Source organism: Caballeronia sp. dw_19 (assembly GCF_018449515.1).
In the GTDB taxonomy this organism is placed as follows: Bacteria; Pseudomonadota; Gammaproteobacteria; order Burkholderiales; family Burkholderiaceae; genus Caballeronia.
In genome coordinates this window covers 344,406-397,496 of record NZ_JAAVUQ010000004.1, presented here as the reverse complement: position 1 = coordinate 397,496, position 53,091 = coordinate 344,406, and the positions used below count along the sequence as shown (strand labels likewise).

Here is a 53,091-nt window from a genome sequence, read left to right as displayed (position 1 = left end):
TTTCTTTGTCGCTTTGGACAAAGAAATGACGTGCCGCCACGCACAGTGGCTAATAGTGATAAAGAAAAAATCCGACTCTCGCAGACCACTAACATGGAAAGCACCAACCCGGCATAGACCCAGAACCGCTACCCCGGAACCAGGCAACCCGGCATCAACCCCGACCACTAACCCCAGAACCGCCCCCCCCAGGTATCAACCCCAACCGCTAACCCGGGAACCTAACACCCCAGCACAACCCCCACCCCGAGTGCGAACGAAAACCCCAACACATTTATCGAGGATGCCCAAGCCGCGCTTTCGTTGCATATATTTCGGCTTGCAGTTCATCAATACGCTGCAACAACGACAATGCCAGCGCCAGCCCTCTCCGGTCGAGTTCGAAATCGTCGCGTAGCCGCCTTGCCGTCTTCACGGTCACGACGTAACGCAACTGGAACATGCGTGTCGATGTGCCAGTGTCCACCGGCTTGATAACATCGGTATCAATGAGATCTTCAATTTCTTCAATCGATAACCCCGAGACCTCCGCCAGATATTCAACCTGGCAAACGTCCACGTCGTTAAGCCAGACCGACTCGCTCAATGGTGTGCTCATGGCTTTGCTCCTTACGCGAAATGTTTGCGCGGGTTGAAGTTCGATGCCGCCGCCAGTTCTTCCAGCAACTCGTGTTCTCGAGCGCTTACCGTCTTCGGCACTTCTATCCTGACCACGGCATACAGCGCCCCGACGCTGCCATCGGCCGACGCCAGTCCGCGTTTGGCAAGCCGCAACTTCTGCCCGGCGGTCGTGCCCGGTTTCACGTTGAGCTCCACGGTGCCCGCCAGGGTGGGCACGTGTACGCTCGCCCCCAACACGGCTTCCCAGGGCGCGAGCGGCAGATCGATATATAAGTCACGGCCATCGGGCCGATAGAGATGATGCGGCTGCAACACAAGCGACACATACAGGTCGCCGGCCCGTCCGCCGTTAAAACCCGGGCCGCCCTTGCCGGCCAGCCGCAGGCGCTGACCGTCTGCCGCCGATTTGGGAATGGTGATTCGAAAGGTCCGCGGCACACGATGCGCAAGGCCATTGGCGTCGTACTCGGGAAGCTCGGCGCTCAACTCGATCTCGTCTCCGCGATGGATCTGCTCAAGCGTTACCGGCGCGGCGATCTCGTAGTCCTGCCCGGGGACCGGAAAGCTTTGTCTGCGATGACTTCCCCCGCCGCCGCTACGGCCAAAGGCTGAGAAAAGATCGGCGAGGTCGACGTCGTCGAGACCGGCTTCACCCGTATGGAAATGCTGCTGCCAATCGGGTGGCGGCGTGAACGATTCGCCGGCCGGATGTTTGCCGAGGTTGTCGTAGGCTTCGCGCTTTTCCGGGTTCTTCAGCGTGGCATACGCTTCGGCGACGTCCTTGAATTTCGCTTCGCTGTCCGGATCGGCCGAGACGTCGGGATGATATTTGTGCGCAAGCTTGCGGTACGCCTTCTTGATGTCCGCCAGTGTCGCGGTGCGCTCGACTCCCAAGGCTTCGTAATAGTCCTTGAATTTCATTTGAGACCTGAAAGAAAAGTAGAACGGGTTTTTGTCTGAACTGAGGCGTCGCGACGGCGTGCCGGGTCTGCCGGGCCGCGTCACCCAGCTACCTCGATCAATCACGTCGTTAGCAGAGTGTAGGTCAATGCGGCGCAGGACGGGAAGTAGCTGACGAGTGTTCAACCACGGCCCAACCACGCGCCGGCAGCACGCGAGCCTTAGCAATCCGCGCACCCGCGGCGGCACAACAGCGCCACGTCAGATCGACGTGACCACCATGCCCACCGAGATCACCAGCATGACCGCGGTCGCTATCCATCCCAGTGCACGCAGCCAGCCCTTGGCCGCAAACTTTCCCATGATGTCCGCACGGCCCACTATTTTCATCATCACGAACATCACCGGCACGGCGACTACGCCGTTGAGCACCGCGCTCCAGTAGAGCGCCTTGATCGGGTTGATCGATGTGAAATTAATGACCATGCCGATCAGCGTAGCCACCGCGATGGTCGCGTAAAAGGCCTTCGCTTCCTGCATTTTGCGGGTGAAGCCCACTGGCCAGTCCCGCGCTTCGCCAATCGCATACGCCGCCGATCCGGCAAGAACAGGTACGGCCAGCAAGCCGGTTCCGATCAGCCCGACCGTGAAAAACAGCGCGGCGAACGGGCCGGCTATCGGCCTCAAAGCCTGGGCCGCTTGCGCTGAAGTTTCAATATCGACGATACCGCCCGCATGGAGGGTCGCCGCCGTGGTCGCCAGGATGGCAAGCGCGACCAGGTTGGACAATCCCATGCCGGCAAGCGTGTCGACCTCGATACGGCGGAGCGCCTTGGGACCTTGCTCGGGTGAATCGAATAGATCGAGCCGCCGCGGATGCACGCGCATGTCCTCGACTTCCTCATCGGATTGCCAGAAGAACAGGTAGGGGCTGATCGTGGTGCCGAACACCGCTACGACGGCAGTGAGATACGCCGATGTCCACACCGGACGCGGCAAGAAGAGGTTGCTGGCGAGTTGGCCCCAATTGACGTGGGCCACCGCCAGCACGGCGAAATACGCAAATAGCGACAGCGTGAACCACTTCAGCACCGCTACGTAGCGGGTGTATTGCAGCAAGAGCTGCATCGAGACGCAAATCACCGAGAACAGCAGCACATAGAGCCACTTGGGACCGGGCAACAAGAGCGCAAGGGCATCCGCCATCGCCCCCAGGTCCGCGCCCAGATTGACTATGTTCGCAATCAGCAGAAGCGCCACGATCCACTGCAGCAGCCACGTGGAGTAGTGCATACGAAGCACGCCTGCAATGCCGTGTCCCGTCGTGCGCCCGATGCGCGCACTGATCATCTGGATGGAAACCATCAGCGGGTAGCTGAACAACAGCGTCCACGACAATCCATAGCCGAAGGCCGCGCCTACCTGACTGTAGGTGGCGATGCCGCTAGGGTCGTCGTCGGAGGCGCCTGTGATCAGGCCCGGCCCCAGCACGCCGAGCAAATGGGGTTTGGTCGGGCCGATTACCGGATCGCGGTCCTCTGCATCGTATTCCTGGGAAGGCTCGTCCATGATGGCTCGGTGGTGTCAGAAGGAGGGGACGGAGCCGTTCCCGCAGTGCCGGGTCGGTTCAGGGCGCGTCTTTTTTGAAGGTCTGTCGGCGGCGATGCTTCCTGCGGAAAGCTCCACGATCTCCGACGTGATTTCCTCTTGCCTCAGCCGGCGAAAGTCGCCGGTCAATGCTTCGAGCTTGTCATGCACGTTCGTGCGTGCAGCGATCATCGCCCGCATGCGCGCTTCGTTTTCTGCGGCGAACGACAGCATGATGGCCTCGCAAAGCTGCGCGAAGATGTATTCCTCCGCGAGCTGCGATAACAGGCGCTGCGGCGCAAGATTAATGAGCGGCGGATTACGGCGCGGGGTTGCCGGTGACGTACCCGAAAAGCGCTCGTAGTCGAACGGCAACAGGGTCTGCTCCACGGTCTGGACACTGGCCGTCGGGTTCGGTGTTGCGTGGATCACGCTCACGCGAGTCGTCCGCCCGGCGACCAGGCGCTGGAACAAAACACCGGTGAGGCGATCGGCGAGTGCAGGTACTTCGTCGGCATGCGTGATCATGGGCGCAGACCAGCCGACGTTCAGCCCGCGTTCCGTCGCCGCCACGATCCCGCGGTCGCCAAGCAGCAGGTATTCCGTCCGAGCGTACGCAGTACTCGATGCAAGCGCCGCGTCGATCACGTGCTCGTTGAACGTGCCGACAAACCCCTGTTCCGCGCACAGGACTATCACCACGGACGCATCGTGCTTTGCATCCCGATCCGGGGCCGCGGTTTCGTGCGATGCATGATCGTCGATCAGCAGCAGCGCGTCGCCAATCGCCGCGCTGACTATCCGCGCGCACGCCCGAATGCCGTCCAGACGGCTGCGCGCTTCACGCGAGCGCGCAGCAGCGATCCCACGCATTGCGCCGACCACGGATTCAAGCCCGTGTACGCCATTCATGCGCGCCTGAACTTCGCTGAGTTTATTGCTCATGTCGGTGCGGCCTCGGGCTTGGTTTCCGGCTTGCCCTCGGCCGGAGGCGTTGCGCTTACTTGTACTGCAAGGTCGCGCACGGCTGCGACCAGTCCGCTCAACGTGGCCTCATCGAGCGTCCCTGTGGCAACAAGCGCGGCGCTCGCCGCAGGGCCGCCGTGCGCATCCAGATGTCCTGCAAGACGGGTGCGAACCGCCGCAATGCAACTGACTGGCAACGCGTCAAACACGCCATCGGCGAGCGCGGCCAGCAGCGCGATTTCATCGACGGGGCGCAGCGGCGCAAAACGCGGCTGCGTGATCAACGCGCGAATGCGCTGGCCCCGATCCACTTGCGCCTTCACTCTCGGCTCCATCGCGCCGCCAAAACGCGTGAACATTTCAAGCTCAAGGAATTGCGAATAATCTAGCCGCAGACGCCCTGAAACTTTCCTCAACGCGGGCAATTGAGCCTTGCCGCCGACCCGGCTCACGCTCAGGCCGACATCCACGGCGGGGCGCTGATTAGCAGCGAAAAGCGCGGCGTCGAGCATGATCTGCCCATCGGTAATCGAGATCAGGTTGGTGGGAATGTAAGCGGACAAATTGCCGGCATCGGTCTCCGCGACCGGCAACGCGGTGAGCGATCCGCCGCCCAGTTCCTTGGACAGTTTCGCCGCGCGCTCCAGCAACCGGGCGTGCAGATAGAAGATATCGCCGGGATACGCTTCGCGGCCGGGCGGTTCGCGCGTGAGCAGGGCGAGTTCGCGATGTGTGGCGGCATGCTTGCTCAGGTCGTCGATCACGATGAGCGCATGTTGCCCGCGATCACGAAAATATTCTGCGATGGAGAAACCGCTGAACGGCGCGATCCATTGCAAGCCCGGGGAAGCTGCCGCCGACGCGACCACGAATACGCATCGCTCGGGCGCGCCGTGGCGGCGCACGGCATCGATTACCCTCTGCACGGCGGTAGCACGCTGACCGATCGCCACGTACACGCAGATCATGTCGGTGTGCTTCTGGTTCACGATCGTGTCGATGGCAATCGAGGTCTTGCCGGTCGCCCGGTCCCCGATGATCAGCTCGCGCTGGCCACGGCCGATTGCAAACAACGCGTCGATCAGCAGGATGCCGGTGGCGACCGGTTGCGCGACCAGATCCCGGTCGATGATGGAAGGCGCCGGCCGCTCGATCGGCAAGTGCTTCTCGGCGGGCACGGGTTCGTCGTTGTCGAGTGGCCTGCCGAGCGGATCGACCACACGTCCGAGCAGTCCGGGACCGACCGGCACTTCCACCACTTGGCCCGTTCCAGTGACGCGGGAACCGGCGGAAATCGCATCGCCGTCGTCGAGCAGGACCGCGCCGATAGCATCGGCGTCCAGTGTGAGCGCAAAGCCGAAGCGGCCACCCTCGAAGCGCAGCAGTTCGTTCAAGCGCACATCGGGCAGGCCGGAGACCGAGGCAATGCCGTCGGACACGTGTTCAACGCGGCCGACGGTTTCCGCCTGCGGGGCAAACTGAGCGCGTGCGAGGGCGGCGCGACTGCTGGCGAGCCAGTCGTTGTCTCCTGCGTTGTCTCCTATAGCGAGGTCGGTTTTAATGAGTGTCATGAGCTGAGGAGTTCCATTTTCAGGCCGGCGAGATCGTGGCGAAAACTGTTGCGCACGAGTGCGTGCGGCGCTTCCAGTTCAAGTCCTGCAATCACGGCGGGATCGACTGTGACCTGAACCTGCAACGGATGACCGAGCGCCTGCGTAAGCGCAGTCTGACATGTCGCCAGTTCATCGCCGGTGAGGGCGCGAGGCACGATCAGGTGGACTGGTTCATCGTCGCCGGTCAGTTGTGCCCGGGTAGCCTCGGGCAGCGCGGCAAGCTCACGCGCGAGTCCATCGATGAACCCCGCGATCCGTGCCTCGGCGGGCAGGCGATCGAGTAGCCGCGCCGTGACATCGAGTGCGAATTGCGACGCGCGATCCGAGTCGGCTGCGGCCGCTTCGCGGCGGCTGGCATCGATTGCGGTCTGTGCAGCCGTGCGCATCTGTTCCGCGTCGGTGCGTGCGGCGTTCTCGAGCGACGTCTTGAGCTGCGCGGCTTCGGCCGTCGCCGCTTCGAGCAGATGCGCGCGCTGCGCGGCAAGTTCAGCGCTGTCAGCAGCGGCCTTTTGCTGCTCACCGAGCGCTGCGGCTTTGGCTGCGGTGGCATCGGCCATCAGCGCCGCGGCTGCATGCTGGCGCTCCGCCACTATCTTCGCCACTGGGCGAAACAGAAAGCGCGCCAGCAACCAGACGAGCACCAGCGCGTTGACGGTCTGTAGCAGTAGAGTCCACCAGTCGATGTGCATGATCAGCGCGTGCTCACTTCACGAACGGATTGGCGAACAACACGAGCAGGGCGATCACGAGGCAGTAGATCGCCATGGTTTCGATCATCGCCAGGCCGACGAACAGCGTGCGCGAAATCGTGCCGGCCGATTCCGGCTGCCGGGCGAGCGCGTCCATCGCGGCGGCAACCGCGCGGCCTTCGCCGAGCGCCGGTCCTATTGCGCCGAACGAGACGGCAAGCGCTGCCGCGAGAATGCTCACCACCTGGATTAGATTGTTCATTGCTGGCCTGCCTCTTTGCTGGAAGTTTTTGTGGAGTTTTCGGCTAGCGCGGCGCCAATGAAGACCATCGCGAGAACCGTGAAGATGTACGCCTGCACCGCGCCGGTCAGAAGGTCGAGCGCCATCAACGGGATGGGGACCAGCAGTCCGGCGAGCGACAGTACGATGCCGACGACGAAGACACCGCTCATCACATTGCCGAACAGACGCACGACCAGCGAGAAGGTCCGCGTGATCTGCTCGACCACGTTGAGCGGGATCATGATCCACGTGGGTTCGGCAAAGGTGGCGAGGTAACGGCCCAGGCCGCGTGTGCGGATGCCGTAGAAAATGGTTGCGAAGAATACGATCAGGGCCAGCGCGGCATCGGTTTCCACGTGAGCGGTAGGGGGCTCGACACCGGGCAGGAGTGAAGACCAGTTGCTGACCAGAATGAACAGAAAGAGCGTGCCGACCAGCGAGCGATAACGCTCGGGCTCGGCTTGCATGGTGTCGCGAATCTGGTCGTCTATTGTGCTGACCAGCAGTTCGAGCACCGTCTGTACTTTCGATGGCGTGAGCGACAAGCGGCGCGTGTACCACGCGGCGCCGCCAGCGAGCAGGGCCATGATGACCCACGTCGCCACGACCGGCGATGATACGTCGATCGGTCCGATATGGAACAGGGTGGCAGTGACGAGCGGCGAGGCGATCATGGCGTCACCTGGACGCGTCGCAGAACAAAGCCGCGCGCCAGCAGCAACCCGGCCGCGCCGCATAGCAACGGCCACGCGCCCAGTTTCGCCAGGACACCGAATAAAACCGCCACCCCGGCGAGGCGCAAGAGTTGCAGGCCGATTGCCTTGGCCGGCGTGCCGGCGATCAGCAACCGGACGTTCCAGCGCAAGGTGGCGAAGTGGAGCGCGCCGGCCGCGAGGCCGACACTCACACCAATCACGATCTGGGCTGCGAGTGGTAAGTGATGTGTCATTGCCGATCTCCCCGGGTTTGCCGATGCATCCACTTCCACGCAGACCACAGTCCGACGGCGGCACCTGCCATTAATAACGGCGCCGAGAAAAACACGCCGGTGTTGAAGTACCGGTCGAGCCAGTGGCCGATCACCAGCCCAAGCAGCGTCGGCACGACGATGGTCCAGCCGAGAATGCCGATCTGACCGAGGCGGGTTCCAAGCGATGGTTCCGGCTCTTCCCGCGCCTCACGTTCGCGCCGCACGGCTTGCCGTGCGGCATGCGCCATGCGGTCGGCGTCACGCTTGGAATCGATATCGTCAGGCGAGGGCTGAGTCACGGTCCTGCTCCGTCCGCCGGTCCCGCGCTCGGACGCAGATACCGCAATAACTGCCGCACGGCTTGCGCATGAAGACGTGTTTCGTCTACGCGGGCACGCCGCACTGTATCGAGCTGCGCCGCGCGCGCGGCATCGACTTGCGCCTCAAGTACCTCGAGTGATGTGCCGCTCGTTCCCATCACGCCTTCGCGGCACGCAATCGATATCTCGTGTCCGCCTGACACGCGCAGCACGCCTTCCTTCACGGCGCAAAACTGTTCGATGCCGTCAGCCTCGTGCCATCGAAGCACGGACGGCGCGAGCACGGTCAGGAACGCTGCGTGGCCGGGCAGAATGCCGAAACTGCCGGTAGCGTCCTCGGCGCGCAGCGCGACGACTTCGGTGCTGTCGAACAGCACGCGCGCTGGCGTGGCGATAGTCAAATGCAGGAGCGCGCTCATGGTTCGACATGCCCCGCTGCGGTCTTGATGTTCGCGTTCTCAGGCGGCGTTGACGACGCCGCTTCGCGAGTGCGGGCTTCATCGAGTGTGCCGATCATGTAGAGCGAGCTTTCCTGCCAGGTGTCGCACTCGCCGGCGAGGATCGCCTTGCAGCCGGCGATGGTATCGGCAACCGCGACGGAGCGGCCGGGCACGCCTGTAAACGCCTCCGTGACGGTGAATGGCTGGCTCAGGAAGCGCTGCAGGCGGCGAGCCCGTCCAACGATGCGACGATCGTCCACGCCGAGTTCCTCGACACCGAGCAACGAGATCACGTCCTGCAGTTCCCGATAATGTTCGATGGTCTTGCGCACTTCGATGGCGACCGCAGCATGCTCGTCGCCGACGAAAGCGGGGTCGAGCAGGATGGACGACGAAGCGATCGGATCGATGGCCGGATACATGCCCTCGGCGGCCATCGAACGGGACAGGACGATCATGCTGTCCACGTGCGCGGCGATGGTGGTCACAGCCGGGTCGGTGAAGTCGTCGGCGGGGACGTAGACGGCTTCGATCGCGGTAACCGACACGCCGCCAACGGACACAATCCGCTCCTGCAGCGCGGCGACTTCGCTTGCGAGCGTCGGCTGATAACCAACCCGCGACGGCAGCCGTCCGAGCAGGCCTGAAACTTCCGCGCCGGCCTGGACAAACCGGAAAACGTTGTCCATCAGCAGCAGCACATTCTGGTGACGTTCATCGCGAAAGTATTCGGCGACGGTGAGCGCGGTCAACGGCACCCGCCAGCGCGCGCCGGGCGGCTCGTTCATCTGGCCATAGACCAGCACGGTACGCGGCAGCACGCCGGAATTGCGCATGTCGAGCAGCATCTCGTGGCCTTCCCTTGAACGCTCGCCGACCCCGGCGAACACCGAGATGCCTTTATAGCGTTCGACCATTGCATGGATAAGCTCCATCACGAGCACGGTTTTACCCACCCCGGCGCCGCCGAAGGTCGCGGCCTTGCCGCCCTGTGCAAGCGGGGTCAACAAGTCGATGACCTTGATCCCGGTCCAGAAGATCTCGGTGGCCGCGCTCTGCGACGCAAACGGCGGCGGGGCGCGATGAATCGGGCGGCGCGGGACGTCGTCGGCGAAAGATGCGCCGCGGTCTCCCGGCGTGCCGGTGACATCGATCAGACGTCCGAGCATGGCTTCCCCCACCGGCACGAGGATCGGCCCGCCAGATGCACGCACGGTTGTCCCGCGATTCAGCCCGTTGGTTGACTGCAACGCCAGCGCGCGCACCGTGCGTTCATCCAGATGAGCCTGCACTTCCGCGATGATCGGTGGTCCGCGATCGGTGAAGATGGAAAGCGACTCTTCGATCAGCGGCAACGGAGCGTTATCGAAAGCGACATCCACGATCGCACCCCGTACGGCGACAACGCGGCCCTGCGGTCCATCAACCGGGCCAGCAAGCGCGGGCTCGACACTCGTCTGGCCGACGAGGCTTGGCAGCGGCTCGACCGGGCCTGCCTTCTCCAAGCCGCCCGTTGGTGGAGGGTTGTCAAGGGTGGCGACTGGGTAGCGAGTATTCAATTTGCTTCCTTCAGGCGGGCTGCCGTCACGCAACTGAAAAGCGCGTGCGTCCCGTTGTTTGCCGTCAATGTGAAGTGCGCGTGGCGGTCCGAACACGAAGCGCATCTGGACTGCTGCCAACATAGGATGAATAGCGCCGGCGAGAGTCAACTGTATCCACAGGCACGCCCGGACGGTTGATTTGAATCAAGCGCATGGAGGGGCATGCGACCGGCATGGGCACCGTGCCGCCCATGCCGGTCATGGCGCTCACGACACCTTACGCAGGGTCGGCGAACTGCGCGATCACCTGCGGATTTTCAATGGTCGACGTGTCTTGCGAAACCACTTCGCCCCTCGCGACCGAGCGCAACATCCGGCGCACGACCTTTCCGGAGCGCGTTTTCGGCATCGCATCGCCGAAGCGGATTTCCTTCGGTTTTGCAATCGGGCCGATCTCCTTGCCGACCCATGCGCGCAATTCGTTGGCGATACGTTTCACGTCGGCACCGGCGGGCCGTGGGCCTTTCAACACGACGAATGCAACGATGGCTTCCCCGAAGGTTTCATCGGGGCGGCCAACGACCGCCGCTTCGGCGACCAGCGGGCAAGACGCCAGGGCCGACTCTATTTCCATCGTGCCCATGCGGTGACCCGATACATTGAGCACATCGTCAATGCGGCCGGTGATCGTGAAATAGCCGGTGTCGGGGTCGCGAATCGCACCATCTCCGGCGAGATACAGATTGCCTCCCAGTTCGTCGGGGTAATAGCCTTTGCGAAAGCGCTCCGGGTTGCCCCAGACGGTGCGGATCATCGACGGCCAGGGCTTGCGGATGACCAGCACTCCGCCTTGCCCGTTCGGGACCTCGTTGCCGGTTTCATCGACGATCGCGGCATCTATGCCGGGCAGCGGCAGCGTGCAGGAACCAGGCACGAGTGGGGTAACGCCCGGCAACGGCGTGATCATGTGACCACCTGTTTCGGTCTGCCAGAACGTATCGAGCACGGGGCACCGCCCGCCGCCGACCTGCTCCGAATACCATGTCCACGCGCTGGGGTTGATGGGTTCACCGACCGTGCCGAGGATGCGCAACGTGCTCAGGTCGAAACTTTCCGGATGCACCGCGCGATCCGCTTCAGCGCTCTTGATGAGGGACCGGATGGCGGTTGGCGCGGTGTAGAAAATCGTCGCCTTGTGGCGCTCGATCATGTCCCAGAAACGGCCCGCGTTCGGATAGGTTGGCACGCCTTCGAAAATGATCTGGGTCGCGCCAACGGCGGTCGGCCCATAACAAATGTACGTATGCCCCGTGATCCAGCCGATGTCGGCGGTACACCAGAAGACATCGTCAGGCTTGATATCGAAGGTCCACTTCATGGTGACCGCAGCCCACAGCAGATAGCCTCCGGTGCTGTGCTGCACACCCTTCGGCGCGCCGGTGGACCCGGACGTATACAACACGAACAGTGGATGCTCGGCGCTCACCCATTCGGGCTCGCAGGTATCCGGCTGTGCGTGCTCCAGTTCATGCAGCCATGCATCGCGGCCGCCGATCCAGGGAATCCGTCCACCCGTGCGCCGATAGATGGCGACGGTCTTCACGGCGTCGGTGCCGTCCATCGCAAGCGCCTCGTCCACAATGCTCTTCAGCGGCAGTGTCTTGCCGCCGCGAACCTGCTCGTCGGCGGTGATGATTGCTACCGCGCCAACATTCGTTATGCGCTCATGCAGCGACTTCGCGGAAAAGCCGCCGAACACGACGCAATGCGGTGCGCCGATGCGCGCGCAGGCCTGCATCGCGACAACCCCTTCGACTGACATCGGCAGATAGATGACGATGCGATCGCCTTTCTTCACGCCGCGTGCCCGCAGTGCATTCGCGAGCCGGCATACCCGGTGATACAACGCCTGATACGTGATGTTCGAAACCTGGCCGTCGTCGGACTCGAAGATGATCGCGGTCTTGTTCGCATTGCCGGCGGCCAGATTGCGGTCGAGGCAGTTGTACGACGCATTCAGTTCGCCGTCTTCGAACCACTTGTAGAACGGCGCATTCCGGTCGTCGAGAATCTGCGTGAACGGACGGCGCCAGGTCAAATGCTCACGCGCAAGGCGCGCCCAGAACGCTTCGTGATCCTGGCCTGCCTCAGCCACGAGTGCGCGATAAGCGTCCATGCTTTCAATCGCGCTGCGGCCTGCCGGAGCAATCTCCTGGGCAGGGACGAGAGAGGTTGATTCGATGGTAGACATGGTCTCCTCGCTTTAATCATGGATCGTCGGTTGACAAGGGGTCTTGATGAAGGGCTCTTGATGACCCCATGACGCAGCAGGATGGCCACCCCGTGCGCTTGCCGAAAAAGCGAGACCGCTATCCGACGTTATCCGACTATGAGATGTCCAGTGGATATCTCATTGATACAAGTCAAGCGGACAGGTCAGCGCCATGGCTTCACCTACGCCGCGTGATCAGATCGTCCATCAGCGGCACGGCTGCCAGCACGACCAGCATCGCCGAAAGCGGCAGGGTCGATATGAAACCCCATGGGCATGTCCGTTTGCTTCGATCAAACCCCTGCAAGCTTCTCGCTGTCGAGAATGTGTACCTGCTTGCCGTTTGTATCGATCACCCCTGCGTGCTGCAGCTTGGAGAACATCCGGCTCACGGTCTCGAGTTTCAGCCCGAGATAGCTGCCGATCTCTTCACGCGTCATCCGCAGATTGAATTCCGCGGAAGAGTAACCCCGCGTTTTCATTCTCGACGACAGGTTGAGCAGGAACGCAGCAACGCGCTGCTGGGCGGTCATGGTGCCGAGCATCATCATGAGCCCGGATTCACGCACGATCTCGCCGCTCATCATGCGATGCACATGCTGCTGCATGGCTTTAACGTCGTGGCAAAGGTCCTCCAGCAAGTCGAACGGGATGACACACACCTTGCTGTCCTCGAGCGCGATCGCATCGCAATTTTGTTCATCGGAGCATACGCCGTCGAGTCCGAGCGGTTCGCCCGCAATATGAAACCCGGTGACCTGCTCGTGGCCGTCGCGATGCGTGATGACCGTCTTGAAGCAACCGACACGCACGGCATAGATGCTTTTGAACTTGTCGCCGGCGCGGTATAGCGTCTCGCCGCGTCGTACAAGCCGCGTGGAGCAGACAATCGCGTCGAGCCGCGCCAGCTCCGTCGCGCTCAGGAGAGGCGGCATGCAGATGGAGTGCAACGAACAAGCGGAGCAGTTCGTGTCCGCACGAGCGCCCGGTGGCGGCGAACTCGTGGTGGAGGAGCGTGCCAGATAAGCAAAAGGCGTCGAGGTTGAAGCGGCGGGCGCGCAAGCGATAGCTGAGGTCATGCCTGTCTCCAGAAGAGTCGGACGATCACTGAATGGATGGACTGAGGAGCTGTGCGGATCGGGCGCGCAACGAGTGAGAGACGGTCATGCCGGCTCGCAGCGTATGCGCTCGCGGCGGTGCTTATTGGCCAGTCGCACGATGGTGTCGCGGGCCAGTTCGTACTCGCCGGTCTTGTCGAAGAAATAGCTTGCGCCGGCGCGCTGGCAAGCAGCACGAAATGCCGGTCCAGAATGATTGGTCAACACCATGGTCAGGACAGGCGACGTGGCGCGCGCCAGTGATTCAACGATCTCCATGCCGCTGCCACCCGCCAGATGCGGGTCAACGATCACGAGATCGGCGCGGGTCATGCGGATACACCCCAGCGCCGAGTCCGCTTCTTCGGACTCGCCCACGATCACCACACTGTCCAGCGCGCCAATCAGGGCAGAGAGGCGGCGGCGCACAAGGCCCGAGTCATCGACGAGGAAGATCTTCAGCATGGAGCGCAACCGTTTGAGTTCATGCCTCGAAGTATGTTCGAGGCTATCTCAAAATAAAATCGGCGAGCGGCCAGACATGATGTAGGGGTTTTGGAAGGGCTGTAGGGATCGGACTACACGCTTGGCGCCAAGCGTATTGGGCGGGGGTATTCGGGCTTTCAGGCGCGTTTTTAGGCGATCTTTCAGGCGTCGCAGTCGTCGTCGAAGAGCTTGTGGCGCATGGCATAGCGGACCAGCGCTGTGTCGTGCGGCATCTGCATTTTTTCGAGGATGCGCGTTTTGTACGTGCTGACCGTCTTGGCGCTCACCGACAGCGCCTGGGCGATTTGCGTGATCGTTTCACCCGCCGCGATCCGCCGGAATACTTCGAATTCGCGGTCGGAAAGCCGCCGGTGCGGCAGGTCGTCGGCCGGATCGTTCAGGCTTTGTGCGAGCCGCTCGGCCATCGCGAGGCTGACGTACACGCCGCCTGCCGCGACTTTGCTCACGGCCGTGACCAGTTCAGCGCTCGCGCTTTCCTTGGTCAGATACCCCGATGCCCCCGCCTTGAACGCACGCACCGCGTATTGCTGTTCAGCATGCATCGTCAGGACCAGGATGCGCAGCGACGGTTTCTCGTCCTTGATCTGTTTGAGCAGTTCGACGCCGTTCCTGCCGGGCATCGACAGGTCGAGGACCAGCACGTCCGCCGGGGTGGCACGGATCATCGCCATGGTGGAAGCGCCGTCGCTGGCTTCACCAGCGACCTCCAGGCCGTTCGCGCTGAGCAGGATATGGCGTAGTCCGTCGCGCACGAGGGCGTGGTCATCGGCGATCAATACTCGGGTCATTGCAGCGGTTCTTCCTCGGTGTTTTCTGGATTGCTGGAGAAAGGCTCGTCCTGTTGCAAGGTCGCCAGCGGGAATGTCACGGTCACAGCAAACCCTTGTCCGATGCCGGACTCGATCGAGACCGACCCGTCCAGCCCGTGCGCCCGCTCGCGGATGCCGATAAGACCAAACGACTTGCGCCCGGCGTCGGCACGCTCATGTGCGCCTATGCCGTCGTCGGCAATGCGCAGGATGCAGCGCTCACCTTCCAGATACAACGCCAGATTGACATGGGTAGCTTGCGCATGACGCGCCACATTGGTCAGCGCCTCCTGCACGATCCGGAACACGGCGGTTGCGCCGTCGCGGCTGAAAATGGTGTGCCTCGCGTCGATCCGCCGCTCGACGTCAATGCCGTAGCGGTTCGTAAAGTCGATCGCCAGCCAGTCGATGGCCGGGACCAGGCCCAGGTCATCGAGCATCACCGGGCGCAGGTCGGCGGCTATCCGGCGCATCGAGGCGACGGTTGCGTCGATCAGGCGCTGCATGCCGCGCAATTGCGCGCGCGCCTCGGCGTCCGTTCCGGGGCTAAGTTCGAGCGAGGAGATATCCATTTTCAGCGCGGTCAATTGCTGGCCCAGGTCGTCATGCAACTCCCTTGCAATACGGGACTTTTCTTCCTCGCGGATACTCAGCAAATTCGCGGAGAGCTCCCGCAGTTCCTCGTGCGAGCGCTGCAGCGAGCGTTCAGCGTCGACTTGCGCGCTGATGTCGCGCAGCATCACCGTGTAAAGCTTGCCGGTTTCATCGCCGAATTGGGAGATCGATGCTTCGAGCGGGAACTCACCCCCGGTCGCGCGCAGGCCGTACAGGATGCGCCGCCCGCCCATTTGCCGGTCGGACACGCCGGTGACGCCGAACTGGCGCACGTGCGCTTCGTGACCGGCGCGAAAGCGCTCGGGAACGAAGCGGGCAAGGGAGGTACCGAGCGCGTCGGCGGCCGGGCAGTCGAACAGACGTTCCGCCATTGGGTTGAACATGACGATTCGCTGGTTTTCGTCGATGGTAATGATCGCCTCCATCGACGAGCGGATGATGCCGCGCAGTCGCGCTTCGTCAAGGCGTGTTGAAGCCGGTGTCGCGGCGTTTGCGGCTTTCGCGGCCTTCGCGCCGTGGCGCCTGAACGCCATGAAGGCGGCGCTCGCGGTGAACAGGAGGGCGCCGGCCATGCCAACCATGCCGGTTACGCGGGTCGGTCGGCCGGCGCCGCGCTGCAATGCCGTCTGCGATGCCGTGTTACGCCGTGGCGCGGACATGGGGTCTCCGGGGAAGGGGAAATGCGTGCCGCCAGGGTCGGGCGGTTGTGCGGATCATACCGTGCCGCGCCGGACGTGATTTGTGCGGCATACCCCCGGCCGCGCGAATTGATGTGGATCAAGCGGCCGGCGGGCCTGCACGCGGACACTGAAGCATGAAGGACATCCGGGGAGCGGGTCATGTACAAACGAATTCTGGTAGCGCTCGACGGCAGCGTCAGCGCGCGCCTTGCACTTGAAGAGGCGCTCAAGCTGGCGCAGGTCGTCGATGCGGAGTTGATGGTGGCGTGCGTTGTCTCGCACGACTTTTGTGATCTCGTGGGTGGGGTTATCGGAGAAGAGGCCGGAGAAGCGGCGGGCGAGGCGGCCGATAGCGGCGCGCACTGGCAGCTCGATCATGTGCGCGACTTGTGCGATCGCAGCGGGGTACGCTGCATTACTCAGATCATTGATGCACACGGCGCAAGCATCCCGGGCGCCCTCATGCAAGCGGCCCAGGCGTTCGAAGCGGATCTCATCGTGATGGGGACGCATGGACCGCGTGGCACGCGCCGGCATTTGATCGGCAGCGTCGCGGAAACAGTTTTGCGTTCGAGTCATGTTCCGGTCCTCACCGTTCGTGACGATCAGCGCGACGATGAACACGGTGCGGCACTCGCGCTCTGGCGCATTCCCTAACGGCCCGACCGGCGGCGCTCATGTGGCGCTCATGCGTCGGGCCGGATCGGGACGGTCCCGCCCTTACTGATAAAGACGCTTATAAAGACGCGTCGGCAACGTCCGGCGTGCTGCTCGCTTTGCGCGGTTCCTTTTTTTCCGCGGAATTCAGCGGTACCAGCAGCACTGGCCGGGTCGAAATCCGCAAGAAACGCTCGGCCACGCTGCCCAGCACGAGCCTGCGCCAGCCGCGCCGCCCGTGCGTGCCCATGACCACGAGATCGGCGCTGAAATCTTTCGCGGCGGCCGTGATCCTTTGGGCAATATCGTCACCCAAAGGATCGACTTCAACAACGAGCGTCGAGCCTTTGACACCCGCGCGCAGCATCTTGGCGGCCGCGTCGGCCAGCACTAGCGCCCCCTCTTTGACAAACGCTTCGCGTACGAGCGACGGGTCGCAGGCTGGCCCCGAATACATCAATTGCGGCACGTCCACCACATAAACCGGCTTGAGTTCCGCGTCGTGTTCGTGAGCGAGTTCCAGGGCGGCGTCGAGGGCGTGTTCTGATGTTTCGCTGCCATCGATAGGAACGAGAATGCGGTTGTACATGAAGAATCTCCTTGGTTCTAAACCTGGTTCTAAAGCAACATCAATGCGACATCAATACGGGTACGGGCATGGACTCCAGCATGGTGCGCGTCGCGCCGCCCATCACGAGTTCCTGCCAGCGCGAGTGGCCATACGCGCCCATGACGATGAGGTCGGCACCCAGGTCCGACGCGCGCGAAATCAGCATGTCGCCCATCGGTACGTCGTTGACGCCGTCGATTGCCGCGACTTCGGCCTTGACGCCGTGCCGGGCCAGCAGGAGCGCGATGTCGGCACCTGGAATGCGGTTGTCGCCTTGCGACTCGTTGAGCCTGACGACGGTGACCCTTTCGGCGCCCTGCAGCAGCGGCATCGCGTCGTGGACAGCGCGGGCCGACTCGCGGCTGCCGTTCCACGCAACCATGATGTTCGCGCCAAGCGCCGGAAACACCCCGGTGTAGGGGATGAACAGCACAGGGCGGCCCGCGGTCATGACGAGCGTTTCAGGGAAATGATCGGCGATAAATGATTCCGGATCGTCCGGATCATCCTGCCCCGCCACGACCAGATCCGCGTAACGGGCATAGCGAGGAATCGCTTCGTCCGCGGAATCAGGGTGATCGACCCACTGCCCCGTCACACCCGCGCGCAACAATTCCGCGTGAAAGATCCGTTCGAGCGCGCCATGGCGTTCCTGGCGGGTTTTACGGTGCTCTTCGTAATAGTCCGCCACGCCGGCCATGACATAGAAAGAACGCGGGTCTGGAGTAAACGCCGAGAACACGCCGGTCAGGTGCGCGTCGAATTGCCTGGCTAGACGCAAAGCGTATTCGAGGCGTGGATGGGCGCGCGCGCTCATGTCGAGTTGAACGACGATGCTTTTATAGCTCATCGCAGATGCTCCGTTGGTGGGTCGTTGGCGTCAGTGACAGTGACGCAGTGAGCGGCGGCGTTGCGCCAGACTCGGTCGTGGAATCAGTTCAGATCTCCGACGCTTACAAAAAGTCTATGAGTTCGCGTTTTTTTCCCGTTGATACAGATCAAGGAGCCGCGTCCCGGCGCGGCCTGAGCGCGGCCAATGCGATGCTGCGATAGTCACGGCAGGAGCTTCCGCACGCATGTTCTTACCTGTTGATACAGGTCAACCGCGCCCGCGTTCGCCAAGCCTAAAGTTTTGTCGTGGAAGCCCCGTTTCCAAGCATGTCCAGACAAAAGGAGATTGACGATGAAGGCACTCGTGTATCACGGACCCGGCAGTAAATCCCTCGACGACCGGCCGATGCCGAAGCTCCTTTCGGCGACGGACGCAATCGTCAAGGTCACGCGCACGACCATTTGCGGTACGGACCTGCATATCCTGAAGGGCGATGTTCCAACCTGCGAACCGGGCCGCATCCTGGGACACGAGGGCGTGGGTGTCATCGAACAGGTAGGCGCCGCGGTTTCGACATTCAAACCCGGCGACCATGTTCTTATTTCCTGCATCACGTCGTGCGGAAAATGTGATTATTGCCGCCGTGGCATGTACTCCCATTGCACGACAGGTGGCTGGATTCTCGGCAACAAGATCGACGGCACGCAAGCCGAATACGTGCGTATCCCGCATGCGGAAACGAGCTTGTATCCGATTCCCGCCGGTGCCGATGAAGACGCGCTGGTCATGCTCTCGGACATCCTTCCGACCGGTTTCGAATGCGGCGTGCTGAACGGAAAAGTGCAGCCGGGCAGCACGGTTGCCATTGTCGGTTCGGGTCCCATTGGCCTTGCCGCGTTGCTCACGGCGCAGTTCTACGCCCCGGCGCAGATCATCATGATCGACCGCGATGCGAACCGGCTGGAAGTGGCCCGAACCTTCGGCGCGACCGCGTGCGTGAACAATGCAAGTGGCGACCCGGTGGCTGAAATCAAGAAGCTGACCGGTGGCATTGGCGTGGATTGCGCGATCGAAGCGGTTGGTGTGCCGGCCAGCTTCGAGCTATGCCAGTCCATCATTGCGCCGGGTGGCACTATCGCCAATGTGGGCGTACACGGCGTGAAAGTCGATCTGCATATGGAATCGCTGTGGGACCGCAACATCACGATTACGACGCGACTGGTCGATACCGTCAGCACGCCCATGCTGCTCAAGACCGTCCGTTCCGGGCGTCTGGAAGCGGGCAAGCTGATCACCCACCACTTTGCGCTGAACGACGTTCTCAACGCCTACGAGACCTTCGCCCAGGCCGCCGATACGCGTGCGCTTAAGGTGATTATCGAAGCGTAAAAAAGCGGGAGGCGTTCCGCCTTGCCGGCCAGGATGCTGGACGGCGCCGGCACGGGACGATGGTCCGGTTGTCGGGGGGTGTCGGGGGTGGAGAGTAAGGGAGACATGATATGGCGCTGACGGGTCAAGTGACGGGGGACGGCTGGAGCGTTTCCACCAATAGCATCCCGGTCGACGGCGGTTTTTGCTGCGAAGTGCACGTAGCCCATGGCGGCACGGCGGGTGATTTCACGCATCAGTTCCGGCACTCGAAAATCTTTGCCCGCGAGTGGGAGACGGTACTCGACGGCTTGCGCGAGGGTGTAGTGTGGATCGACCTGAAGCGCGCGAAAACGATTCATCTGTAGGGCGGCGCGCAATGACTTAGTGGCAGTCATGGTTCGCCTTGACAGCGTCGACGGGCAAACAGATGCCGATTCGAAATCCGTCGTTCGGCGCGCTGTCGAATGTTATTCGTCCATGTAGCTGGCGGCCCCGTTCCTGTATGCCGAGCAGTCCGAAATTCTTCTTTCCCCGATTGTTATCGAGCGTTGTTCCTTTGCCATTATCCTCGATGCGCAGCCGGAATTCATCTTGCACGACACGCATCTGAACGCACACCCGGGTAGCTTCAGCGTGACGCGTGACATTGGTCAATGCCTCCTGCACCACGCACGAACCGCGGGGCTGGCGGAGGGGGTGTTTGCCTGCGATCGATTGTGATACGGTGGGATACGCCGGTTAGGTAGCACGGAATGGGCCCGGCAATACGGATATTGAAGCGAACGATGCAATTCGCGCGGAAAACGCAATACGCCGCACCCTTGTTCTGCTGGTTCGCTGATCCACATCATGGCGCGGTATCGGCCGCATTCGGAAAATGCCGATACGGAAAAGCGCATTCGCGACCGGAAAAACAAGGGGAAAATCCGTGGAAAAACATTCACTATTTGCAGCGGCGCTGTTGAGCGCGGCTTTATCGGCGGTATGCCTGCCGGCACAGGCCGATCAGGGCGACATTCTTGCGCGCGTCAGGGCAATCAGCATCCAGCCCAGTGTCTCCGCGGGCGGCACGCTGGGAAGCATCGGAACGGGCGTGAACAACGCCATTGTTCCCGAACTCGATTTTGTTTATATGGTGCGCCAGAGTATTGGCGTCGAGTTGATTCTTGCCACGTCGCGTCATCAGGTAACGTCGAACACCGGGGCGCTTGGCGGCGTGAACGTCCTGCCGCCCACGCTCTTGCTTCAGTATTATTTCAATTCTGCTGGCAAGGTTCGCCCCTACGTTGGCGCGGGCGTGAACTACACGCTGTTCTATAACAACGGGCTGCACGCCGGAGATACACCCGTATCGATCAAGAACTCAAGTTTCGGCCCCGCGCTGCAAGCGGGTGTCGACGTGCAGGTCGCCCGCAATCTGTTCGTCAACTTCGACATTAAGAAAATCTGGATGCGCACCAGCGCGACGGCGGACGGTGCATCGCTTGGGTCGCTCAAGATCGATCCGCTGGTGGTCGGCGTTGGCGTAGGCATGCGTTTCTGATGGCGGCACGGTTGACCTGAGTACGGTTGATCTGAACGCAGTTGATCTGAATCATGTCCGCCGCGCGATCCTTCACTAGCATTCTTAATGGCGGCGAGCTCTCATGAGGGTGGTTCAACCCTTGTTCAGGCGCTCGCCCGATCACATTGAGGGGAATACCATGCGAGCAGTCGATGTCATGACTAGGAAGGTCATTACCGTGGGCCCCGGCACAACCGTGCGAGAGGCCGCGCGCCTGTTTGCCGATAATCACATCAGCGGGGCACCGGTCGTGGATGACGAGGGCCGCTTGCTCGGCATGCTCACCGAGGGCGACCTCATCCATAGAGCCGAGATCGGCACGCAAGCCCGGCGCCGCTCATGGTGGCTTGAATTTTTCGCGTCGACGCAGAATCTTGCCGCAACGTATATCAAGGAGAACGCGCGCCTGGTCAAGGACGTCATGACGCCCAAGGTGATCACCGTCAAGGAGACCACGCTGGTGAGTGAGATAGCGGACCTTCTGGAGCGGCATCGGATCAAGCGCGTTCCGGTGTTGTACGACGGAGAGCTGCTTGGAATTGTTAGCCGTGCAAACCTGGTGAAGGCGTTGGCCAGCGTTCCAAAGGAAGCTGGCGTGAGCACGCCGAACCCCGACGAGACTTTGCGCGAAGCGGTTATCCGGGAACTTGGCGGTCACCGTTGGGCCGTGGCTGCCGAGAACGTCATTGTGAATGACGGCACGGTTCATCTATGGGGTGTTGTCACGTCGCCCGAGCAAGCGCGTGCCATGTGCATTGCCGCTGAAAAGGTGCCGGGCATCAAGGGCGTGGAGGACCATACCGATGCGCCCATGATAATTCCCGCGATGTAATCGTCTACTAAATCTGGCGTTGCTACCTGAACTCAAGTGGCGCCAGAGCGTATCTATCCGGCGGGCATAAGAGCACCCGCAAGGCGCATGTATCAAAGCCGGCTTCAGGGATTAATGGCGGGATTAAAGCCGTAATTAAAGACCTGCACGTAGTGCGAATGACACAGGTCAATAATCGTTTGAGTCAGCGGCATATAACGGTATCAGGCCGCGCGAAGCGGTTGCTCCTGAACCGCAAACCTGATCTTTTGCCGGCTCTCCGAACAGCCGCAAGACACCTCTTGTTTCCGTGGCTGCGATCAACCGCATGGCTTTGCGACGAAGCCACCTGGCTTCAAGCGCCGCACGCCTCGCATCTCCGCTCACTCTTCTCATCGGAATGATCAATGACATTTCTTAAGCCCGCGCTCGGCAGCGCCGAAGCGAACAATGACGAGTATTCAACCACTATCTCGGGCGCGTCATTGCCGAAATATCGCATTCCGAAATTGCCCTCGGAGCCTCATGCGGTGTTTGATCTGGTTCGCGACGAACTTTTCATGGATGGCAATTCGCGTCAGAACGTGGCGACTTTCTGCACGACCTATGCAGACGACGAAGTCCGCCGCTTGATGGATTTGTCGATCGATAAGAACATGATCGATAAAGATGAATATCCGCAGACCGCAGAGATTGAAAAACGCTGCGTTCATATGCTTGCCGATCTGTGGCATGCGCCGCGTTCGTGGGAAACAACGGGATGTTCCACAACGGGTTCGAGCGAAGCCTGCATGCTGGGTGGGCTTGCGCTCAAATGGCAATGGAAGAAGCGCCGCCTGGCTGAAGGCAAACCGGTCGACAAGCCCAATATTGTGTGCGGACCCGTGCAAGTGTGCTGGGACAAGTTCGCCCGTTATTTCGATGTAGAACTTAGGCAGGTCCCTCTCGCCGGCGATTCGCTCGGTCTGCAACCGGAACAGCTTGCCGCCTATTGCGATGAAAACACCATTGGCGTGGTCGCTACGCTCGGCATTACCTTCACGTGCGTCTATGAGCCCGTCAAGGCCCTCGCCGGCGCGCTGGACGCGTTGCAACGAGATGTTGGACTGGACATCCCCATCCACGTGGACGCCGCCAGCGGCGGATTTATCGCGCCTTTCATTCAGCCGGATCTGGAATGGGACTTCAGCATAGAACGGGTGAAATCCATTAACAGCTCGGGCCATAAATATGGTCTCGCGCCGCTCGGAGTAGGTTGGGTCGTATGGCGTAGCGTGAAGGACCTGCCTGACGACCTGATCTTCATGGTCGACTATCTTGGCGGCAACATGCCCACGTTCGCGCTCAATTTTTCGCGGCCGGCGGGGCAGATCATTGCGCAGTATTACTTGTTGCTCCGGCTCGGCCACGAGGGGTACAGGCGCATCCAGCAGGAATGTGCCGACACGGCGCAATTCCTGGCAGACGGCCTCGCCAAACTCAGCCCCATAGAAATGGTGTACGACGGCCGCGGCGCGCTGCCCGCGGTTTGCTACAAGCTGCGCCACCCCGATACCGCCGGTTTTTCGCTTTTCGACTTGTCGGACCGTGTTCGCATGCGGGGCTGGCAAATCGCCTCCTACGAGCTTCCCGCTGACCGTGAGGAAACGATCGTCCAGCGCATCCTGATTCGCCGGGGCATCACGCGCGACATGGCGGGTCTGCTGCTGAACGACATCAAGAATGCAATCGCGCATCTGCTGGAAAACCCGGTGCCTAACTCAAAGGCGGGACCGAGCTTTCACCATAACTGACATTGACGGCTTAGTTGACGACTTAGTTGACGGCTTAACGACCAGGAGTCTGATATGACTGCGACAGCAAAAAAAGGCACTTACCTGAGTGCCACATCAATCGGCTTGATGACGGCCGCCGCCGTGGTGACCAGCTTGCGCGGCTTGCCGCTGCTCGCGAAGGAAGAGATGACGATGTTCGTCTATCTCGCGTTCACCGTGATCTTCTACCTGATCCCGGCGTCACTGATCTCCGCCGAACTTGGCGGTGCTTTCGCCGACCGGCGCGGTGGAATATATACGTGGGTGGGTGAGGCATTCGGCAATCGGTGGGGCTTCCTCGCCATCTGGCTGCAATGGATTCAAAACGTGGTGTGGTATCCGGTCGCGCTGACGTTCGGTGCGGCGGCTATCGCTTATACGATCGGCCGCCCGGAGCTGGCGACCAATGGCGTCTATGTCGGCGTGTTTTGCATCGTTGCCTATTGGCTTTCTACCTGGGTGGTGCTGCAAGGCGTGGAGGTTTTCGCGCGGATCGCCAACTGGACGTTCATTATCGGCACGATCGTTCCTGGGGTTGTATTGCTCGCGTTGCTGGCGTACTGGATCTATACGGGGCACGCACTCGGCTGGCAGCATCTGAAGGACCCGGCGCTTTCGGAAGCGGGTCAGGCGCGTTATTGGCCCGCGATCCATGGCTTCGGCACCATCGCGTTTCTCGCCGGTATCGTGTTGCTGTTCGCCGGCGTCGAGGTCCAGGCCGTGCACGTGATGGACATGCGCAGCCCGAGCCGCGGCTACCCTGCTGCAATTGGTCTGGGCGCCATCATTTCGATCCTGATTTTTGCGCTTGGTGCGCTGCCGATCGCCGGCATTCTTCCGTACGAAAAGATCTCGCTGCAGTCCGGCGTATTCGATACCTTCGCCGCGGTCATCACGGACATCTGGCACATGCAGTGGCTGGTATCGGCGCTGTCGCTGCTCGTGGGCGTGGGCGCCATAAGCGGGGTGCTGGCGTGGCTTGGCAGCCCTTCGCGTGGACTGCTTGAAACGGCTCATGAAGGCGAACTGCCGCCGCTGCTGCAGGCGAAGAACAAAAAAGGGATGCCCACCCATATCCTGCTGGTGCAAGGGGTGATCGTTACCCTGATGTCGTGCTTTTACTTCGTCATCAAGGATGTATCGGTCGCATTTTTCCTGATCTCGGCAATGACTATTGCACTGTATTTGATCGCTTACATGCTGATGTATGCCGCAGCGATAAAACTGCGCTATTCCGCGCCCGATCTCAAGCGTCCGTTCACGGTGCCAGGCGGGATCGTGGGGATGTGGATTTTTGCGGGCGTGGGCCTCGCGGGTGTGGTGTTCAGCTTCGTGGTGTCGTTCTTCCCGCCCGACCAGTTGCCGGTGGGTTCGCCGGCCATGTACATCGGGCTGGTGACGCTTGGCATCGTGGTGTTTGGCGGCGTCCCGCTGATCATCCATCACATGCGCCGCAGTAGCTGGGCTGCGCCGGCTGATTCACCCGTGCTGGCAGCCACCGCCGCGAAATAAGAGAAGAGCCGCCCGCGTGGCAAACCCGACACGCTGAGCGGTTCGGCCGGGTTCGCCGACTGATTGATGCTGAATTTTGTTCACGTGGATCGATCCTTGCGCAACGTCTTTATGTAAGGCGAGGGAACGCCGGTCCATCGTGGAAGATGAGCAGATGTGATTGGCGAGCCGCACAGGGCTGAGGTTCCGCGGCGTCTGTATCCGGGTTACCTCGTTCTTTGATAGCGACGGTTCGGCAAACACCCTTGGGGAGCACGGCAATGGCGGAGCGCTTGATTGATGTGTTGGACGGCAGCGGAACGGTTATTCATACCTACCCAGTCACGCTTGGGCAGGCGGATGATTCCCCTGATGATGCGCGATACGAAGCAAAGGCACTGGAGGCAGCGGCTCACGGGCGCCTGGTGCCCGATGCCGAACTGCCAAGCTTGAGCGCAAGGGTTCACGTGGGGCGAGGTGGTCAACTGGCGTCTTATGGCGACGATCTGGACAATAGTTCGGAAACGAGACAGGGTCTGGAGCAGGGCATCCGCATGCGCGCCTACTTTTTGTGGGAACAGGATGGTTGCCCTGAGGGGCGGGCCGACGACTATTGGCAACGCGCCGCCCACCAGCACCTTAGCGAACGTGCGTATGTGCTCTGGCAACAAGAGGGCAACCCGGAAGGACATGCCGATGAAAACTGGCATCGCGTACGTGAATTCGGGGCTCAATGACCTGCGGTTTGATGCCGTGGATTGGGGGCACGGTTTGACCAGCCACGATCATCTTGATCGGTAAGGATGACTTCGCTGCGGCTCCCCACAGCGAAGTCATTATTCATTGAAACAGGATCACCGCTTTCCCCGGTCCATGTCCCGTCTTGTTGCGCTCGATCGCAGCGGCAGCGTCGCTCAATCCAGCGGCTTCCGATACTTCCACTTTCACCGCGCCTTGATCGACCAGGCTCACAATCTCTGCAAGTTGGGCCGCATCGGGTCGCATCTGAAACCAGATACCGTGCTTGCCCGCTGGCGTATGGGCTGCAATATCCGGCGCGGCCGTGCTCACGATTCTTCCCGCATCGGTTATCACTTGCCACGAGTTGGCGAGCGCCGAGCCGCCCACCAGATCAAGCACCAGATCGATGTCCCTGGTCCGCTCCCAGAACGACGAAGTCCGATAGTTGATGACTTCATCCGCACCCAACCCACGCAGATAACCCGCGTTGATGCCCTGAGCTGTCGCTATGACACGCGCCCCGGCACGGCGCGCGAACTGGACGGCGAAACTCCCCACGCCGCCGGCCGCGCCATGAATCAATACGGTCTGGCCGCGTTTCAGTTCTCCCGCTTCGAACAACGCCTGCCATGCGGTCAGCGCCCCAACGGGGATAGCCGCAGCAAGCTCGTCGGTCAGGCTGGCAGGCGTTTTCACCAGCGTGTTCGAGGCGATTGCTATGAAATCGGCATAGGCGCCGATTCCACCCACGGGCCCCATGACCCGGTCGCCGATAACGAACCCGCTCACGCCGGCGCCGACTTCAATCACTTCGCCGGCGAGCTCAACGCCGAGTGTCGCGAGGAGGGGCAACGGGAAATCGTTTTGCAACCAGCCGTCGCGGATCTTCCAGTCGAGACCGTTGATTCCCGCGGCCTTGACGTGAACCACGACCTCGCCTGAAGCGGCGGCCGGCATCGCGATGCTGTCAATCTTCACGGCGTCAGGACCGCCGTAGGCGTGGATACGAAGAGCGCGGTTCATTGAGTTTTCTCCAGTGTCGGATAGTCGATATATCCAGTCGGTCCGGGCGAATAAAACGTGTCGCGCTCGGGGGTGTTGAACGGTGCATCGGCGAGAAAGCGCTGTGGCAAATCCGGGTTGGCGAGATAGAGGCTGCCAAACACGGTTGCATCCGCGTTGTCCTGCTCGATCAGCGTTTGCGCGCTCTCGCTGGTCAGTCCGCCGCCTGCCAGATAGGGGCCACCGAACAACGGACGAAGGAACGTGCGGTAATCGAATTCGCTCTTGGTCTTCGCCACATGCAGATACGCCAGCTTGAGCGCGGCAAGTTGCTCCACGAGATAACGATAGGTCTCCTGCGGTGTTGCATCGGTTACATCGTTGAAGCCCATTTCAGGCGCGATCTTGATACCGACGCGGTCGCTGCCCGCTTCCTGAGACATCGCGCCCAATACTTCCAGGATGAAGCGCGCGCGATTGGTAAGCGAGCCGCCGTAAAGATCGGTCCGCTGGTTCGTTCCCGATGACAAAAACTGCTCGGGCAGATACCCCGAGGCCGCATGCAATTCAACGCCGTCGAAGCCTGCAGTCAGCGCGTTGCGCGTGGCAAGCCGATACGCCTGGACGATATCCGCTATCTCATCGGTCTCAAGGGCGCGCGGTTGTACAAACTCTTGCGGTCCCGTCGCGGTGAATACCGTGCCGGCGGGACGGATTGCCGAAGGCGCGACGGGCGTCGCGCCGTTCGGCAACAGGCTCGGATGAGAGATGCGGCCGGTGTGCATGAGCTGCAGGAAGATAAGGCCGCCCTTGGCATGCACCGCATCGGTGACATGCTTCCAGGCATCGATCTGCGCCTCGGAATGGATGCCCGGCGTGCGCACGTAGCCTTTGCCCATCGGCGCGGGATAGGTGCCTTCCGTAATGATCAGGCCGGCGTCGGCGCGCTGGCCGTAGTAGTCCACCGCCATGGGCGAGGGCACGCCCGTGGTGTCATCGGCGCGTGAGCGGGTCATCGGCGCCATGACAAGGCGATTGCGAAGCGTGTAGCGGCCAATCCGGGTAGTGCTGAAGAGCGGGTTCATGTCGATTCCTTGATTGAGAAGGTGTAGAGACATGTTGCATTGATCCATCCAAGGGATAAATAGCTATACTTGAAAACAGTGATCCACCAGTGGAGCAATCATCGTGGAACTGTTGAGCTATATGCGGTTATTCGTGGAAGTCGCCCGGACCAAAAGCTTCAGGGGCGCGGCCGAAGCGCTGGATATGCCCAATTCAACGCTGTCGCGACATATATCGGAACTGGAAAAGACGATTGGCCTCCAGTTGCTTCATCGCTCGACGCGCAAGGTCGAACTCACCGCGGCGGGCGAGGTGTATTTCAAGCGGTGTCAGAGCATTGTCGAAGAGGCACGCATCGCGCACGAATCCCTGCTCGATGTAGTGGAACGTCCAAGCGGCACGCTGCGGGTGTCGATGCCGGTCGATCTCGCGACCGGTTATCTCGCGCCGATCCTGAGCGAGTTCGCGAAGGCTTATCCGCTCATCAGTTTCGAATTCGACCTGACGCCGCGACGCGTGGACTTGCAGAGCGATCCGTTCGATCTCGCCATTCGCATGGGACCGCCGCCGACAACGCCATCAACGCTTGTCGCACGGCAGATCGCGCTGTTGCCACGTTATCTCTATGCATCGCCCGACTATCTCAAGGCCGCCGCGCCGCTGATCCATCCCGACGACCTGACGCATCACGTGCTGTGCATCGGGCAAGCGGCGACGAGCCAGGGGGACGTGTCGAGAACCCTTCATCGCGGGGACGAGGTGGTCAATGTGATGATTGCGTCGCGCTTCAGGATGAACAGTGTCGGCCTGAGCCGTGCGCTGGCGATGGCGGGTGTGGGTATCGCCGTGCTCGATACGGAGCTTGCGCGCGAGGATGTAGCGTCGGGACGTCTACGGCGGGTACTTCCGGAGTGGAGTCTTGCGCCGATCCAGGTGCACGCGATTACCGATACCCGGCTCTTGCCGGCCAGGACCCGCTTGTTCATCGATTTCATCAAGGCGCGGCTCAATTGACGAGGTCTTTGGCGCCCGATCTTAGTTGCTGTAGCACCGGCAGGCGTAACCTGTGAACCGGGCCTCAACGTTGTCATCCGAAATGGTATTGCGGCTTCTGGGCCTTGATTGCCGTTCAAACTGCGGTGGCCGCTATCGCATGACGACCGCATTTAATAAAAATAAGGAATGCGATGTATTCGGCAACCGTTAGTCCGCGATCCATTCAGCCGGTTTTCCTCTTGACGGTGCAACCCCGCGCGATCATCCTGCGACGCTTTGTTAGGGCGCGGATCGCGAGGATTGCCCGTTGCGTCACCAATCCGGCCAGCGAGAGCAATGCCCTTGCTCATTGACAACTGACCGCAGTATGCGTACCCGTGCCACTGGCGCTATGCTACCGGTTCCGCCCAATCGAGGACCATGTCATGAAACAGTCACCAGGATCCATGATCACCTATCAACGCCCTGACGGGAAAGACGTTCAGGGTTATTTGGCCAAACCGCAGAAACTGGAGGGCGCGCCTGCCATCGTCGTGATTCAGGAATGGTGGGGCTTGAATGACCAGATCCGCGGCGTGGCAGACCGCTTCGCGCAATCCGGTTATCTGGCGCTGGTTCCCGATCTATTTCGCGGAAAAACCACCGTTGAAGAGGAAGAGGCCAGCCACCTGCTGGGCGCACTCGATTTCGCGGATGCTGCCGGTCAGGACATAGCGGGTGCCGTGAAGTACCTCAAGGCGCAGTCGGAGCGGGTCGGCGTGACCGGCTATTGCATGGGCGGCGCGCTCACGCTGCTGGCCCTCTGTCATGTCCCTGACCTATCCGCCGGGACGGTGTGGTACGGCTTCCCGCCGCTCGAATACGTCGATGCATCGAAGATCAAGGCACCCGTGCTTGGTCACTGGGCCACACAGGACGAGTTCTTCCCGGCTGAAACGGTCGACGCACTGGAGAGCAAGCTGACCGAGGCCAAGGTCGACGTCGAGTTTCATCGCTATCTTGCGCATCATGCGTTCGCCAACGAAACAGCGGTCGGCCCGGGCCGTATTGCCAGGACCCAGTTCGATCCGGTCTGGTCGCAACTGGCGTGGGACCGGACGCTGACCTTTTTCGGCCGCACGCTGTGGCCGCAGTCAACGCACGCCGGCTAGCATTGCGGGTTCTGTGGAAGAAGGAAGCCGGCGGCGAACCGGCTACAGGACTTCAAAAACGCTGTAAACAGGCCCATAGGCGAACCGGTGTCCCGTCCCCACGGCGATGATCCGGTTCAGCCACTCATACTTTCCTGCGGGCGCTTCGAACATGGGGTTGATCCGGAAATAGTAGCTCGCCGGGTCGACTTCCTCGCCTTTTTCCAGTCGTTGAATGACGTCAACGGGTCCGTGACGTACGCCGCGATACGCCATCGTCAGGTTCACGCCGTCGTCGGTTTGCAGGATCAGGCGCACGTCGAGCGTCGTGCTTGCGTCGCCGCGAACGGTTTGCCAGTCGCTGCCGCCGTCCAGCACCTTGCCGGACAGCCGTTCGCCGGCAAATGTCCCCGACGGCACAATTCCCACGCGACGAAACGGCCCCGGCGTTTCACCGACGATCACAATCGGTTTCACATCTAGTCGCATGACGAACAGAGGGCGGGTTTGCACGCTCTTGAGCGATGCGGGGAGATCATCGAAAAGCGGAGTAGACATGCTGTTCACCATCGCTATGTAGGGCGTCGCCACCGGTCCGCATGACGAACCTGAAGGCTGCGTGTTCCTTTGATTGGTTACACTATTTCAGCGGCGAGAAATCCGTGGGCCGCATGATCCGCGACTCCATGCTGACGAGAATGTCCTTTTCTTTCACCTTGCTGCCGAATGCTTGCCAGCGGCTGTCGGCTGCCATCCTGTCGCGGCGCTCGAGCCGATCGTCCAGGCTCTTGTACGCCCAGATATGAACGATCTGGCTGATGTCGCCAATCTCGGTGGTGAAGAAGCCGATCAGTTCGCCCAGGAATTCCTTCTGAAGCGGCAGGGCTTCGCTTTTGTATAACGCAAGCCATTCGGCGGCACGCAACGGTTTGAAGGTATAGGTTCTGATTTCGTAAAGCATCGGTTATCTCCTGGGGATATCAAAGGTATTACGACGCGGTTCGTCCGCCATTGACCCTGAGGACTTCGCCGGTCATGAAGCTCGACTTGTCGGACGAAACGAACACAATGGCGTCGGCGATTTCTTCAGGCGTTCCAGCGCGTTTGAGCGGGACGGCCGCGAGAAAGGCCGCTTTGCGTTCCGCATTTACTGTCAGGCGATTCAGCATTGCAGTCTCCACGGGACCGGGGGCGACGGCATTGACCCGTACACCGAACGCCGCAGCCTCCAGCGCCGCAGACTTCGTAAGACCCTCCACCGCGTGCTTGCTGGCCACGTAGATCGACGCGCCTGCCGCGCCGCGCGCGCCCATTGTCGACGAGATATTGACGATACTGCCGCTGCCTTGCGCGGTCATCACGCGCAGTTCGTGTTTCATGCCAAGCAGCGTGCCGAGCACATTGGTATCGAAGACGGCTGCGTAGCGCTCGGGCGTCTGCTCCATCACGGGCGCCGACTCGCCTTCAGCGCCCGCAGCGTTGACCGCTACATCGAGCCGCCCGAAGCGGGCCACTGCGCCGTCGACCAGATTGCGCACATCGTCTTCAAAGCGGACATCTGCCTGAAAGAATTCAGCTTCCGCGCCGAGTGCGTTCAGTTCGGCGGCGAGCTTCCGGCCTTCTTCAACGCGGCGGCCCGACACCACAATCCGCGCGTTTTCGCGGGCGAATGCAAAGGCGGCGGCGCGACCGATGCCGGTCAGCGCGCCCGTGATGAGTACAACAGGATGGTTGGTCATTTCGTTTGCTCCTTGGTCGGCCAGCGCGAAAGCAAGTCCTGCGATCGCACGGCCCTTCATCGGGTGCCAGCGCCCGCGACCGGGCGGCGGCGCTTTTGCTTATACGGTCACCACGATCTTGCCGAACTGGCCGTTGGTTTCCAGATAGCGATGCACGTCGACAATTTCGTCGAACGTGAAAGTGCGATCAATCACCGGTTTGAGCGCGCCGCTCTCAAGTCCCTTCAGCACGTACTCCACCGCAGCCTTCCGACGTGTCGCGTCTCCGCTCGTCAGCCAGATGTTGTGAGCCTTGACGGTGATCATCTTGGCGATCATGTCCAGCACGGGCAGGGGCGTCACACCCTCGCTAAGCGCGCCATAGATGTACGCAATGCCCTGGAACGACAGCGCGGAAATCAGCTTCGGGAAGTTCGGACCGCCGACTGGGTCGAACACCACGCGCGCACCCTGGCCGTCCGTGATTCGCTTGACCTCTTCGACCAGGTCAGTCTCGTCCGTGACAATAACGTGCGCCGCGCCCGCATCGAGCAACTGCTGTTTCTTGTCGGCCGTGCGCGTTGTCGCGATGGACGTGGCGCCGGCGTAGTTGGCAATCTGGATCGCCGCGAGTCCAACGCTGCTCGACGCTGCCGGGATGATGACAAAATCGCCCTTGCCTACTTTCGCATCTTCGATGAGCGCGCCGTAAGCCGTCACGAACATCATCCAGACCGATGCCGCTTCGGCATACGAAAGCGATTCCGGATGCTTGACGACTGCATAGTCAGGCGCCACGATGACTTCGCCGTACGTGAAGTACTGATTCATCGAGAACGATGGAATCAGGCTGACCTTGTCGCCGGGCGCGAGGCCGGTGACGTCGCTGCCCACTGCATCGACAATACCCGCTGCTTCGTACCCAAGACCGGCCGGGAACTTGACGGGTTCGATATACGCGTCCGAGCGCCACATCGCCTCGGCGCGATTGATGCCGATTGCCTTGACGTTGATGCGAACTTCGGTCGGACCGGGAGCGGGTACTGTTGTCTCCACGAATTCGAGGACTTCGGGACCGCCGGCTTTGGCAAACTTGATGGTGCGTGACATGAGACTCTCCAGAGTAAGTGGGTCCAAGCTGGGTCCAAGCTGGGTTCAAGCGCGGCGCCGAAGCGCCATCCGGTTCACACGGCTTCTGCGACTTCTACAGTAGGCAAATAAGCGGGAAAATCCGAGTAATGCTTTTCATCGCCGCCCCAGAACGCGGCGCGGACATACGGTGTGAGCGGCAGCTTGTGCTCCAGACGATACGGCAAATCAGGATTCGACGAGAAGTGACGGCCGAATGCGACCAGGTCTGCATCGCCGGATGCCACGATCGCCTCGGCGCTGTCGCCGTCGAAACCGCCGGCCGCGATGATTGGACCGGAGAAGTGCGCACGCAGATACTTCGTTGCAACGGGCGCTTGCCCTTCATGCAGCGTTTCATCGCCCTTGATGCGCGGCTCGATCACATGCAGATACGCGATCTTGTATTCGTCGAGGACCTTCGCGACGTAGCTGAAGGTTGCTTCGGGATTGCTGTCGGAGATGCCGCCCCATTCGCCTGACGGCGAGATGCGCACGCCGACCCGATCCGCGCCCCACACGGAAATAAGGGCTTCAACGGTTTCGCGCAGGAAGCGGACGCGGTTTTCGATTCCGCCGCCGTAAGCGTCGGTGCGCTTGTTGGTGCCGTCCTGGATGAACTGATCCACCAGGTAGCCGTTCGCACCGTGAAGCTCGACACCATCGAAACCTGCATCCAGCGCGCGTTGTGCTGCAACGCGAAATTCTTCGACAATGCCCGGAATCTCTTCAATGCCAAGCGCCCGATGCGGTGAAGCCGGAACGAATCCGTCCTTGGTCAGCGCGACGCCGTCGAACGGGACGACAGACGGTGCGACCGGATCAACACCGCCAGTCATCTCGACGTGACTTTGACGGCCGCCGTGGATGAGCTGCATGAAGGCGCGGCCACCCTTGGCGTGAACAGCATTGGCGATGGCCTTCCAGCCTTCTATCTGCCCGTCGTGATAGAAGCTCGCGGCGCCCAGGTACGAGCGTGCGGGGATCGAGATGCTGACGCCTTCAATGATTTCGAGCCCGCCATTCGATGCGCGCTGGCCGTAGAAGTCGGCCATCATCGGGCTGGGGATGTCGCCGGGCTGGATGGTGCGCAGGCGGGTCATCGGTGCAAGGACCACACGATGCGAGAGGGTATAGGCGCCAACTTTCTTCGATGTGAACAAGTGAGCCATGATCTTTCCTTTAGCAGGTAATGCGTATTCGGTCCGTTACGCGCCGGTCGCCAAGGACCGGCGCAACGGTTTTATGCGGTAGCGCTCGGCCGGGCAGAGACCTCGTCGTACCATCGACGAAATGCGGCGTGTTCTGCTGGGATCGGCATCTTCAGCGCGTTGGTTGCGAAGTCGACCGTGACCAGCGTGGTGATGTCTGCTGCCGAGAATTCATCGCCGGCTACGAACCGGACCGTCTCGAGCCGAACGTTAAAGTCGGAGAAAAAATTCGCCACGCGTTGTTTGCTGCGCTCGACCAGTTCGGGAATCTGGTCATAAGCGTGTGGGCCCGAGAGCGCGCGGCCCTTCAGTCCGGCGACCGCGTTGCGCACGCCCTCCATGACCGGTGCGAAGCCATCCAGTTCTGCGCGGCGTTCCCACATGGTGACGAGAGCCTTTGACTCGGCCGTCGTCCCCAGTAGCGGGGATTGTGGATACGCCTCTTCCAGATAACGCCAGATCGCGAGCACTTCAGTGATGACGGGACCATCGGCTAAAGCCAGCGCCGGTACCTGACTGCGCGGATTGATTGCGCGGTAGGAGTCGGAGAACTGTTCCTTGGCGCCCAGGTCGACCGGGTTCATCGGGATATCGATTCCCTTCTCCGCGATGAAGATGCGAACACGGCGTGCGTTCGGGGAGCCTTTTGATTCGTACAATACGGGGGCAGAGGATGTCATTTGAATTTTCCTTTATCGGGTCTAATTTAAGTGTGGATACCTAATCAATCGGGTTTTTCACACACGCTGAAAATGTGCTTTAATTCGTTTGGGTTAGAGCTTCGAGCCGCCGTCTACGTGCAGCGTTTCGCCGGTAATCCAGCGCGCCGCATCCGACGCAAGAAACGCGACCGCACTGCCGATGTCATCGGGTTGCGCGACCCGCTTTAGCGCCTGCATGCCGATCGCCACCCCGCGTCCTTCCTCAGTCTTCGTGAAACTCGACATATCGGTTGCGACCACGCCGGGCGCGACCGCATTCACGCGAATACCGCGTTCGCCAAGCGCGGAGGCGAAATGCTTGACGAGGGTATCGACCGCGCCCTTGGTCGCCGCATAGGCAGGCAGCTTGCCGACCACCGTATGCGCTGCGAGCGACGACAGCAGAACAACGCTGCTGCCTTTGCACAACACCGGCAGTAATTGCTGCACAAGAAAATAGGGTGCGCGCACATTCACGGCGAACAGGTTATCGAAATCTTCGACAGTCGTTTCCTCGATGCTCGCCGACTTCGAAATGCCGGCGTTCGCCACCAGAATGTCGAGCCGATGGCCCACCACAGCGCGTACACGTTGGGCAAGCGTATGCGGGCCGTCGGCATCGCGCAGATTCGCGGCGACCTTTTGAGCGTTGCCGCCGGCCGCACGAATTTCGGCAACGACCGCGTCCGCTTCCTTTTCTCCGCTGCTGTAGTGAACCAGCACTTGTGCGCCTTCTTTGGCAAGTGCAAGCGCGCTGGCACGGCCGATGCCGCGTGAAGCGCCCGTGACGAGCGCGGTCTTTCCGGTGAGGTTGGTCATGATCAGACTCCTGCAGGTTGAATGTAAAACCATCTGACAATTCAGCGCATGAACATCAACGTGAACGTTGGCTCAGGCGTGTTCGCCGCTCTCGGACAGGAACTGCGCCACATGCGTCACGAAGCGCTCGGGATACTGGTACAGCGAGCCGTGGTTGGCGTCCGGGTAAATGATCAACTGCGCGTTCGGAATGTTCTGCTGCAGAATCCACGAGTTGATCGAGTAGATGATTACGTCGTTATCCCCGTTGATCACGAGCGTGGGCTGAGCGAGCGCCAACAGGTAATCGAAAGGGTTCTCGCGGGGCACGCCCCACTTGGCGAGTGCGGCGAGTTGCGCCGGTGCGACCTTGTCGTTGACTTCGGGGTCCCGGCCTTCGGTGCGCAGACGGAAGCGCTGCAGGAACTTGCGGCCGGCTGCCTGACTCGCATCCGACGGCGAGAAATGCACGCGAAGCCACAGGTGATCCGGCTCTTCGTAAGTCGCGCTGAAAATATCCTGCGCTTCCGGCGTAAGCGATTCCATGCCTTCGCCGCTGCGCGGGCCGGTGCCAACCAGGATCAGGCGGCGTACGAGCTGCGGCTCGGCCAGCGCCAGTTCCTGTGCGATCAGGCCGCCCATCGAAAAACCGAGCACGTCGACTTGCGTGAGTCCGAGTGCCTTGATAAAGGCGGCAGCGTTGGCGGCCATTTCTTCAATCGACTGCGGTACCTCGCCTGACGTGCTGGAGATTCCGGCATTGTTGAACAGGATCACTTCGCGACCCTGCGCAAGTCCGTTGGTAACAGCCGGGTCCCAGTGATCCATCGTGCCGGTGAAGTGGATGTTTAATACGAGCGGCACGCCGCCCGTCTTGCCGAAGCGCCGATAAGCGAAGTGGATACCGTTTGCATCAACGAATTGCGTCGGGGCAGTTTGGTGCGTATGGCTGGTCATGGCGATTCTCCGATATAGATGAAAGGTATGGAGCGGGATAGATTCCAAGTCGTCGCGATGAACAGGTCGTTGCCGTTTCGTCGCTGCCTGACGCGTAATTTAGTGGGGTCTTGCGGAAAGTAAAAAGACTTTGTAGGCTGGCGGGCATGCCTGCCAGGCATGGCTAAATTGAAGGAAGTGTATGGAGCTTCGACATCTGCGGTACTTTGTGGCCGTCGCGGAGACCGGTAGCCTGACCGTTGCGGCTGAACGTCGACTGCATACGTCGCAACCATCGCTTAGCCGGCAGATCCGTGATCTGGAGGACGAGGTTGGAGCAGAACTGTTCAACCGGAGCGCGCGTGGGGTCGAGCTGACGGCGGCGGGCAAGGCGTTCCTTGACCATGCGCGATTAGCGCTGACGCAAGTCGACGCCGCTATTGAGGCGGCGCGCCGCGCTGCGCAACCCACGAAACAGGTCTTTGCACTTGGTTTCCTGACCGGTCAGGAAATGACCTGGCTGCCGCGCGCCATGCAGGTGCTGCGCGATGAACTGCCGAACATCGACGTGACGGTATCGAGCCACTATTCGCCGGACCTCGCCGACGCGCTCGCACGCGGCAAGCTCGACCTCGCGTTTTTACGTGCCGAACCGGGGTTTGATCTCGACTATCGCGTAGTCAGCCGTGAAAAGCTCGTTGTGCTCATGCCGAGCGACCACCCATTGACCGAGCGAGCGGCGATCCGTCCCGGGGATCTCGTGGGCGAGCCGTTCATCATGGCCTCGAACAAGGCGAGGGTGCTGCACGAAGTGATTGAGCGGTATCTGCAGCAGAGCGGGGTCAATATCACGCCCGAACACGGAGTCGATAATCTGGCGATGGCCATGTCGCTCGTCGCATCCACGCGCGGGTTGGCGCTGATGCCGGAGTATGCAAACAATCTCTTGCCGTGGTCGGTGGTCAGCCGCCCTCTTGAAGGCGATGCACCGACAATTGATCTGGTTATCGGCTACAGCAGGTCAAACGCATCACCCGTCCTGAAGTTGTTTCTTTCAAGAGCAGACGAGTTGATGGTGCATGCTGCAACTTGATCCTGGTGAACTCGCGGCACGCATAACACGCCCGGCCGCTCCTCGGCCGTGCCCTTAAAATAGCGTTCCAATGTAAGCGTTGTTTCATTCGCCGCAGCAGGGTGCGCGGCGTCCATGGGTGCTGCTTCCAGCGCGTTGCTAAAGTGGCTTGCCGCAGAGGCGAGCTTTACACCATCTTTGGCTGTGACTAAGCCGCAGTATTTAACATTAAACAATAGCTCTTGACAGGATGGATGATGGGCGAACAGATTCGAGAAATGGTATTGGCTGACTATGACGCTGTTGTTGCACTGTGGAAGAGTACGCCGGGTGTCGACATTCGACCGGTTACCGACGGCAAGGAGGGGATCGAACGGTTGCTGGCCAGGAACCCTGGTCTGAGCGTCGTTGCTGTCAATGATCGCGAGCTGGTCGGCTGCGCCCTGGCTAGCCATGATGGCCGCCGCGGATTTCTCCAGCACGTTGTGGTCGCACCGGCTTCGCGCGGTCAAGGCCTCGCCAGGGCAATGATCGACAGATGTATCGAGCGGCTCCGGGAACACCACCTGGGATGGGTGCATCTGGATGTGGTCGTTGATAACGAGGCGGCCATGGCCTTTTGGGAAAAGGCTGGCTGGCACCGCGTTGATACGCTAACGCGGCTCTCGCGGGCGCTTTAGGTTTCGGCCCGATCTGGTGGACGGATTTACACGGAAGACCTTCACCGCGATGATCGAAGGTGTGCGTTTATCCGCTATATCGGCCGGCCTGATCAAGCCGGAAGATTTCGATGACGGCATCCGGGATCTGCATAGAAGCACGCAAGACGATGGCGTGTTTTGCTATACGTTCTTTAAGGGCGTGGGGCATAACCAAGCTTAGGCCAACCTCTCCACTAAGGCCGGTGCTCATGATGCAGAGTGGCGCATTCGATCGTTGCGGCTCACGCGCTTGCGTGAGCCGCAACGGCAATCGGTCCTTGCCTACTTGACCGTGAAACTGTAGTGCCCCTGGGTGCGATGCCCGTCGTCGGCGACGGCAATCCAGGCGACCGAATAAACACCGGGCGTCAACGCATTCAGCGCGACCGACATGTGTTTCTTGTCCGCCGGATCAACCACTGACTTTGCGCTGGTGACAGGCTTGCCCTGCGCATCGGTGACGGCGATCGAACTGAATGCGGGTTCGAGTCCATCGTCGAACTCGATCGCCACTTCCTTTTGCGATGTCGACACGGTGGCTCCCGCGCCCGGCTCCTGATGTTGTGGATAGGCGTGCGCTTGAGCGAGTTGCGTACTCGCAAGAGCGGCTGCGGCGATTAACGTGCGCACGGTGGCAATTTTCATAAGAGCAATTTTCATGGATTGAAGAGTGGCTTGCCGACAGAGTTAGGAAAGATATCGTCGAAATACAGATGCGCCTGAAGCAGGATCCCGACGTGGTTGCCCGTCGCGCGATTGACCGGAATCTGCGCTTCGATACCTAGCTGACCATAGCGGTTGAGCCAGATGAAACCGGGGTTGATGGTCCCGGTCGTATGGCCGGAACACGGACCCGCGGTGCAGGTGTTCATCGGGAACTCGACCACCGGAATCAGGTTGGCGAGCGGCTGCGGCAAGCCGAGGTCTTTCACCTGCTGCTGCAGATAGGGGATGCTGTACTGCAGCGTCGTGCCCCAGTCGAGCGAGTTCGGTGACGATCGAGACGTCGTCAGGTTAGGTCCGATTTCACCCGTGATCGCGAATGGCTTCAGGAAGCCGAGACTCGACGGAAGGTCGCCGAAGCCCTTGCCGAAATAAACCGTTGGCGTGATGGTGGAAGACGAATCGCCAATCGCACGAGCGCCTGTGCCGCCCAGTTCGGTGTTCACGCCGACCGATGCCATGAACTCATGGCGAGCGTTGGAGTAAGCCAGATACTTCAGGCCGAGTGTGACGTTGTCGAAGCCCTTTGCTGAGCCCCCGTTGGGCGCGTTCTGCGTGACGTAGGCACTGCCAATGCTGAAAGCCAGATTCGACGTAATCAGCTTGTCCCATTCGAACGAGGCGGTGTTGACGTTCATGTTGTCACCATCGTCGGTCGGACTTTTGATGTGGCCGTACTGGAAGTCGAATTCATCGCCGACGCCGGGGTCGTCCACGGCCATCGTCGCCGGGAAGACCCGGTCGCCGACCACCGCATGCGCCCAGGTGCCGGATGAACCCGCAAGGCAGGCGGCACCTGCCGCCCACATAAGTGCGGCGCGTGCAGGCGCCGCGTGCCGCTTTAGAAGCGTACGCATCGTGTTTCCTTCGTCATGATCGTTGTGAGCGCGCTATTGAGCGCCGTCGCGTTTGGCACGCGACGGCATCGCGCCGCCGTCAGCGGTGCGAGCAACAGGCACGAAATGGGTCAGTGATCAGGAAGCGACAGGAGGCGCGCGAGGCTGGGCGGCAATGAAGAGCGGCACCGCGCGAACGGCTGCGCGTACCACGGGAAGCGGAGCACTGGTCACCGACACGGCAGCGGCAAAGGCCACCGTCGAACCGGTTAGAACGGGGAAGTGAGCGAGCAGGCCGCAATAAGCGCAAGCCTGCCAATGCAGGGCCCCGGAGTGTGAAGAGGAGTCGCTGTTGCCCGCTTCGCTGAAGGCCGGGTCTGCCGAGCAATACGTGCTGAGCGCCTGGCCTAGCCGATCATGCGAGGCTAGCGCGTGCGAGACCGTCGGCGCGATCGAAGTCATCAGGATTGCAAGCAATCCCAGGATACTTCCGATCTTCAGTAAGCGACGGCGGAACATGCTGTGATCAACACCGGGCGGTCGATGATATGGCGCCGATTATGCCATGCGTTATCCACTTCAAAACGCAATAATTGTCATGCGCCATCAAGCTGTTTGAAGTGACATTTGCGGTGGTAGTACAGGTACATCCGCGGGAGTATTGCCCCACGCGGAGATTAGGCGCTCAGGCGGTTGGCAAGCCGGGAATATCCACGCCGAATGTTTGCAGCAGGAGGATCGCGTTAAGGGCGAGCACTCCAAAGGCCGCAACGATAGCCGCGATTTTGACCAGGGTCCGGTTCTTGTACGAGCCCATGACATCTGTCCGGCACGTGAACCACACGAGTGCCGCCATGGGAAACGGCAGCGCAAGACTTAGCACGACCTGACTCATGACCAGCGCTTGCGTAGCGTTCACGCCTAGCCAGACCACGACGAAACTCGGCACCATCGTAATCGCGCGACGCAGCCATAGCGGGATGCGGAAGCCGACAAACCCCTGCATGATCATTTGACCGGCCATGGTTCCCACGACCGAACTGGAAATGCCCGACGCGATCAGCGACAGCAGGAAAATGCCCGCAGCGGCAATGCCCAGCAGCGGCGCAAGCGTGTGATAGGCGGTTTCGATCTCGGCCACTTCCGGATGACCCGAGTGAAACGCGCCGGATGCCATGATGACCATGGCCATGTTGATCATGCCCGCAATGGTCAGCGCAATGATCACTTCGACGTTTGAGAACGTGAGCAACCTTTTGCGTTCGCCCTCGGTCTTGGGGGGCAGGCGGCCCTGGGTGAGTCCCGAATGAAGAAAGAGCGCGTGCGGCATGACCGTCGCCCCGATAATGCCCACTGCGATAGTCACGGCTTGCGCGTCGGGCAAGTCCGGCTTGAACAGATGCAGCCCGACCTGGGCCCAGGCTACCGGCGCAATGAAGAGCTCAGCGAGATAAGACAAGCCGATGATCCCGACCAGTGCGCCAATAATCAGCTCCAGCGGCCGGTATCCCGCTTTCTCGAAGAACAACAAGCCGTATGTGACGATTGCCGTGACGATCATGCCGATCAACAACGGCATGTGAAAAAGCAAACTCAGGCCGATCGCACCGCCGAGGAATTCGGCCAGGTCGGTGGCCATGGCCGCGACTTCGCTGACGCCCCACATTATGTAGACGAGCGGCCTGGGTAAATGATCCCTGCATAACTCCGCGAGATTGCGTCCAGTGACAATTCCCAGTTTTGCGGAAAGTGACTGAAATAGCATGGCAATAATGTTCGCCAGCAGCACAACCCACAATAATCCATACCCGTATCGCGCGCCGGCCTGGATATTGGTCGCGAAATTACCCGGGTCCATATAAGCGACGGAGACCACGACGGCTGGTCCTGCAAAGGGCAGGAGCACCGACCAGCCCGTGCGGCGGCCTTCCAGCACATCACGCATGGCGAGGGTCGTACTGTCGCTCATTGATCGGCTGGTTTCGGCGCGGACGCGGTCATCCATTGCTTGACTCAATACGTTAGAGATAGTGGGTTGGTCTGCGCGGACCGGCTTGGCGGCCATCATGGCGGCATCATATGCAGTGCATTAATTGCTTAGCCCGACAGCAAATTAGCGCGTTAAGCAATCAGAGCACAGTTTTTGCCTTTTTGGGCATTCTCGTTGTTATTTCTTTCAATATGCTTAGCACTGCAATCAGAAACCTTTCGGTCACGGCCATTGTTACCTTGCTTTTCCATAACCTTGCGCTAGCGGATACGCCGGCTACGTCTAAAGTCATCGTGCTTGATTCCGGCGAGGCCCAGCTTACTTTGATAGATGAAGGCAAGCACAAGGTCCTGGGTACCGAGCCGACAGGCAAGGAACCGCATCACCTGATGGTGACGCCTGATGGAAATTCGCTCATTATCGCCGACTCGGTATCGAATGATCTGATCTTTGTCGATCCGCATAGCGGCAAGGTACAAAAGCGGGTGGAAGACATAGAAGACCCGTATCAGCTCGGTTTTTCTCCTGACCACAAATGGTTTGTCACCGCGGGCTTGAGGCTGGACCGAGTCGATATCTACCGATACGACGGCCACGACCTCACGCTCGCCAAGCGTGTTCCACTTGCTAAAACGCCTAGCCATATGACGTTTTCTTCGGATGCAAGCACGGTATTCGTGACGTTACAGGATTCGGGCGAACTTGCCGCGATCGATCTGGCCACGCAAACGGTCAAGTGGAAAATGCCGGTTGGAAATACGCCGGCGGGACTTTGGATGACGCCGGGTGATCGGGACTTGCTGGTTGGGATGACGGGTGAAGACGATGTCGCCGTCGTCGACTGGCATAAGCAGCAAGTCGTAAAACGCATTCAGACTGGCAAAGGCGCGCACAACTTTCGTAATCTCGATGACGGTAAACATGTTGCCGTGTCGAATCGTGTGGCCAGCACGATCAGCATTCTGGATTACACGACGTTGCAGAAGGTCGGTGACATAGATGGGTTATTGCCTGGCCCCGATGACATGGAATTGTCCGCCGATCGCAAAACCCTTTGGGTGACGTTCCGCTTTGCGCGGCATGTTGGTGTGATCGATCTCAACAGTCGCAAGCTGATCGACACCATTGCAGTCGGACGTTCGCCGCATGGGCTGTATTTTGCGGACCGGGCGCCTGTGTACGCGCCGAATCCGGACTGATCGTGTGCAGCGGTTTAAGTCGGCTTGGTTTATTTTCAGGTGGCGCTAGAGGAACCCCGTGATTACTGAAATCGTCGTGCAGTTAGACAATGGGGTTTCTACTCTGCAGACGCTCTTATACGTCGACGTTGGGTTCTGTTTGATCGAGAGGGGCGTGGGGTAGTGGTCGGGGCAGTGATGGGTGCTAGGTTCTAGGGCCAGCGGTCGGAGTCGATGCCGGGTTGGTGCTTTCAGTGTTAGTGGTCTGCGAGAGTCGGATTTTCTCTTTATCACTATTAGCCACTGTGCGTGGCGGCACGTCATTTCTTTGTCCAAAGCGACAAAGAAACGAAGCAAAGAAAACGCTTTCAACCACGCTACCCTAAGTGTCCACAGCGTGCAGTTTCTATTCATAGGTGCCCCAAAAGCACGGTGCTCGCCAGAGCGAAGGATGTGTGAACCCCTCTTTCTCCGAACACCGATACCCACACGCTTCGCCACCAGTGATTGAACCTGCCCAAGGAGCACCCCGCGCTATCCGCGGACGACCAACCACCGAATTTGTACACACCTCGAACCACGTAGCCAACCCGCCAGGAAACGAGGTCGCAAAGATGCGGGTGGCCGTAACCGACGAAAATAGCTGTACAGAACGCGCAGCCAATTCACAAAAACTGAAGCAGTAAACACAAACACGCATGAAGCTGTGGCCTATGAATACGGTCGCACAGACCAGAAGCTAAGCCGTCAAAAAGCCGCAGCCGTAAATACCCGTAAGGCAGTGCGGGTTCCTTAGCAATGGTGCTTGCCCGAGAGCGTACGGGGCGAAGCGTGTTCGTGTCAGGATTCGCGAGAAGGAGGGTTTCACACATCCGTGGCTCTGGCGAGCACCGTGCTTTTGGGGCACCTATGAATAGAAACTGCACGCTGTGGACACTTAGGGTAGAGCGGTTAAAGCGTTTTCTTTGCTTCGTTTCTTTGTCGCTTTGGACAAAGAAATGACGTGCCGCCACGCACAGTGGCTAACAGTGATAAAGAGAAAATCCGACTCTCGCAGACCACTAACACTGAAAGCACCAACCCGGCACTGACCCCGACCGCTGACCCCAGAACCGACCACCCCAGCGCCAACCCCAGCGCCAACCCCAGCGCCAACCCCAGCGCCAACCCCAGCGCCAACCCCGACCACTACCTCAAAAACCTGACCTCTCAATCCCCCCGCCTGACTCCCCCGTCTTTACACTTTCTTTATATCCCCGCCAGTTCTCTTTTCCGGCTGTTTACGCGCGATCAACTAACCTTCAGCACGTCCTAATCCGCTACGGGAGATCAAAATAATGGACCTGATATATATCGCCGGCATCATCGCCTTCTGGGCAGTGGGCGCGGCTCTTGCCATTGGCTGCGACAAATTGCGTCGCGCCCCGGGAGGTCGCCCATGACCACCTGGATGCTGTTGCTGGCAGGTGCTTCGACTCTGCTCTTGTTCGTGTACCTCGTGTACGCACTATTGCGTGCGGAGGATCTGGAATGAACGCCAATACCGTATTTCAAACAGGCCTTTATATCGTCGTGCTGATCGCGCTCGCGATTCCGCTCGGTCGATATATGACCTCCGTGCTCGATGGCTCGTCAGTCGTTGTCCGACGCATCGGCCGTCCAGTCGAAGCGCTGCTTTACAAGCTTGCGGGCGTCGACGACAAGTCCGAAATGTCGTGGAAGCACTACGCATTCGCCGCGCTTGCGTTCAACGCACTCGGCGTGCTCGTCGTGTTCGGTTTCCTGCGCTTGCAACAGTGGCTGCCGTCCAACCCGCAGGCCTTCGGTCCCATGACCCCGGACGCCGCGTTCAACACGGCTGTCAGCTTCGTGACCAACACGAACTGGCAAGACTACACGCCTGAATCGACCGCAAGTTATCTCTCGCAGATGGTCGGCCTGACCGTGCAGAACTTCTTCTCGGCCGCGACCGGCATTGCCGTCGTCGTCGCGCTGATTCGGGGCTTCGCACGTCATACGGCCGCGACCATCGGCAACTTCTGGGTCGACCTGACGCGTATCACGCTGTACATCCTCGCGCCTCTGGCGACCGTCATCGCGCTGGTGTTCGTGAGCCAGGGCGCGATCCAGAACTTCGAGTCGTACCAGGATGTCGCCACGCTTCAAGTGACGACTTACCAGACGCCGAAGGCGGACGCACAGGGGAACCCGGTCAAGGATGCCAAGGGCAATCCGGTGATGGTGGACAACAAGGCCGACAAGCAGACGATTGCGATGGGCCCGGTTGCCTCGCAAGAAGCGATCAAGATGCTCGGCACGAATGGCGGTGGGTTCTTTAACGCCAACTCCGCCCATCCGTACGAAAACCCGACACCGTTCTCCAACTTCGTCCAGATGATCGCGATGCTCGTCATTCCGGCGGCGCTGTGCGTGGTGTTCGGACGCATGGTGGGCGACAAGCGGCAGGGCTACGCAATCCTCGCTGCGATGACCATCGCGTTCACCATTGCGTGCTGGGGTGAGATCTCATTCGAGCAGGCCGGCAATCCGCTATTCACGTCGCTGCATGTGGACCAAAGCGCATCCGCGATGCAGTCAGGCGGTAACACCGAGGGCAAGGAAACACGCTTTGGTATTGCGCAGTCGGGCATCTTCACGGTCGCCACCACGGCTGCATCGTGCGGTGCCGTGAACAACGCGCATGACTCGCTGACGCCAATGGGCGGCTTCGTACCGCTCCTGTTGATTCAGCTCGGTGAAGTGATCTTCGGCGGCGTGGGGTCCGGCTTATACGGGATGCTTGTCTTCGCCATGCTCGCGGTGTTCGTCGCCGGTCTGATGATCGGTCGCACACCTGAATACATCGGTAAGAAGATCGAGTCGTACGAGATGAAGATGGTCGCGATCGTCGTGTTGCTGACGCCGTTCCTGGTGCTGCTTGGTGCGTCGATTGGCGTGCTGACGGCGGCGGGCACAGCGGGCATATCGAACCCCGGGCCGCACGGCTTCTCCGAGATTCTTTACGCCTATAGCTCTGCTGCCAACAACAACGGCAGCGCCTTCGCGGGCCTCACGGTAAGCACGCCGTTCTACAACATCACGACCGGCATTGCCATGTGGTTCGGCCGCTTCGGTTCGATCATCCCGGTGCTGGCCATTGCCGGTGCGCTTGCCGCTAAAAAGCGTATTGCGACGACCGCAGGCAGCTTGCCGACACACGGTCCGCTGTTCGTCGTGTTGCTGCTCGGCACTGTGGTGCTGGTTGGTGCACTGACGTACGTACCCGCGCTCGCGCTGGGTCCCGTGGTCGAGCATCTGATGATGCTCTCGGGCAAATAAGCGGTCACTGATACAGAGGAAAGTATGAACACAATTGTCAAACCGCCAGTGAAAACGCCGAACAAGGCACCGGAGAAAACTCCGGAGTCGGGTGGCCATTCACGCTCGGCAGCCCGTTCGATGTTCGACCCCGCCATCGTCGTGCCGGCGATCGCGGACTCGTTCAGGAAACTCGGTCCGCGTCACCAGTTACGGAACCCGGTGATGTTCTGCGTGTACATCGGCAGTATCCTGACCACGGTGTTGTGGGTCGCGGCCCTCTCGGGGCAGGCTGAAGCACCGGCAGGATTTATTCTCGCCGTTTCGCTGTGGCTGTGGTTCACCGTGCTGTTCGCGAACTTCGCCGAAGCATTGGCCGAAGGCCGCTCGAAAGCGCAGGCGGCGTCGCTGCGCAGCGCAAAGCGCGACGTGATGGCGAAGAAGCTGGAGTCGGCGAATCCGAAGTCGGCGTTGCGCATTACAACCGCAACGGAGCTGCGCAAGGGCGATATCGTGCTGATCGAAACGGGTGACGTTATCCCGGCGGACGGCGAGGTAATCGACGGCGTGGCTTCAGTTGACGAGTCCGCGATCACGGGCGAATCCGCACCGGTTATCCGCGAATCAGGTGGCGACTTTACCGCGGTGACGGGCGGTACCCGTGTGCTGTCGGACTGGATCGTGGTGCGCGTGACGGTCAACCCGGGCGAGGCGTTTCTCGACCGCATGATCGCGATGGTGGAAGGCGCCAAGCGTCAAAAAACGCCTAACGAAATCGCGTTGACCATCTTGCTCGTGGCACTGAGCCTGGTGCTGTTGTTCGCGACTGCCACGCTGCTGCCGTTCTCGATGTTCTCGGTCAGCGCAGTGAAGGCCGGTCATGTGGTGACGATCACCGCGCTGGCCGCCTTGCTGGTCTGCCTGATCCCGACCACCATCGGCGGACTGTTGTCTGCTATCGGTGTGGCGGGTATGAGCCGGATGATGCAGGCGAACGTGATTGCGACTTCCGGCCGTGCAGTGGAAGCAGCGGGTGACGTCGACGTGCTGTTGCTCGACAAGACCGGCACGATCACGCTGGGCAACCGTCAGGCATCCAGCTTCGTGCCGGCACCGGGTCTCTCGGAGCAGGAACTGGCCGACGCTGCCCAGCTTTCGTCGCTGGCCGACGAAACGCCGGAAGGGCGCAGTATCGTCGTGCTCGCCAAGCAGCGCTTCAACATTCGCCAACGCGAGATGGCGACGCTCCATGCGACCTTCCTGGGCTTCACCGCACAGACGCGCATGAGCGGCGTCGACTTGCCCGATCGTGAGATTCGCAAGGGTGCGGCCGACGCGGTCAAGTCCTACGTTGAACGTCATGGCGGCCGTTATCCGCAGGAAGTATCGAATGCGGTCGATGAAATCGCGCGTCGCGGCAGCACGCCGCTGGTCGTCGCCGACCGGCGCGAAGAAGGTGCGCGTGTCCTGGGTGTGATCGAGCTGAAGGACATCGTCAAGGGTGGCATCAAGGAGCGCTTTGCCGAGCTGCGCAAGATGGGTATCAAGACCGTGATGGTGACGGGTGATAACCGCCTGACCGCTGCGGCGATTGCGGCTGAAGCGGGTGTTGACGACTTCCTCGCGGAAGCTACGCCTGAGGCGAAGCTGGCGACCATCCGTGGTTATCAGGCGGAAGGACGGCTGGTTGCGATGACCGGCGACGGCACCAACGATGCACCGGCGCTGGCGCAGGCCGATGTGGCCGTGGCCATGAACACCGGCACGCAGGCGGCGAAGGAAGCCGGCAACATGGTCGACCTCGATTCGAATCCGACCAAGCTGATCGAGATTGTCGAGATCGGCAAGCAGATGCTGATGACGCGTGGCTCGCTGACGACGTTCTCGATTGCGAACGACGTGGCCAAGTACTTCGCCATTATCCCGGCTGCGTTTGCATCGACGTACCCGCAATTGCGTGTGCTCGACATCATGCATCTGACGTCGCCGTCGTCTGCCATCTTGTCCGCCGTGATCTTCAACGCGTTGATTATCGTGTTCCTGATCCCGCTGGCGCTGAAGGGCGTGAAGTATCGGCCGCTCGGTGCTGCGGCATTGCTGCGCCGCAATTTGCTGGTGTATGGCCTTGGCGGGATCTTGCTGCCGTTCCCGTTCATCAAGATCATCGACATGATTCTGACGGCGTGTGGCTGGGCCTGACCGATAGACGGCGGCTGGGTCTGCTTGCCGCATACCCGGCCGCTGCCACCTTCGGTCTCATTGCAATCTAACTGGATTGAATCATCATGAAAAATATCCTTCGTCCTGTGCTCGTGTTGTTCGCGGCATTGACCGTTGTGACCGGGCTGGTGTATCCGATCGTGGTCACCGCAGTCTCGCATGCAGCCTTTCCGAGCCAGGCAAACGGTAGCCTGATCGAGAAGAACGGCAAGCTGGTCGGCTCGGAACTGCTGGGCCAGCAATTCGATGCACCCGGCTATTTCTGGGGCCGCCTGTCGGCAACCTCGCCGAACCCCTACAACCCGCAAGGCTCAAGTGCTTCGAACCTCGGCCCGACGAACCCGGCGCTCGCCGATGAAGTGAAAGGACGCATCAGCGCCTTGCACGACGCGGACCCGACAAACACGGCGCCGGTACCGGTTGACCTCGTTACATCGTCAGGCAGTGGTCTCGATCCCGAGATCAGCCCGGCCGCCGCCGCTTATCAAATCGACCGTGTAGCAAAGGCACGCAAGCTGTCACACAACGACGTCGATGCACTGGTTCAACGCGCAACCAGCGGCCGTCAGTTCGGCATTCTTGGCGAGGCACGCGTGAACGTGCTGAAGCTGAACCTGGCGCTTGACGAAATGAAGCCCGCAAGCTGATGGACCGTCCCGACCCCGACGAGCTGCTCGACAAGATCCAGCGCGACGAAGAGAAAAAGCAGCGTGGCAGGCTGAAGATTTTCTTCGGCGCATCGGCTGGTGTGGGGAAGACCTATGCCATGTTGCAAGCCGGGCATCGTCGCCGTGAGGAAGGGTTCGATACGGTTGTCGGCATTGTCGAAACACATGGCCGCAAGGAGACGCTTGCGCTGGTGGAGGGGCTGGATGCCGTGCCGCTGACGCTGTACGAATACCGTGGCCGGAAGCTGCCCGAATTCGACCTCGACGCAGCGCTTGCACGCAAGCCGCAACTGATTCTCGTCGACGAACTCGCGCATTCGAACGTGCAGGGCGCCCGTCACCTTAAACGGTGGCAGGACGTGTACGAATTGCTCGACGCCGGTATCGACGTGTACACCACCGTCAACGTCCAGCATCTTGAGAGCCTGAACGATATCGTCGGGCAGATCACGGGTATCCGGGTATGGGAAACCGTGCCTGACCGCGTGTTCGATCTCGCCGATGAAGTCACGCTCGTGGACCTGCCAGCCGAAGAGTTGCTGGACCGCTTGAGGGACGGAAAAGTTTATATGGCGCAGCAAGCGGCAAACGCGGTCAAGAATTTTTTCCGCAAAGGCAACCTGATTGCATTGCGTGAACTGGCGCTGCGTCGAACGGCCGACCGCGTGGACGCGCAGATGCGAGAGTATCGTGCCGATCAGTCCATTAGCCGGATCTGGCAGGCGCGTGAGCGACTTATCGCTTGCATCGGGCCGGGGCCTGAAAGCGCCACGCTGGTTCGCTCGGCCGCGCGTCTTGCCGCGAGCCTCAAGGCGGATTGGCTCGCGGTTTATGTTGAAACACCCAAGCTGCAGCGCTTGCCTGACGCATGGCGAAAACGCACGCTGGATGCGCTCAAGCTGGCCTCCGAGCTGGGCGCCGAGACAGTGACCCTTGACGGTGCCGACGCGGCCGCCACGCTGGTCGCATACGCACGCATGCGCAACGTGTCCAAGATCGTGGCGGGGGCGTCTGACGCGCCTGGCTGGAGGCGTCTGCTTGATCGACCCGTTGCCGAAGCACTGGTGCACCATGCGCACGATATCGATGTGACGCTGGTGGGCGTGAAAGCGGCCAAGGAAGGCCGCGAGCGCGATGCAAGCATCCCGGTGTTCGCCACTGTCCGCAACGAAGCCCGTTCTTCGCCGAACGCCTATTTTTATGCGGCTGCAATCGGCGTCGCGATCACGGCGCTGGCGAGCCTGCTGTCGCGTCATATCGACCTCACGAACCTCGTGATGTTGTATTTGCTCGGCGTTGTCTTTGCCGCAGTCCGGCTCGGACGAGGCCCTGGCGTACTGCTTTCGTTCGTGAGCGTCGCGGCGTTTGATTTCTTCTTTGTTCCGCCACAACTTTCCTTTTCCGTTTCAGATACGCAATACCTGCTGACTTTCTTCGTGATGCTGCTGACCTCGCTCACGATCAGCCATCTGACTTCGAATCTTCGGCGTCAGGCGCGGGTAGCCTCGTTGCGCGAGCGGCGCACGGGCGCCATGTACGCGATGACGCGGGAACTGGGCGGCGCGTTGATGACCGAACAGATCATCGAAATTGGAACGCGCCACGTAGGCGAAATCTTCCAGGCCAAGGTCGCCATTCTGCTGCCCGACAGTACGGAAAAAATCCGCCAGAAAGTCGACGATCCCAATCCGCAGTTCACACTCGATGCCGCCGATCTCGACCTTGACATCGGCCAATGGGTTTATGACCAACAAAAACCTGCGGGACGCGGAACGGACACGCTGCCGGCCAGCAACGCGCTCTACCTGCCGCTGAAAGCGCCCATGCGTACACGCGGTGTCCTCGCACTTATCACCGCTCATGCAGCCGAGCTTGCGGTCCCTGAACAGCAACGCATGATCGACACGTTCGCTTCCCAGATCGCGCTCGCGCTCGAACGTGTCCACTACGTCGAGATCGCGCAGGATGCGTTGGTCAACATGGAGTCGGAGCGCATGCGCAACTCGCTGCTGTCGGCCATCTCACACGATTTGCGCACGCCGCTGACTTCGATCGTCGGATTCGCTTCGGTGCTGGAGGAGCAGCAGCGCATTCACAACGGCTCGGCCGACACTGCGCGCGAGCTGGTTCACGCAATCCACGAGGAAGCACTGCGCATGAGCGGGCTGGTGACGAATCTGCTCGACATGGCCCGGCTCCAGGCGGGCAGCATCCGTCTGAACCGGCAGTGGCTGATGCTGGAAGAGGTGGTTGGCGCGGCGCTGGCGGTATGCCGCCGTACGCTCGCCGGGCACGCCGTACAGGTTCGCGTTCCGGCCGACCTTCCATTGATACAACTGGACGCGGTTTTGATGGAACGGCTGCTCGCGAACCTGTTTGAAAATGCGGCGAAATACACGCCGCGCGATTCATCGCTGTCCATCCACGCAGCGGCCGAACAGCATTCGGGCGAGCGTTTCGTGAAGGTTTGCGTCGACGATAACGGCCCGGGCCTGCCGCCGGGCATACAACAAACGCTCTTCGATAAATTCACGCGCGGAGAGAAGGAATCCGCCATGCCGGGGATTGGTCTGGGCCTGGCAATCTGCCGGGCGATCGTGGAGGCGCATGGAGGGAAGATCGGCGCTGAGAACAGGGTGGATGGTGAAGGGAAGGTGTTGGGCGCAAGGTTCTGGTTCACGTTGCCGGCCGATCAGGCGCCACCCTTCGAGGTGCTTCCTGAGGAAGATGGCGACGGGCCGGACGCGGCCGTGCATACGGATACTCCATGAGCGAGCCTACGTTGACCATCGTCGTCATAGAAGACGACAAGCAGATCCGCCGTTTCGTAAGGAGTACGCTTGAAGCGCAGGGCATGACCGTGTTCGAAGCTGAAACGGGACAGCAGGGTTTGCGCGAAGCCGCCTTTCGGCTGCCTGATCTCATTGTCATTGACCTTGGCTTGCCGGACACCGACGGTATCGACGTGATTCGCGAACTGCGTACCTGGACCGAACAACCGTTGATCGTGCTCTCGGCACGCACGCACGAAGACGCCAAGGTTGCAGCGCTGGATGCGGGAGCGGACGACTATCTGACGAAGCCATTTGGTGTGTCGGAGTTGCTCGCGCGAATCCGTGCGCAGCTAAGACGGCGTAACCGCGGCGGGCAGCAGGAGACACCGCAGGTCCGGTTTGGGCCGGTATCGGTGGATCTGTCTGAAAGGCGTGTCACGCGTGATGGTGAGCTGATTCACCTCACGCCGATCGAATACAGACTGCTGACTACGCTGGTACGCCAGGCCGGGCGAGTCATCACGCATCAGCAATTGCTGCGCGAAGTATGGGGACCCGCGTATGTGGAGAACCAGCACTATCTGCGTGTCTATATGGGACACCTTCGCCACAAGCTGGAGCTTGATCCGGCGCAGCCGGTTCATATCGTGACGGAGACTGGGGTGGGTTACCGGCTGGTGGGTGCGCAGTAGGCATTGGTTTGATGCATTGGTTTGATGTGTTGTTTAGCGGCGTTCCCATGCGAGTCTGATGGTGCGCTGGCGAAATTCGATGCTGAACGCTCACGTCTTGACGGGTTCTTGATACGGCATGGTCAGCTTTTATCCCGATCGATACGTCGGGCAGCGTAGCCTTCCCGAACGCAAACGAGAAGGGGCCGTGATGCATGAGAAGCAGTCAAAAGAATCAAGGCGACAGTTGCGTGCGAAACTTGCCCTCTGCGCGTTTTCGTTCATGGCCGCAAGCGCGGCATACGCAGCCGATGCAACGGATGTAACCAATGACCGGTCAGTGCCTGACGGGAAGATATCGGCAAGTATTGAATCCTCATCCGGCGAATCGCCGCAGGTTGCAAATGTAGCGGCGGTGTTATGGCGGCAGTTCCGGGTGGCCCGGCAGGAGGCC

54 protein-coding genes and 1 pseudogene (1 of these 55 cut by a window edge) are annotated in these 53,091 nt (G+C 60.7%); 21 read left to right on the top strand and 34 right to left on the bottom strand.

Annotated elements, in window-relative coordinates; all coding sequences use genetic code 11:
- Positions 1–274: 274 nt before the first annotated feature.
- The 17 genes and pseudogenes from HB376_RS08565 to HB376_RS08485 all read right to left on the bottom strand — a co-directional run.
- Entirely contained in the window at positions 275–598 is a 324-nt protein-coding gene (locus HB376_RS08565) for a chaperone modulator CbpM (RefSeq protein WP_213763020.1), read from the bottom strand.
- A gap of 11 nt (positions 599–609) precedes the next feature.
- Positions 610–1,542 carry a DnaJ C-terminal domain-containing protein gene (locus HB376_RS08560; RefSeq protein WP_213763018.1) on the bottom strand — a complete coding sequence of 311 codons (933 nt, stop codon included), beginning with the start codon at positions 1,540–1,542 and terminating at the stop codon, positions 610–612.
- A 240-nt stretch (positions 1,543–1,782) separates the two neighbouring features.
- Entirely contained in the window at positions 1,783–3,090 is a 1,308-nt protein-coding gene (locus HB376_RS08555; protein WP_213763017.1) for a divalent metal cation transporter, read from the bottom strand.
- A 15-nt stretch (positions 3,091–3,105) separates the two neighbouring features.
- Positions 3,106–4,053, bottom strand: coding sequence for a F0F1 ATP synthase subunit gamma (locus HB376_RS08550; protein WP_213763015.1), 948 nt, complete (start codon positions 4,051–4,053; stop codon positions 3,106–3,108).
- Positions 4,050–5,645 (bottom strand): F0F1 ATP synthase subunit alpha, encoded by a 1,596-nt coding sequence (locus HB376_RS08545; RefSeq protein WP_213763013.1) that lies wholly within the window; start codon positions 5,643–5,645, stop codon positions 4,050–4,052. Before HB376_RS08545 ends, HB376_RS08550 begins: the two co-directional genes overlap by 4 nt.
- Positions 5,642–6,376 (bottom strand): F0F1 ATP synthase subunit delta, encoded by a 735-nt coding sequence (locus HB376_RS08540; protein WP_213763012.1) that lies wholly within the window; start codon positions 6,374–6,376, stop codon positions 5,642–5,644. Before HB376_RS08540 ends, HB376_RS08545 begins: the two co-directional genes overlap by 4 nt.
- 13 nt (positions 6,377–6,389) lie before the next feature.
- Complete coding sequence (locus HB376_RS08535; RefSeq protein WP_031359402.1) at positions 6,390–6,638, bottom strand: F0F1 ATP synthase subunit C; 249 nt, start codon at positions 6,636–6,638, stop codon at positions 6,390–6,392.
- The gene (locus HB376_RS08530; RefSeq protein ID WP_213763010.1) at positions 6,635–7,333 is read right to left on the bottom strand and encodes a F0F1 ATP synthase subunit A; all 699 of its coding nucleotides are present in this window, start codon (positions 7,331–7,333) and stop codon (positions 6,635–6,637) included. The genes HB376_RS08535 and HB376_RS08530 overlap by 4 nt, the downstream gene beginning before the upstream one ends.
- On the bottom strand, positions 7,330–7,608 hold the full coding sequence (locus HB376_RS08525; protein WP_213763009.1) for an ATP synthase subunit I: 279 nt from the start codon (positions 7,606–7,608) through the stop codon (positions 7,330–7,332). Before HB376_RS08525 ends, HB376_RS08530 begins: the two co-directional genes overlap by 4 nt.
- Positions 7,605–7,928: an AtpZ/AtpI family protein gene (locus HB376_RS08520; RefSeq protein WP_346730460.1), complete on the bottom strand. Its 324-nt coding sequence runs from the start codon at positions 7,926–7,928 to the stop codon at positions 7,605–7,607. Before HB376_RS08520 ends, HB376_RS08525 begins: the two co-directional genes overlap by 4 nt.
- Positions 7,925–8,368, bottom strand: coding sequence for a F0F1 ATP synthase subunit epsilon (locus tag HB376_RS08515; protein ID WP_213763007.1), 444 nt, complete (start codon positions 8,366–8,368; stop codon positions 7,925–7,927). Before HB376_RS08515 ends, HB376_RS08520 begins: the two co-directional genes overlap by 4 nt.
- A complete protein-coding gene (atpD, locus tag HB376_RS08510; protein WP_255631230.1) occupies positions 8,365–9,948 on the bottom strand; it encodes a F0F1 ATP synthase subunit beta in 1,584 nt (527 codons plus the stop codon). Before atpD ends, HB376_RS08515 begins: the two co-directional genes overlap by 4 nt.
- Before the next feature lie 259 nt (positions 9,949–10,207).
- On the bottom strand, positions 10,208–12,181 hold the full coding sequence (acs, locus tag HB376_RS08505; protein ID WP_213763005.1) for an acetate--CoA ligase: 1,974 nt from the start codon (positions 12,179–12,181) through the stop codon (positions 10,208–10,210).
- A gap of 314 nt (positions 12,182–12,495) precedes the next feature.
- Complete coding sequence (gene fnr / locus HB376_RS08500) at positions 12,496–13,281, bottom strand: fumarate/nitrate reduction transcriptional regulator Fnr (protein ID WP_213763004.1); 786 nt, start codon at positions 13,279–13,281, stop codon at positions 12,496–12,498.
- 84 nt (positions 13,282–13,365) lie between these two features.
- Positions 13,366–13,764, bottom strand: a complete 399-nt coding sequence (locus tag HB376_RS08495; protein ID WP_213763002.1) for a response regulator — start codon at positions 13,762–13,764, stop codon at positions 13,366–13,368.
- 182 nt (positions 13,765–13,946) lie between these two features.
- Complete coding sequence (locus tag HB376_RS08490) at positions 13,947–14,594, bottom strand: response regulator transcription factor (protein WP_213763001.1); 648 nt, start codon at positions 14,592–14,594, stop codon at positions 13,947–13,949.
- Positions 14,591–15,808: pseudogene (locus tag HB376_RS08485) on the bottom strand (PAS domain-containing sensor histidine kinase); the annotation flags it as partial. The gene HB376_RS08490 and the pseudogene HB376_RS08485, both read right to left, overlap by 4 nt.
- 261 nt (positions 15,809–16,069) lie before the next feature.
- Between HB376_RS08485 and HB376_RS08480 the strand changes: the two are divergent.
- Positions 16,070–16,567: a universal stress protein gene (locus tag HB376_RS08480; protein ID WP_213762998.1), complete on the top strand. Its 498-nt coding sequence runs from the start codon at positions 16,070–16,072 to the stop codon at positions 16,565–16,567.
- A 79-nt stretch (positions 16,568–16,646) separates the two neighbouring features.
- On the opposite strand, the gene HB376_RS08475 is transcribed toward HB376_RS08480, so the two are convergent.
- On the bottom strand, positions 16,647–17,156 hold the full coding sequence (locus HB376_RS08475; RefSeq protein WP_213762997.1) for a universal stress protein: 510 nt from the start codon (positions 17,154–17,156) through the stop codon (positions 16,647–16,649).
- Between the two features lie 40 nt (positions 17,157–17,196).
- A complete protein-coding gene (locus HB376_RS08470) occupies positions 17,197–18,027 on the bottom strand; it encodes a universal stress protein (RefSeq protein ID WP_213762996.1) in 831 nt (276 codons plus the stop codon).
- A 333-nt stretch (positions 18,028–18,360) separates the two neighbouring features.
- On the opposite strand from HB376_RS08470, the gene HB376_RS08465 reads away from it, so the two are divergent.
- The gene (locus HB376_RS08465; protein WP_213762994.1) at positions 18,361–19,398 is read left to right on the top strand and encodes a zinc-dependent alcohol dehydrogenase family protein; all 1,038 of its coding nucleotides are present in this window, start codon (positions 18,361–18,363) and stop codon (positions 19,396–19,398) included.
- Between the two features lie 110 nt (positions 19,399–19,508).
- Positions 19,509–19,745 (top strand): hypothetical protein, encoded by a 237-nt coding sequence (locus HB376_RS08460; protein WP_213762992.1) that lies wholly within the window; start codon positions 19,509–19,511, stop codon positions 19,743–19,745.
- Between the two features lie 16 nt (positions 19,746–19,761).
- Here the strand turns inward: HB376_RS08460 and HB376_RS08455 are convergent, their stop codons facing one another.
- Positions 19,762–20,046: an ATP-binding protein gene (locus HB376_RS08455; protein ID WP_346730463.1), complete on the bottom strand. Its 285-nt coding sequence runs from the start codon at positions 20,044–20,046 to the stop codon at positions 19,762–19,764.
- Between the two features lie 292 nt (positions 20,047–20,338).
- Between HB376_RS08455 and HB376_RS08450 the strand changes: the two genes are divergently transcribed.
- The 5 genes from HB376_RS08450 to HB376_RS40870 all read left to right on the top strand — a co-directional run bounded on the left by HB376_RS08450 (position 20,339) and on the right by HB376_RS40870 (position 25,797).
- A complete protein-coding gene (locus tag HB376_RS08450) occupies positions 20,339–20,923 on the top strand; it encodes an OmpW family outer membrane protein (protein ID WP_255631243.1) in 585 nt (194 codons plus the stop codon).
- A gap of 178 nt (positions 20,924–21,101) precedes the next feature.
- The gene (locus tag HB376_RS08445) at positions 21,102–21,776 is read left to right on the top strand and encodes a CBS domain-containing protein (RefSeq protein WP_255631229.1); all 675 of its coding nucleotides are present in this window, start codon (positions 21,102–21,104) and stop codon (positions 21,774–21,776) included.
- A gap of 386 nt (positions 21,777–22,162) precedes the next feature.
- Positions 22,163–23,548, top strand: coding sequence for a glutamate decarboxylase (locus HB376_RS08440; RefSeq protein ID WP_213762982.1), 1,386 nt, complete (start codon positions 22,163–22,165; stop codon positions 23,546–23,548).
- Between the two features lie 54 nt (positions 23,549–23,602).
- Complete coding sequence (locus HB376_RS08435; protein ID WP_213762980.1) at positions 23,603–25,081, top strand: amino acid permease; 1,479 nt, start codon at positions 23,603–23,605, stop codon at positions 25,079–25,081.
- 260 nt (positions 25,082–25,341) lie between these two features.
- Entirely contained in the window at positions 25,342–25,797 is a 456-nt protein-coding gene (locus tag HB376_RS40870; protein WP_255631228.1) for a DUF2934 domain-containing protein, read from the top strand.
- Positions 25,798–25,900: 103 nt separating this feature from the next.
- Here HB376_RS40870 and HB376_RS08425 read toward each other — a convergent pair whose 3' ends face one another.
- Positions 25,901–26,824, bottom strand: a complete 924-nt coding sequence (locus HB376_RS08425; RefSeq protein ID WP_213762979.1) for an NADP-dependent oxidoreductase — start codon at positions 26,822–26,824, stop codon at positions 25,901–25,903.
- On the bottom strand, positions 26,821–27,888 hold the full coding sequence (locus HB376_RS08420; protein ID WP_213762977.1) for an alkene reductase: 1,068 nt from the start codon (positions 27,886–27,888) through the stop codon (positions 26,821–26,823). The genes HB376_RS08425 and HB376_RS08420 overlap by 4 nt, the downstream gene beginning before the upstream one ends.
- Before the next feature lie 103 nt (positions 27,889–27,991).
- Between HB376_RS08420 and HB376_RS08415 the strand changes: the two genes are divergently transcribed.
- Positions 27,992–28,882: a LysR substrate-binding domain-containing protein gene (locus HB376_RS08415; RefSeq protein ID WP_213762975.1), complete on the top strand. Its 891-nt coding sequence runs from the start codon at positions 27,992–27,994 to the stop codon at positions 28,880–28,882.
- A gap of 407 nt (positions 28,883–29,289) precedes the next feature.
- Positions 29,290–30,015 (top strand): dienelactone hydrolase family protein, encoded by a 726-nt coding sequence (locus HB376_RS08410; protein WP_213762973.1) that lies wholly within the window; start codon positions 29,290–29,292, stop codon positions 30,013–30,015.
- A 42-nt stretch (positions 30,016–30,057) separates the two neighbouring features.
- On the opposite strand, the gene HB376_RS08405 is transcribed toward HB376_RS08410, so the two are convergent.
- From HB376_RS08405 to HB376_RS08370, 8 genes are all read right to left on the bottom strand, one after another.
- Entirely contained in the window at positions 30,058–30,552 is a 495-nt protein-coding gene (locus HB376_RS08405) for a DUF3237 domain-containing protein (RefSeq protein WP_213762972.1), read from the bottom strand.
- Between the two features lie 82 nt (positions 30,553–30,634).
- Positions 30,635–30,955, bottom strand: a complete 321-nt coding sequence (locus HB376_RS08400) for an NIPSNAP family protein (RefSeq protein ID WP_213762970.1) — start codon at positions 30,953–30,955, stop codon at positions 30,635–30,637.
- 28 nt (positions 30,956–30,983) lie between these two features.
- On the bottom strand, positions 30,984–31,733 hold the full coding sequence (locus HB376_RS08395) for a glucose 1-dehydrogenase (RefSeq protein ID WP_213762968.1): 750 nt from the start codon (positions 31,731–31,733) through the stop codon (positions 30,984–30,986).
- Between the two features lie 99 nt (positions 31,734–31,832).
- A complete protein-coding gene (locus tag HB376_RS08390) occupies positions 31,833–32,822 on the bottom strand; it encodes a zinc-dependent alcohol dehydrogenase family protein (protein WP_213762966.1) in 990 nt (329 codons plus the stop codon).
- 74 nt (positions 32,823–32,896) lie between these two features.
- Positions 32,897–34,012, bottom strand: a complete 1,116-nt coding sequence (locus HB376_RS08385; protein WP_213762964.1) for an alkene reductase — start codon at positions 34,010–34,012, stop codon at positions 32,897–32,899.
- A 71-nt stretch (positions 34,013–34,083) separates the two neighbouring features.
- Positions 34,084–34,731, bottom strand: a complete 648-nt coding sequence (locus HB376_RS08380; protein WP_213762962.1) for a glutathione S-transferase — start codon at positions 34,729–34,731, stop codon at positions 34,084–34,086.
- A 93-nt stretch (positions 34,732–34,824) separates the two neighbouring features.
- Entirely contained in the window at positions 34,825–35,571 is a 747-nt protein-coding gene (locus HB376_RS08375) for an SDR family oxidoreductase (RefSeq protein ID WP_213762960.1), read from the bottom strand.
- A 72-nt stretch (positions 35,572–35,643) separates the two neighbouring features.
- Positions 35,644–36,507: an alpha/beta hydrolase gene (locus HB376_RS08370; RefSeq protein WP_213762958.1), complete on the bottom strand. Its 864-nt coding sequence runs from the start codon at positions 36,505–36,507 to the stop codon at positions 35,644–35,646.
- A gap of 181 nt (positions 36,508–36,688) precedes the next feature.
- Between HB376_RS08370 and HB376_RS08365 the strand changes: the two genes are divergently transcribed.
- The 3 genes from HB376_RS08365 (at position 36,689) to HB376_RS08355 (ending at position 38,440) form a co-directional block, all read left to right on the top strand.
- Positions 36,689–37,579: a LysR family transcriptional regulator gene (locus HB376_RS08365; protein WP_213762957.1), complete on the top strand. Its 891-nt coding sequence runs from the start codon at positions 36,689–36,691 to the stop codon at positions 37,577–37,579.
- Between the two features lie 236 nt (positions 37,580–37,815).
- A complete protein-coding gene (locus HB376_RS08360; protein ID WP_213762956.1) occupies positions 37,816–38,238 on the top strand; it encodes a GNAT family N-acetyltransferase in 423 nt (140 codons plus the stop codon).
- A 16-nt stretch (positions 38,239–38,254) separates the two neighbouring features.
- Positions 38,255–38,440, top strand: coding sequence for a hypothetical protein (locus HB376_RS08355; RefSeq protein WP_213762954.1), 186 nt, complete (start codon positions 38,255–38,257; stop codon positions 38,438–38,440).
- A gap of 101 nt (positions 38,441–38,541) precedes the next feature.
- Here HB376_RS08355 and HB376_RS08350 read toward each other — a convergent pair whose 3' ends face one another.
- From HB376_RS08350 to HB376_RS08335, 4 genes are all read right to left on the bottom strand, one after another.
- On the bottom strand, positions 38,542–38,904 hold the full coding sequence (locus HB376_RS08350) for a copper resistance protein CopC (RefSeq protein WP_213762952.1): 363 nt from the start codon (positions 38,902–38,904) through the stop codon (positions 38,542–38,544).
- Between the two features lie 11 nt (positions 38,905–38,915).
- Positions 38,916–39,791: a hypothetical protein gene (locus tag HB376_RS08345; RefSeq protein ID WP_255631242.1), complete on the bottom strand. Its 876-nt coding sequence runs from the start codon at positions 39,789–39,791 to the stop codon at positions 38,916–38,918.
- 165 nt (positions 39,792–39,956) lie between these two features.
- Complete coding sequence (locus tag HB376_RS08340) at positions 39,957–40,337, bottom strand: DUF2946 domain-containing protein (protein ID WP_213762949.1); 381 nt, start codon at positions 40,335–40,337, stop codon at positions 39,957–39,959.
- A 166-nt stretch (positions 40,338–40,503) separates the two neighbouring features.
- Complete coding sequence (locus tag HB376_RS08335; RefSeq protein WP_213762948.1) at positions 40,504–41,823, bottom strand: Nramp family divalent metal transporter; 1,320 nt, start codon at positions 41,821–41,823, stop codon at positions 40,504–40,506.
- Between the two features lie 176 nt (positions 41,824–41,999).
- Between HB376_RS08335 and HB376_RS08330 the strand changes: the two genes are divergently transcribed.
- The 8 genes from HB376_RS08330 to HB376_RS08295 all read left to right on the top strand — a co-directional run.
- Positions 42,000–43,007 (top strand): beta-propeller fold lactonase family protein, encoded by a 1,008-nt coding sequence (locus tag HB376_RS08330; protein ID WP_213762946.1) that lies wholly within the window; start codon positions 42,000–42,002, stop codon positions 43,005–43,007.
- A 1,417-nt stretch (positions 43,008–44,424) separates the two neighbouring features.
- Positions 44,425–44,520, top strand: coding sequence for a potassium-transporting ATPase subunit F (locus tag HB376_RS08325; RefSeq protein ID WP_035566418.1), 96 nt, complete (start codon positions 44,425–44,427; stop codon positions 44,518–44,520).
- A complete protein-coding gene (gene kdpA / locus HB376_RS08320) occupies positions 44,517–46,325 on the top strand; it encodes a potassium-transporting ATPase subunit KdpA (protein WP_213762944.1) in 1,809 nt (602 codons plus the stop codon). The genes HB376_RS08325 and kdpA overlap by 4 nt, the downstream gene beginning before the upstream one ends.
- Positions 46,326–46,445: 120 nt before the next feature.
- Positions 46,446–48,503 carry a potassium-transporting ATPase subunit KdpB gene (gene kdpB, locus HB376_RS08315; protein WP_255631241.1) on the top strand — a complete coding sequence of 686 codons (2,058 nt, stop codon included), beginning with the start codon at positions 46,446–46,448 and terminating at the stop codon, positions 48,501–48,503.
- A gap of 86 nt (positions 48,504–48,589) precedes the next feature.
- Positions 48,590–49,171 carry a potassium-transporting ATPase subunit KdpC gene (gene kdpC, locus HB376_RS08310; protein ID WP_213762935.1) on the top strand — a complete coding sequence of 194 codons (582 nt, stop codon included), beginning with the start codon at positions 48,590–48,592 and terminating at the stop codon, positions 49,169–49,171.
- Entirely contained in the window at positions 49,171–51,963 is a 2,793-nt protein-coding gene (locus tag HB376_RS08305; protein WP_213762933.1) for a sensor histidine kinase KdpD, read from the top strand. The genes kdpC and HB376_RS08305 overlap by 1 nt, the downstream gene beginning before the upstream one ends.
- Entirely contained in the window at positions 51,960–52,658 is a 699-nt protein-coding gene (gene kdpE / locus HB376_RS08300) for a two-component system response regulator KdpE (RefSeq protein WP_213762931.1), read from the top strand. The genes HB376_RS08305 and kdpE overlap by 4 nt, the downstream gene beginning before the upstream one ends.
- Before the next feature lie 226 nt (positions 52,659–52,884).
- Positions 52,885–53,091, top strand: partial view of a lytic transglycosylase domain-containing protein gene (locus HB376_RS08295; protein ID WP_255631227.1) — the 5' portion only. It continues 399 nt past the right edge of the window; only the first 207 of its 606 coding nucleotides appear in the window; the start codon lies at positions 52,885–52,887; its stop codon lies beyond the right edge, outside the window.

Excerpts from the sequence above, each read along its gene's own strand:
- HB376_RS08565 (WP_213763020.1), bottom strand. The coding sequence starts at position 598 with ATGAGCACACCATTGAGCGAGTCGGTCTGGCTTAACGACGTGGACGTT.
- HB376_RS08560 (WP_213763018.1), bottom strand. The coding sequence starts at position 1,542 with ATGAAATTCAAGGACTATTACGAAGCCTTGGGAGTCGAGCGCACCGCG.
- HB376_RS08555 (WP_213763017.1), bottom strand. The coding sequence starts at position 3,090 with ATGGACGAGCCTTCCCAGGAATACGATGCAGAGGACCGCGATCCGGTA.
- HB376_RS08550 (WP_213763015.1), bottom strand. The coding sequence starts at position 4,053 with ATGAGCAATAAACTCAGCGAAGTTCAGGCGCGCATGAATGGCGTACAC.
- HB376_RS08545 (WP_213763013.1), bottom strand. The coding sequence starts at position 5,645 with ATGACACTCATTAAAACCGACCTCGCTATAGGAGACAACGCAGGAGAC.
- HB376_RS08540 (WP_213763012.1), bottom strand. The coding sequence starts at position 6,376 with ATGCACATCGACTGGTGGACTCTACTGCTACAGACCGTCAACGCGCTG.
- HB376_RS08535 (WP_031359402.1), bottom strand. The coding sequence starts at position 6,638 with ATGAACAATCTAATCCAGGTGGTGAGCATTCTCGCGGCAGCGCTTGCC.
- HB376_RS08530 (WP_213763010.1), bottom strand. The coding sequence starts at position 7,333 with ATGATCGCCTCGCCGCTCGTCACTGCCACCCTGTTCCATATCGGACCG.
- HB376_RS08525 (WP_213763009.1), bottom strand. The coding sequence starts at position 7,608 with ATGACACATCACTTACCACTCGCAGCCCAGATCGTGATTGGTGTGAGT.
- HB376_RS08515 (WP_213763007.1), bottom strand. The coding sequence starts at position 8,368 with ATGAGCGCGCTCCTGCATTTGACTATCGCCACGCCAGCGCGCGTGCTG.
- acs (WP_213763005.1), bottom strand. The coding sequence starts at position 12,181 with ATGTCTACCATCGAATCAACCTCTCTCGTCCCTGCCCAGGAGATTGCT.
- fnr (WP_213763004.1), bottom strand. The coding sequence starts at position 13,281 with ATGACCTCAGCTATCGCTTGCGCGCCCGCCGCTTCAACCTCGACGCCT.
- HB376_RS08495 (WP_213763002.1), bottom strand. The coding sequence starts at position 13,764 with ATGCTGAAGATCTTCCTCGTCGATGACTCGGGCCTTGTGCGCCGCCGC.
- HB376_RS08490 (WP_213763001.1), bottom strand. The coding sequence starts at position 14,594 with ATGACCCGAGTATTGATCGCCGATGACCACGCCCTCGTGCGCGACGGA.
- HB376_RS08480 (WP_213762998.1), top strand. The coding sequence starts at position 16,070 with ATGTACAAACGAATTCTGGTAGCGCTCGACGGCAGCGTCAGCGCGCGC.
- HB376_RS08475 (WP_213762997.1), bottom strand. The coding sequence starts at position 17,156 with ATGTACAACCGCATTCTCGTTCCTATCGATGGCAGCGAAACATCAGAA.
- HB376_RS08470 (WP_213762996.1), bottom strand. The coding sequence starts at position 18,027 with ATGAGCTATAAAAGCATCGTCGTTCAACTCGACATGAGCGCGCGCGCC.
- HB376_RS08465 (WP_213762994.1), top strand. The coding sequence starts at position 18,361 with ATGAAGGCACTCGTGTATCACGGACCCGGCAGTAAATCCCTCGACGAC.
- HB376_RS08460 (WP_213762992.1), top strand. The coding sequence starts at position 19,509 with ATGGCGCTGACGGGTCAAGTGACGGGGGACGGCTGGAGCGTTTCCACC.
- HB376_RS08445 (WP_255631229.1), top strand. The coding sequence starts at position 21,102 with ATGACTAGGAAGGTCATTACCGTGGGCCCCGGCACAACCGTGCGAGAG.
- HB376_RS08440 (WP_213762982.1), top strand. The coding sequence starts at position 22,163 with ATGACATTTCTTAAGCCCGCGCTCGGCAGCGCCGAAGCGAACAATGAC.
- HB376_RS08435 (WP_213762980.1), top strand. The coding sequence starts at position 23,603 with ATGACTGCGACAGCAAAAAAAGGCACTTACCTGAGTGCCACATCAATC.
- HB376_RS40870 (WP_255631228.1), top strand. The coding sequence starts at position 25,342 with ATGGCGGAGCGCTTGATTGATGTGTTGGACGGCAGCGGAACGGTTATT.
- HB376_RS08425 (WP_213762979.1), bottom strand. The coding sequence starts at position 26,824 with ATGAACCGCGCTCTTCGTATCCACGCCTACGGCGGTCCTGACGCCGTG.
- HB376_RS08420 (WP_213762977.1), bottom strand. The coding sequence starts at position 27,888 with ATGAACCCGCTCTTCAGCACTACCCGGATTGGCCGCTACACGCTTCGC.
- HB376_RS08410 (WP_213762973.1), top strand. The coding sequence starts at position 29,290 with ATGAAACAGTCACCAGGATCCATGATCACCTATCAACGCCCTGACGGG.
- HB376_RS08405 (WP_213762972.1), bottom strand. The coding sequence starts at position 30,552 with ATGTCTACTCCGCTTTTCGATGATCTCCCCGCATCGCTCAAGAGCGTG.
- HB376_RS08400 (WP_213762970.1), bottom strand. The coding sequence starts at position 30,955 with ATGCTTTACGAAATCAGAACCTATACCTTCAAACCGTTGCGTGCCGCC.
- HB376_RS08395 (WP_213762968.1), bottom strand. The coding sequence starts at position 31,733 with ATGACCAACCATCCTGTTGTACTCATCACGGGCGCGCTGACCGGCATC.
- HB376_RS08390 (WP_213762966.1), bottom strand. The coding sequence starts at position 32,822 with ATGTCACGCACCATCAAGTTTGCCAAAGCCGGCGGTCCCGAAGTCCTC.
- HB376_RS08385 (WP_213762964.1), bottom strand. The coding sequence starts at position 34,012 with ATGGCTCACTTGTTCACATCGAAGAAAGTTGGCGCCTATACCCTCTCG.
- HB376_RS08380 (WP_213762962.1), bottom strand. The coding sequence starts at position 34,731 with ATGACATCCTCTGCCCCCGTATTGTACGAATCAAAAGGCTCCCCGAAC.
- HB376_RS08375 (WP_213762960.1), bottom strand. The coding sequence starts at position 35,571 with ATGACCAACCTCACCGGAAAGACCGCGCTCGTCACGGGCGCTTCACGC.
- HB376_RS08370 (WP_213762958.1), bottom strand. The coding sequence starts at position 36,507 with ATGACCAGCCATACGCACCAAACTGCCCCGACGCAATTCGTTGATGCA.
- HB376_RS08365 (WP_213762957.1), top strand. The coding sequence starts at position 36,689 with ATGGAGCTTCGACATCTGCGGTACTTTGTGGCCGTCGCGGAGACCGGT.
- HB376_RS08360 (WP_213762956.1), top strand. The coding sequence starts at position 37,816 with ATGGGCGAACAGATTCGAGAAATGGTATTGGCTGACTATGACGCTGTT.
- HB376_RS08350 (WP_213762952.1), bottom strand. The coding sequence starts at position 38,904 with ATGAAAATTGCCACCGTGCGCACGTTAATCGCCGCAGCCGCTCTTGCG.
- HB376_RS08345 (WP_255631242.1), bottom strand. The coding sequence starts at position 39,791 with ATGTGGGCGGCAGGTGCCGCCTGCCTTGCGGGTTCATCCGGCACCTGG.
- HB376_RS08340 (WP_213762949.1), bottom strand. The coding sequence starts at position 40,337 with ATGTTCCGCCGTCGCTTACTGAAGATCGGAAGTATCCTGGGATTGCTT.
- HB376_RS08335 (WP_213762948.1), bottom strand. The coding sequence starts at position 41,823 with ATGGATGACCGCGTCCGCGCCGAAACCAGCCGATCAATGAGCGACAGT.
- HB376_RS08330 (WP_213762946.1), top strand. The coding sequence starts at position 42,000 with ATGCTTAGCACTGCAATCAGAAACCTTTCGGTCACGGCCATTGTTACC.
- HB376_RS08325 (WP_035566418.1), top strand. The coding sequence starts at position 44,425 with ATGACCACCTGGATGCTGTTGCTGGCAGGTGCTTCGACTCTGCTCTTG.
- kdpA (WP_213762944.1), top strand. The coding sequence starts at position 44,517 with ATGAACGCCAATACCGTATTTCAAACAGGCCTTTATATCGTCGTGCTG.
- kdpB (WP_255631241.1), top strand. The coding sequence starts at position 46,446 with ATGTTCGACCCCGCCATCGTCGTGCCGGCGATCGCGGACTCGTTCAGG.
- kdpC (WP_213762935.1), top strand. The coding sequence starts at position 48,590 with ATGAAAAATATCCTTCGTCCTGTGCTCGTGTTGTTCGCGGCATTGACC.
- HB376_RS08305 (WP_213762933.1), top strand. The coding sequence starts at position 49,171 with ATGGACCGTCCCGACCCCGACGAGCTGCTCGACAAGATCCAGCGCGAC.
- kdpE (WP_213762931.1), top strand. The coding sequence starts at position 51,960 with ATGAGCGAGCCTACGTTGACCATCGTCGTCATAGAAGACGACAAGCAG.